The sequence below is a fragment of the Paraburkholderia sp. XV genome (assembly GCF_020177535.1).
Classification (GTDB): domain Bacteria; phylum Pseudomonadota; class Gammaproteobacteria; order Burkholderiales; family Burkholderiaceae; genus Paraburkholderia; species Paraburkholderia caribensis.
Map to the genome: position 1 here is coordinate 1 of NZ_JAGUUD010000026.1, position 57,671 is coordinate 57,671.

Consider the following 57,671-nt stretch of genomic DNA (forward strand, 5'->3'; position numbering starts at 1 on the left):
TACTTTTCTTTGCGGCGGCAAAGAAAAGTAGGTGCCGCCCCGCACAGGGGCGACGTGTGAAGCAAGCTAACGTAACGCGGATGCCAGCGAAAAGCGCAAAGCACAAAGCACAAAGCACAAAGCACAAAGCAAACCCCAACAGCGTCGCAGACACAAACATCAAAGAGGAACCTCATGTTAATAGCCCAGATCAGCGATCTCCACATCAAACGCCCGGGCGCGCTGGCCTACCGCCGCGTGGACACGGCAGCGTATCTATCGCGCTGCGTAGAACGCCTAAACGCACTCGCCCCAGCGCCGGACGCGATCATCATCACCGGCGATCTCGTCGACCAGGGCGAGCCCGAGCAATACGAACATCTGAAGTCCCTGCTAGCACCGCTAAAAATCCCCTACTACCTGCTAGTAGGCAACCACGACGACCGCACGGCGCTGCGCGCCACCTTTATCGACCACAAAGAACTCCACACCAACGGCGAATTCATCCAATACACAGTCGACATCGGCCCGCTCCGCCTGATCGCACTCGACTCAATGGTCCCCGGCCAAAGCGCCGGCCTGCTCTGCGACGCGCGCCTCGCCTGGCTCGAAGCGCAACTACAGACAGCCCACGATAAACCCGTGATCGTCGCGCTGCATCATCCCCCCTTCGTGTCCGGCATCGGCCACATGGACGCGCTGCGGCTCGACCCGGCCTCGGCAAAAAAACTCGCAGCCCTCATCGCACGTCATCCGAACGTCGAACGCGTCATCTGCGGCCACGTACATCGCCCGATGTTCGTCCGCTTCGGCGGCACCATCGCATCGGCAGTGCCCGCGCCCGCGCATCAGGTCGCGCTCGATCTGCGCGACGACGCGCCATCCGCCTTCATGATGGAACCGCCCGCGTTCGCGCTACACCGCTACGACAGCGTGAACGGCCTCATCACGCATCACGCCTATGTCGATGCAGCCGACGGCCCCTATCCCTTCTATGAACCGGAAGGATCGTTGATCGATTGAGTCCGCGCCGGGCGTGCCATCCAGCAGAATCCGCCCCACTCCGGTATCATCGGCACGCTCGACTCTCTCGCGCCGGCGCTACGCCGGCCGCCGCATCATGTCCACACCCGCCTCCGACGACACCGCCTCCGACGACACCGCCACCGGCCCATCGCTGAGCGGCCTTCTGCTGCTGCTCGCAACGATCGCAGGCGTCTCCGTCGCGAACATCTACTACAACCAGCCGTTGCTCGACGACTTCCGCCTGTCGTTTCCACACAGCGCATCGTGGATCGGCGTGGTGCCGACCATGACCCAGCTCGGCTACGCGGCAGGCATGCTGCTGCTCGCGCCGCTCGGCGACCGCTTCGACCGTCGCAGGCTGATCCTGCTGCAGATCGCCGCCCTGTGCATCGCACTGCTGTTCGCGGCCGCCGCGCCGAATCTGTCGGTGCTCGTGGTCGCGAGTCTCGCGATCGGCATTCTCGCGACCATCGCGCAGCAAGCCGTGCCGTTCGCCGCCGAACTCGCGCCACCATCGCAACGCGGCCATGCAGTCGGCACGGTCATGAGCGGACTGCTGCTGGGCATTCTGCTCGCGCGCACGGCGGCCGGCTTCGTCGGCCAGTACCTCGGCTGGCGCGCCGTGTTCGGTGCGTCCATCGCCGCGCTGCTGGTACTCGCCGCCGTCATCATCGCAAGGCTGCCGCGCAGCAGGCCGACCTCGACGCTTGCCTACGGAAAGCTGCTCGCCTCCATGTGGCATCTCGCCGTCGAACTGCGCGGCCTGCGTGAAGCGTCGATCACGGGCGCCGCACTGTTCGCCGCGTTCAGTCTGTTCTGGTCGACCCTCGCGCTGTTGCTGGCGGGCGCCCCGTTTCACTACGGGCCGCAAGCCGCGGGTCTGTTCGGGATCGTCGGCGCGGCGGGTGCGATGGCCGCGCCGCTCGCAGGCAAATTCGCCGACCGGCGCGGGCCGCGCGCGATCGTCTCGCTGTCGATCGCGCTCGCGGCACTGTCGTTCGTCGTGTTCGCGCTGTCGGGCACGAGCCTCATCGGCCTCGTGATCGGCGTGATCGTGCTCGACGTCGGCGTGCAGGCAGCGCAGATCTCCAACCAGTCACGCATCTATGCACTGAAACCCGAAGCGCGCAGCCGCGTGAACACGGTGTACATGGTCTGCTATTTCATCGGCGGCGCGGTCGGTTCGGGCGTCGGCGCATTCGTGTGGCCGCTGTTCGGTTGGGTTGGCGTGAGTATCGCCGGCCTGCTGTTTACCGCGCTTGCCGGACTCAATCACCTGCGTGGGCGTCCCGAGCCGCTGGGCGCTTCAGGTGCGACGGAGTGACGGCGAACTGATATCGCCGCGCCGAAGCCGCTATCGCTCTTCCAGCCGCCCCTGCGCATAGTCGTGCAGCGCGTCGATCACGCGATCGAACTCGAACGACTTGTCGTAGAAATGCCGCACGCCGTATTGCTGGCAGCGCTCGCGGTAAGCGGGCAGCGCGTGGTTGGTCAGCACGGCGGCGAACGTCGACTCGATCAGCCCTTCCTTCTGCATATACGCAAGCACGGGCACGCTCGATCCACCCTTCAACTGCAGATCGACGATCACCGCGTCGAACGCTTCGCCATCCAGCAGCGCGATCGCCTCGTCGGCAGACTCGGCCTGCGCGGCTACCTGCATGACGCCCGAAGCGTCGATCGCTTCGACGATGCTGCGCCGGATCAGCGGCGAATCCTCGATCAGCAGCACACGCAACGGCGCGCGGCCGGGATCGGTGTGTGCAGTGACGGAGTCGGCGTTCATCGGTTGCGTTCCATGCTCGCGGGGAATCACAGGTTCATTCGATCAGGCCGTTCTTGATCGCGTAGTACGTCATGTCCGCGTTGTTCGTCATATGCATCTTGTCGAGCACGCGCGCGCGATACGTGCTGACCGTCTTCACCGACAGATTGAGTTCGCCGGCGATGTCGGTCGGAATCTGCCCTGACGCGAGCTTGCAGAAGATCTGAAACTCGCGCTCCGACAACTGTTCATGCGGATGCGTCGCAGCGGGTTTGTCGAGACTGTTCGCGAGCGTATCGGCGACGGCTTCCGACAGATACCGATGCCCGCGCGCGACCGAGCGGATCGCGCGCACGATCTCGTCGGGCTCGCAATCCTTGTTCAGATAGCCGTTCGCGCCCGCGCGCAGCAGGTTGATCGCATACTGGCTCTCCGGATAGCCGGACAGGATCAGCACGCCCTGCCCGGGCCGCATCTGCCGGATCACGCGCAACGTGTCGATGCCGTTCTTGTCGGGCATCGCGATGTCGAGCAGCACGACATCGAAGGGCTCGTCGTCCGGCTGCTCGCGCACGAGGCGGATCGTCTCGTCGCCCGTCGATGCTTCCGCCGCGACACACATGTCCGGCTCGTCCGCGACGAACTGCCTGAATCCGCCCCGGACGATCGCGTGATCGTCCGCTATCAGCACTCGAATCATGGATGTGGTTTTCCGCCGTGCAAGTGCATCTGTATGTGCATGTGCTTCATGGCCCGCAGGACCGGCCGCAGCGGCGCGAACCGCACGCTACCCGTATTCGCGCCGCGCAGCCCGCCGCCCTCACTCACGGCCCGACAGCAGGTCGGCCATATCGTCCGCGTGCTCCTCCTCGACGGCCAGAATCTCTTCGAACATCCGGCGCGTCGTGACGTCGCCGTCACCCAGATAGCGGATGATCTCGCGGTAGGTGTCGATCGCAATGCGCTCCGCGACCAGATTCTCGCGAATCATGTCGGTCAGGTTGTTGCCTTCCTTGTATTCCGAGTGCGAGCGTTTCGACAGGCTGTCCGGCGCGAAGTCCGGCTCGCCGCCCAATTGCACGATACGCGCGGCGAGCGTGTCGGCATGGCCCTGCTCCTCGTTCGCGTGCTCGAGGAACTCCTGCGCGACCGCTTCCGAATTGATGCCCTTCGCCATGAAATAGTGGCGCTTGTAGCGCAGCACGCAGACCAGTTCCGTCGCGAGCGCGCCGTTGAGCAGCTTGAGCACCGTCTCGCGGTTCGCGCCATAGGTCTGCGTGACGGGACCATCGTCCATATCCTTGCGCGCCTGCTCACGAATGCGCTTGAGGTCCATCACGAATTCGCCTTTCGTTTCGTTCGACATTGATCGACTCCTTGTTCCGGTATTGTGGGAAACGCACACGCGGCCGTCGTCCGTTCAGATGCGGCGGCGCAGCGTGCGCCATGCGGGCTTTGCGTCAGGTTCGGAACACGCCGAGCAGCAGCGTGACGACGAACACCACCAGGAAGATGTAGAACAGGATCTTCGCTATTTCGGCGGCGCCGGCCGCAATGCCCGTGAAGCCGAACACAGCGGCGATGATCGCGATCACGAAGAACACGAGTGCGTAATGCAGCATGACAACGCTCCTTCCTGTTAAGCGATGAATGGAGGCGGACCGTCGAGGCGGTCCGCCGTTTTATCCTGACTGGTCTGGGTTGCCTCTACGGCTTCGCTAATCGACGATCTTCTTCGTGATGACGAAGCCGAGCACGAGGAACACGACGCACAGGACCAGGAACACCACGAACAGGAACTTCGCGATAGCCGCCGCGCCCGCCGCGACGCCTGTGAATCCGAGCAGCCCCGCGATCACGGCAATCACGGCGAAGAACAATGCCCACTTGAGCATGATGGCAACCTCCCTGACTAATGTGGCTAATGTGGCAAATGGATCTCCTGCACTCATCGTACGGAGCACGTTGCGTACCCGCATTCGGGCGCAGGCTGTTTTTCATGTGGGAATCCGCCGACATCCGCTTTCGGGGAGGCTTCTGACGGCCCGCCGCCACGCCCGCGCAAACGCGTGCCCAAGCGCGTGCCCAAACGCAAACGCGCCGCGCGACGCTACACTGTCGATGACTTCATCGCATGGAGACGGCAGTGTTGGACGGGGCGCAAGCGGGACTCACTACCAGGCTGACGGACTGGATGCATCAGCGCAGTTGGGCCATCGCGATGACGGTCGCGATCGTCATCACGTGCGGTGGCCTCGTCATTCTGGAATCGGCGCGGCAACGCATCGCGTCGGAATACGAAGCGGCGCTCGAAGCCCGCAACGCGAGCGTGCAGCTCAGCGATCTCGCCGGGCAACTCGCGCTGTTGCAAGCAGATGAAAGCCGCTTTCTTCTGACACGGGACGATGCCCAGGCGCGCAGCTATTGCGCGCGCGCCGCCGGTATCCGCCGCGGCATCCGTTCGCTCGACACGTATTTCAAACGCGCCGCCGACAGCGCGGAACTGTCCAGCTTCACGCAGATCGCCGCGCTCATCGGCGCGCGCATCGGCAGCGGCGCGCTTGCGCTTCAACAGGCTGCGCAGCAGCCACTCGATCTCGCCGCATGCGGCGGCGCGGCGGCCAGCAGCAACGTCGATGCGGCGCTCGTGACGGGCACGTTATCGTTACTGCGCGACAACGAAGAGCGCCGCGCGCAGCGCGCGCTCGACGCAAGCCGCGCCGACCAGCGCGTCTCCACCTTCGTCGCGGCGGGCCTATCCGCGCTCAACATCGTGTTGTTCATTCTGCTGTTCCGCAATCTCGGCATCCAGATCGACAGTCAGGCACGCGTGCAAAAGCAATTGATCACGCAGCAGGAAGAACTCGATCAACTCGTCAACGAGCGCACGCGGCAACTCGAAGCACTCGGCTGGCACTTGCAGGCCGTCAGCGAAAACGAAAAAACCCAGCTGGCGCGCGAGCTGCACGACGAACTCGGTGCGATTCTCACGGCGAGCAAGATGGACGTCGCGTGGGCGCGGCGCAAGCTTCAGGGCACCGACCCCGCGATCGCCGAGAAACTGGCGCGCGCGCTCGAGACGCTCGATCAGGGCATCGCGCTCAAGCGGCGCATCATCGAGGACATGCGCCCGACCGTCCTCGCGAACTTCGGCCTCGTCACCGCGCTGCGCACACTCGCCGACGAAGCCGCCCAGCGCAACGGCTGGGCGCTCGACCTGCACCTGCCCGACGACGAACTGCAACTCGACGAGCAAACCGAGATCGCACTCTTTCGCGTCGCGCAGGAGTCGCTGACCAACGCGGCGAAGTACGCTCGCGCGACGCAGGTCACGATCGCGCTGAGCAAGGCCGCTGGCGAGGTGTCGCTGCATATCGCCGACAACGGCGTCGGCATCATGCCCGCCGACCTGACCCGCACGCATACGCATGGGCTGATGGGCATGCGCCAGCGCGTGGCCGCGCGCGGCGGACGTTTCGATATCCGGCGCGGCGAACTGCACGGCACCGACATACGCGTCGTGCTGCCCGTGCCGACTGTCGGCGCGGCCAGGCAAGCAGATCAGGGCATCGATCAGATCGTCGAGCAGGCGCCGCGCCCCGCCCCAGACGACACGAGCGCCCAAGGCCACGCGCCCGTCGAACGCCTTTGATGTCCGCGTAGGATTGCGCCGACAGAAAAATCATGGCGTCGCCGACAGCATCGCGGCCATGCGCCACTTAACATGGAATCAGACCGGATCGGCTGGCGCGACGCCGGTCGGGCGACAGGGCGCGCACGCCGGGCGATGTCGAACGAAATACCTGACCAGACCGGCGCGCGCGAATCGATCGAAGCATCAGTCGAAAGATTCCTGACTATTCCAGATAGGGAGAAAACTCATGACACGACTCATCGCACTTCTGCTGCTCGCGGGCACGACACTGCTTGCCGCCTGCAATACGATGGCCGGCGCCGGCCAGGACATCTCCAAGGGCGGCAACGCGATCACCAATTCAGCTGAGAAGCACTCGGACTGATACCGCACGGCTCATCGCATCCGCTGTCGATTCGATCTTCATCTGTCTTCAATCGCCGCCGCGTACCCACGCGGCGGCTTTTTTTGCGCCTGTGCCTGGGCATTCGGGAGGCTCGCCCGGAGGCTCACGAGCAAGCGAGCACGCAAAAACAGAACGGCGGCCCATTCGCATGAGCCGCCGTGCCGTCCCCCTGCTACCGCCTCGTCATCAGGCCATGCCGTCGTTGTGTTATTGGCCGTTCAGCGTATTGGTCAGTTCGATCGCCGGTTGCGTGGTATTGCCGCCCTGCGCGACGAGCAGGTGTATCTGGTTCGGCAGCAACTGGCTGAGCACGCCGCCGATCGGCACCGACGTCACCAGCCAGTCGGCGTTGTTCGCGAGATTGAACGAACTCGACTGGAAGATCGGCGTCTTGCTGCCCGCCGTCGTCGCGATCAGCACATACGTGCCGCCCGATACGTAGACCGAGTCCTGGCCGCTCGCGGGCACCGCGTTCTTGAAGGACACACCCGCCAGCGTCGGACTGGCGCTCGAGATGTTCGTGTTGTTCGCAGGCACCAGATACAGGTCGAGATTGGATGCGTTCAGCGACGCGTTGAAGCCCCGCAGGCGCGCGCTGTTCGACAGCAGCCCCTTGTCGAACGGATCGTCGATCAGACCGATGTCCGCGCCCGACGAGCCCGGCACCGCGATCACCGTATACTCGTGGCCCTTCGCGACATCGGGGAAGGTGCCGCTCGCCAACGCGGTCGTGGTCCCCGTCGCTGCATACGCAACCGATGTCTGTCCCGTGTTGATGTTCGCGAAGTTCGTCACGTTCTTGTACGAGATGTTCTTCTGCAATGCGCCGCCGTTGACGAGGAAATCGACGGCCGGGCCGCTTGGAATAGCGTGCACGAAGTGGATCAACGGATTCTGCAACCCGAGTTCTTTGCCGACGTCGTTCGAGCCTCCACCGCACGCCGACACGAGCGCGGCCGCTCCGATGAGCGCCGCCATGGTCCTGATAACCTTCATTTGCCACCTCTCCCTGATTGGGCTTGAGCCCGTTGATCTGCGGCTAGCCGCCTGCGCCTTTACCGGCACTCGTGTTGGCGGCGAGCCTTGTTATCCACGATGGCGGGCAGTGCTCGTCGGCACATGCTCTGCGTCGATTGGACGACTGTCGACAGCAATCGCTGTGCCGCGACGCTTATTTCCGACGAATCGCAAATAAAATTGCCGCGAGATTCGAGGGTTGGAGGGCATTTAGAATTTTCCCTCGGAGGTTTTATACGGGCGCGCGTGTATCGTTCGAGCGCGTCCCAACTTTACATGGTGCCTTGCATGTCTTACCCGCGGCTCTTGTCCGAACTCGATCTGGGCTTCACGCGCCTGCGCAACCGCGTCGTGATGGGTTCGATGCACACGGGCATGGAGGACCGCTTCTGGCATTACCCGAAGCTCGCAGAGTATTTTCGGGAGCGGGCAAAGGGCGGCGCGGGCCTCATCATCACGGGCGGCATCTCGCCGAATCGCGAAGGCTGGCTGCTGCCGTTCGGCGGCACGTTGAACTCGGTCTTCGATCTGCACAATCATCGCAAGCTCACCCGGGCCGTCCACGAAGAAGGCGGCAAGATCGCGCTGCAGATCCTGCACGCGGGGCGCTACGGTTATCAGCCGCTCGTCGTGTCGGCGTCGGCGCTGAAGTCGCCCATCTCGATGTTCAGGCCGCGCGCGCTGACGCTGGCGGGCATCGCGCGAACCGTGCGCGCGTACGCCCGTTGCGCGCGGCTCGCGCAGCGCGCCGGCTATGACGGCGTCGAGATCATGGGCAGCGAAGGCTATCTGCTGAACCAGTTTCTATGTCCGCGCACGAACCGGCGCGACGACGCTTACGGCGGCAGCATCGACAACCGGCTGCGGATTGCGCGCGAAGTCGTGCAGGCCGTGCGCGCCGCTTGCGGCGAGCGCTTCATCGTCGTGTACCGGCTGTCGCTGATCGATCTCGTCGAAGGCGGCAACACGTGGGACGAAACCGTGCAGATCGCGAAAGCGCTCGAAGCGGCGGGCGTCACGATCTTCAACACGGGCATCGGCTGGCATGAGGCACGCGTGCCGACCATCGTCACGTCGGTGCCGCGCGCCGCCTTCGCTCCGCTGGCGGCACGCCTGAAGACGGCCGTGAGCGTGCCCGTGATCGTATCGAATCGCATCAACACGCCGGAGGTCGCCGAAGACCTGCTCGCGCAAGGCGCGGGCGATCTGGTGTCGATGGCGCGCCCGCTGCTCGCCGACCCCGAGTTCGTCGTAAAGGCAGCCCAAGGACGCGCGGATGAAATCAACACGTGTATCGCGTGCAACCAGGCGTGTCTCGATCACACGTTTCAGAACCAACGCGCGACGTGCCTCGTCAACCCGCGCGCTGGCCGTGAGACGGAACTCGTGTACCGGCCGCTCGCTTCGCATCAGCCGCCGCGCGCCGTGGCCGTGGTAGGCGCGGGACCGGCGGGATTGTCGGCGGCGACGGTGGCGGCCGCGCGGGGCCATCGCGTGACGCTGTTCGATGCGGCGGCAACCATCGGCGGCCAGTTCAATCTCGCGATGCGCGTGCCAGGCAAGGAAGAATTCAGCGAGACGATCCGTTATTTCGGCAGCCAGTTGCGCAGGCATGGCGTCGAGGTGCGCCTCGGCACGCGTGTCGATCCGGCGCTGCTCGCGGCTTGCGCGTTCGACGACGTGATCGTCGCGACGGGCATCGTGCCGCGCCGCCCCGCCATTGCCGGGATCGACGGGCCGAACGTGCTGTCGTATGTCGACGTGTTGCGCGGCGCGCAGGTCGGGCGGCGCGTCGCCGTGATCGGCGCGGGCGGCATCGGCTTCGACGTCAGCGAATTCCTGCTGCATCCGGCGGACGAGCCGCTGCCGTTATCGCGCGAAAGCTGGACGGCCGAATGGGGCGTCGATCTGTCCGTCGCCGGGCGCGGCGGTCTCACGGCGCCGCGCGCCTGCGTGCCCGTGCGCGAGATCTGGCTGTTGCAGCGCAAGGCCGGCAAGCTCGGCGCGAGCCTCGGCAAGACGTCGGGATGGGTGCATCGCGCGGCGCTCGCGCGCAACCAGGTGAAGATGCTCGATGGCGTGACGTATCGGCAGATCACGGAGCGCGGGATGCTGATCGAGCGTGAGGGCAGCGAGCAGTGGCTCGATGTCGATACGATCGTGGTGTGCGCGGGACAGGAGTCGTTACGCGATCTCTATCCTGCTACGCCCCGCTCGTCCGCTGCCGATGGGCCGCGCTTTCATGTGATCGGCGGGGCTGCCCTGGCGGCCGAACTCGACGCGAAACGGGCGATCCGTGACGGCGCCGAGCTTGCCGCGCGGTTGTAGCCGCGGTTGTAGCCGCGGTTGTAGCCGCCGTTTTAGCCGGGCTTTTGACCACGCTTGACCACCCTTCCAGGCGCTGTCATAGCTTGCCGGGCTGGCGCCGCTCACGCGGCGCCGCGCCGCCGGTAATCGAACCAGAACGACAGCCCGACGCTCACCAGAATCACGCCCGTGGCGACGACCGTGGCGCGCGTCACCGGCTCGCCGAGCAGTAGCGCGCCGAGCGCAACCGCGACCACCGGGTTCACGTACATGCAGCTGCTGGCGATGATCGGGCTCGTGTGCCGGATCAGAAAGCCGTACGCGACATACGCGGCCATCGTGCCGATCAGCATCAGATACAGGAACGCGACGACGGGCAGGAAGTGAATGTCCATCATCCGCTCGCCCGAGAGCCAGGCGACCAGCGTCGACATCGCGCCGCCAAGCCCGATCTGCAGCGAAGTCGACAGAAACAGATCTGACGGCAGCTTGAGGCGCGACGCCAGATGCGCCCCGCCCGCCCAGAACAGCGCGCCGCACAGAATGGCGAGGCTGCCGCCCGCCGAGCCCGAGCTCTGGTCGCCGTGACTGAGAATCGCGATGCCGACGAGTCCCAGCCCGACCGCGAACCATTCCCCCCTGCCGACCTTGCGCCCCGCGATCGCCGCGATGACCGTGGCGAACAGCGGCACAGTCGCAACCATCACGGCCGCCGTGCCCGTGCCGACGGTGCGCATGCCGTAGGCGAGCATCCCGCTCGACAGGCCGACCAGCATCGTGCCGACCAGCCCCGCATTGCGGATTTCCGTCAGCGGCGGCCAAGCCGGTTTGCGGCGCATGGCGAAGATGAACAGTCCGACGCCCGCGAAAAAATTGCGCAGCCCCGACATCAGCAGCGGCGGAAACGAGCCGAGCGCGACGTGGACGGCAAGGTACGTCGAGCCCCAGACGATATAGACGACGCCGAGCGCGAGCGCGATCTGTCCGCCGTGGGATTGCGGCAGGCGGAACGGGAAACGGTCAGGGAGATTCAGCGCCACGCCTGGCCCGCCCGTGCCGGCGATCGCGCCGCGGCCCCGCTGAACACCCATGAACGGGACGGCAGGCGCCGCATCGGCGACGCGGCAGGAAGGGCAAAGCGGGCGGGCATGGCAGTAGAACGGATGTCGAACGGCAAGGGAAGCACCGGGTCAATGGTGCGAATTGATGGCCTACGCGATGCAGAATGCAACAACAGCAGCCAACGGACGCGAATCGCTCGCGCCGCCGAGCATTATGCAATATCTGGGCAATCCGCCGGCAAGAGAATCGTAACTTTCGTTGCAAGCGGGATGAAAAGGCGAGCGTGGGTGTCAATTGCGACACCACTGGAATTCGCCCCGTTCAGTCGTAGCTCACCAGCACCGTCACGGCATTTTCCGTTGGCGTGCCGCCCATGATCGACAGCGTGCCGCCCGCGCGGCCCACGCTGTACTCCGCGCGCGCTGCCTGCGTGACGCGATTCGCGTTGTCGGTGAATCGTGTCTTCAGCGTGCGCGGCGCGGCGACGCCCGCGTCCGTATTGACGAGCACGGCAATATGCGCGGCCGGCGAGGTACCGGATGCGGGCGTGAACGTCAAATCGATCGTCGATTCATGCTTCACGCTCAAATTTTCCGTATGGAATCCTCGATAATTATCCGGAACATTACGCTCGATAGCGTACGCCGGCGCGACGATCGCCCCCTTGAACGTGATGGTTCCTCCCGGCTCGAACGACGCCGCGGCGAGCGCCATCGGCGGCCAGAGCCCCGCCATCGCGACACAGGCGGCCACCATCCCGGGCGCCCGATTCGATGCTTTCATTGCACGATCCTTTCAAACTGATTTTATTTAGGCTGACTGATCAATGATTTGCCTCGAAGGGTGTATCGGCCCGGATCGGGCAAACTTGAACAGAGCGGACGAATGTTTGCCCGGCGACAAAAATCCTTTCTCCACCGCATTGATGAAATAACCGCCTGAGTGGGACGCGTGCCGCACGCGGGCGATGCAATCGCCAGCACACCCCATGCAGCGCGGCTTTCCCGCCCGCCATGGCACGCGCAAATCGTGCGCGGCGCCTGCGCGTTTCGCCAATTTCGAGACAAGTTGCCAAACCCGGCCCGGCCAGGGTATCGTGTGCGCTGCTAACGCGGGGGTCCTGCGTTGTGCGTCGCCTGAAAGACAACGGGCACCGCATGGCGTGGGTGAGAAATACCCTTTGAACCTGATCTGGATAATGCCAGCGCAGGGAAGCGTTCGGGCTCGCCGCTTCACCTGCCGTAGTGTTTCACCCTCCTCGCGCGAACCCGGTCCACTTCCCCACCGTCTCGTTCTCCTGCGTAGCTGTAACGCCCCACATTTGCATGGAGAGACGCATGAACGCCAACCCGAAATTCATTTCTGCGAACGCCCACGTCGACGAAGCCGCCGTCGCGCCGCTGCCGAACTCGCGCAAGGTCTACGTGACGGGCTCACGACCCGATATCCGCGTGCCGATGCGTGAAATCACGCAATCGGATACGCCGACGGGCTTCGGCGGCGAGAAGAATCCGCCCATCTACGTGTACGACACATCGGGCCCGTATACCGATCCCGACGCAAAGATCGACATCCGCGCCGGCCTGCCCGCGCTGCGTCAGGGCTGGATCGAGGCACGCGGCGACACGCAATCGCTGGACGGTTTGTCGAGCGAATACGGCCGCGAGCGCGCCGCCGATCCCGCCACCGAGCAACTGCGCTTCCCCGGCCTGCATCGCACGCCGCGCCGCGCGCAGCCCGGCAAGAACGTCTCGCAGATGCACTACGCGAAGCAAGGGATCATCACGCCGGAAATGGAATACATCGCGATTCGCGAGAACCAGCGCCGCGCCGAGTATCTGGAGAGCCTGAAGACCAGCGGCCCGACGGGCGCGAAGCTCGCCGCGATGATGGGCCGCCAGCATCCCGGCCAGGCATTCGGCGCCAGCGCATTCGGCCCGAATGGACTGACGGAAATCACGCCCGAGTTCGTGCGCGAGGAAGTCGCGCGCGGCCGCGCGATCATCCCGGCGAACATCAATCACCCGGAAAGCGAGCCGATGATCATCGGCCGCAACTTCCTCGTGAAGATCAATGCGAACATCGGCAATTCCGCCGTGACGTCGTCGATCGGCGAGGAAGTCGACAAGATGACGTGGGCGATCCGCTGGGGCGGCGACACGGTGATGGATCTGTCCACGGGCAAGCACATTCATGAGACGCGTGAATGGATCATCCGCAATTCGCCCGTGCCGATCGGCACCGTGCCGATCTATCAGGCGCTCGAAAAGGTCAACGGCAAGGCCGAGGACCTGACGTGGGAAATCTTCCGCGACACCCTCATTGAACAGGCCGAACAGGGCGTCGACTACTTCACGATCCATGCGGGCGTGCGTCTGCAGTACGTGCCGCTCACTGCCAACCGGATGACGGGCATCGTGTCGCGCGGCGGCTCGATCATGGCGAAATGGTGTCTCGCGCATCACAAGGAAAGCTTCCTGTACGAGCACTTCGAGGACATCTGCGAAATCATGAAGGCGTACGACGTGAGCTTCTCGCTCGGCGACGGCCTGCGTCCCGGCTCGATCTACGACGCGAACGACGAAGCGCAGCTCGGCGAGCTGAAGACGCTCGGCGAACTCACGCAGATCGCGTGGAAGCACGACGTGCAGGTGATGATCGAAGGTCCCGGCCACGTTCCCATGCAGCTCATCAAGGAGAACATGGACCTGCAGCTGGAATGGTGCGACGAAGCGCCGTTCTACACGCTCGGGCCGCTGACGACGGACATCGCGCCCGGCTACGACCACATTACGTCGGGCATCGGCGCGGCGATGATCGGCTGGTTCGGCACGGCGATGCTGTGCTACGTGACGCCGAAGGAGCACCTGGGCCTGCCCAACAAGGACGACGTGAAGACGGGCATCATCACCTACAAGCTCGCCGCGCACGCCGCCGATCTGGCGAAGGGCCATCCCGGCGCGCAGGTGCGCGACAACGCATTGAGCAAGGCGCGCTTCGAGTTCCGCTGGGAAGACCAGTTCAACATCGGTCTCGATCCCGACAAGGCGCGCGAATTCCATGACGAAACCTTGCCGAAGGATTCCGCGAAGGTGGCGCACTTCTGTTCGATGTGCGGTCCGCACTTCTGCTCGATGAAAATCACGCAGGACGTGCGCGACTACGCGGCGAAAGAAGGCATGAGCGACACCGAGGCGCTGAAGAAGGGTATGGAAGTGAAGGCCGTCGAGTTCATCAAGAACGGGGCGGAGATTTATCAGCGGCAGTGAATGTGAATCAGCGAGCGTTGTGATGCCGCTGGATGTGAAGCCCGCCCGCAGTTCAGGCGGGGCTTTTTTGCGCGCGTTTTTTACCGCATCGCATGGCGTCTGCATGTGCTTTTTACGTTATGGCGTGATTGTTCGATGCGTCGAAACATTTGATTACCAAACCGACACTTTGCTGACAAGCCCATACAAACAGAAACGGCCCCCGGCGATACCATCGATTCACCAGATCGGGATCGCGATTTGCGAGTCCCGTCGATAGAAACGTCAGGGAGACGCAATCATGAAAACCTTCCATCGAATCGGTGCGCTGGCTACGCTCGTGGCCGTGGTGGCAAGCCTCTCCGCATGCGACGGCATGACCCGGCGGCAGCGCGATACGGCTATCGGCGCCGGCGTCGGCGGCGCTGCGGGCGCGGCGATCGGCGGCAACGCGCTGTCGACACTGGGTGGCGCGGCCGTCGGCGGCGTGATCGGCAATCAGGTCGGCAAGTGACGCGTGTGACACGTCGAGCCGTTGATTCAAGCGCCGGCTCTTTAACAGCGACGCGCGCGCATAAGGGATATCAGTAATACGACAAATCGCCGTCGAAGGCGATGCAGGCAAACGGCTTCGAATTCCGAGTCCGCGCGGTTGCGGGCTCGGGATTTCAAGGCCGAAGGGAGATGGGCAAAGTCCGGCGCGCACGTACGCGCCGGACATGTCCTTTGACTGATCGCGCATGAAATACGCAGTTACCACTTTGTGACGTGCGGATTGAAACGCTGGCGTAAGCTCCATAAATAAAGCGCGCGAAAGGCGCGCCGCGAGATAACGAGGAGCACGTCATGAAACCGCTCGATGCAACGCTGCGCGCCGCCAGCGCCGTTGCAGCGCTGGCACTGTCGGGCGTGCTGTCCGGCTGCTACTACTATGCGCCGTACGGCTACTATCCCGGCTACGGGTACTACCCCGCTTATCCCGCCGTGCCCACGGCGGCAACGCAGCAGGAGATGCCCGTCGGACCTGGCGATCCCGCCCAGGCCGCTGCGCAGACGCAATTCACGATGCCTGGCGACAACGCGTCCTATCCGGCAGCACCCGGCTACGACACCACCGTCGCTTACGCCGCCGCGCCTGCGTACTACCCCGTCGCCTATCCCGTCTATCCCTACGGTTACCCCTACTACGGCTGGCCCGGCTGGTGGGGACCGTCGATCTCGCTGAGCTTCGGCTATTGGGGCGGATGCTGCGGCGGCCACTATGGCTACTGGGGACATCGCGGCTACTGGGGCGGCCATGGCTACTGGGGACACGGGCACGGCTACTACGGCGGAGGTCATGGCGGCTGGGGTGGCGGCCATGGCGGTTGGGGCGGAGGTCACGGCGGCTGGGGCGGCGGCAATGCATGGGCCGGCGGGGGCCACGGGCGCTCGCACTGACCGATCCGAACCGTATCGAATCCGGCAGGCGTTGGCGGTGACGATGACGTTCGCGGTCCTGTCCCGCGAACGCAACCGAACGCGCCGCTACGAATCAGCAGCCACTTCTATTCCCGCAACAACCTTCTTCGTTTTCCCTGCTTGACGGGAATCGCCAGCGCTCTATGCTGGCGGTTGCTTCTGCAACATCTGTTTAATTGCGTGATCCGACGTCGCGCGTACTCCTGCCTCCCTATTTGCGCGCGCTACGCCGCTTTCATCCGTCCAGCCCTGCCGCTTCGCCGCGTAGGTCCAGTCTCCGCGTCGAATCGAACAACGATCATGGAGACGTGATGTTCCACCAGTTTCTGACTCCCATCGGCAATTCGCTGTTGCCCTCGTTCCTCGTTGCCGCATTGCCCATTCTCGTCGTGCTGGTGCTGCTCGGCTGGGCACGTCGTCCGGCGTGGCAGGCTTCGCTGGCCGGCCTCGTCGTCGGATTGCTGATTGCGATCGTCGGCTGGCACTTTCCCGTCGGCCTCGCGCTCGATTCCGTCGCGGCGGGCGCGGTGTTCGCCTGCTGGCCCGTGATGTGGATCGTCGTCACCGCGATCCTGCTCTACAACATCGCACAGCATTCGGGCCGCTTCGCCGCTTTCCGCATGTGGATGATCGACAATCTGCCCAACGACCGGCGCATCGTGCTGGTCGTGATCGGCTTTTCGTTCGGCGCGCTGTTCGAGGGCATTTCGGGCTTCGGCACGCCGATCGCGATCACCAGTTCGCTGCTGATCCTGCTGGGCTTCCCGCCGCTCGAAGCGCTGACCTTCACGCTGATCTTCAACACGGCGCCCGTGGCATTCGGCGCGCTCGGCGTGCCCATCACGGTGCTCGGCGCAGTCACCCACCTGCCCACCGACGCGCTCGCCAAAATGGTCGGCCGCCAGTTGCCGTTCTTCGCGCTGCTGCTGCCGTTCTACGTGATCGGCGTGTATGCCGGCTTTCGCAACATGCTGCGCGTGTGGCCCGTGCTGCTGGTGTCGGGCGGCAGCTTCGCGCTGACGCAGTTCTTCACGTCGAACTTCATCAACTACAGTTTGACGGACGTGCTGTCGTCGCTGGTTTCGCTGATCCTGACAATTGCCTTCCTGCGCGTCTGGCGGCCCGCCGCCGATCCCGCGTTCGCCGTCAACGTCGATCGCGTGAACGAGACGCGCGGCAAGATCACGGGCGCGGAAGGCTGGTATCCGTGGCTGATCGTGTCGGCTGTCGTAATCATCTGGACGATCGCGAAGATCTTCATGATCGGCGACGTGAAAGTGCCTTGGCCGGGTCTCGACAAGGCTGTCTTCATCACGCTGTACAACGCGCCGTACGGCGCGATCTGGGACTTCCAGCCGCTCGCGACAGGCACCGCGATTCTCGTCGCGGCGATCATCACGGCGTTCGTCGTCAAGCTGAAACCCGGCGACTTCGGCCGGGCGATCGTCGATACATGGGTGCAGACGCGCATCGCCATTCTGACGGTGGCGACCATCGTCGGCCTCGCGTACCTGATGAACTATTCGGGCATGAACTACACGCTGGGTCTCGGCGTGGCGTCCGTAGGCGCGTTCTTCCCGCTGGTGTCGGCATTCCTCGGCTGGGTCGCCGTGTTCCTGTCGGGCAGCGATACGTCGGGCAACGCGCTGTTCGGCAACCTGCAGGTGGTCGCCGCAAATCAGCTGAACCTGAACCCGGTGCTGATGGCCGCGACCAACTCGTCGGGCGGTGTGATGGGCAAGATGATCTCGCCGCAAAACATTGCCACGGGCGTCGCGACGACCGATCTCAAGGGCAAGGAAGGCTATGTGTTCGCGAAGACCTTCAAGCATTCGATGCTGCTGACCGTCCTGCTCGGCATTCTCGTGTGGCTGCAGCAGAACGTGCTGCAATGGATGATTCCGCACTGACGCCTGTGATATGGCAACGCGGTCGCGACACGCTTCGCGCCCGCGTGATAGCGCCGATTCCTGACGGCGAATTGTCGATTCTTGCTGTTTCATCTCAACGTGAAACGACGCGCGTAATCCCGGTGTTAGCATGCGTACGCATCGCGACTCAACTGCGCGCGACACCTTCACGATGAATCCAGTCAACATCTTCCAGCTTCTCATCCTCGCCGCACTCTGGGGCGCGTCGTTCCTGTTCATTCGCGTCGGCGTGAGCGACTTCGGCGTCGCGCCGCTGATGGCGCTGCGTGTGGGCATCGGCGCGCTGTTCCTGCTGGCCGTGCTCGTCGCGCGGCGACCGTTGCGCGAGTCGGCAGCGACGTTGCGCACGCGCGCACTGCCGTTGCTCGTCGTCGGCATTCTCAATTCGGCCGCGCCGTTCTGCCTGTTCGCGTATGCGGAGATCACGCTGTCGGCGGGCGTCACGTCCGTGATCAACGCCACCACGCCGCTGTGGGGCGCGGTCGTCGCCTTCCTGTGGCTCAAGGACCGTCTGAGCGTGCTGCGTACTGTCGGTCTCGCGATCGGTTTCGCGGGCGTGCTGATGCTCGTCTGGGATCAGATCGCCACGCCGGGCGGCGCGAACATTTCGCCTGCGACGACGGCGCTCGCGGCCGCCGCCGCGCTCGGCGCGACGCTGCTATACGGCATCGCCGCCAGCTACACGAAAAAGCATCTGACGGGCGTCGACGCGCTGACGGTCGCGACGGGCACGATGATCGGCGCGACGATCGTGCTGTTGCCGCTCGCCGTGTCGTCGTGGCCCGCCGCTGCGCCGTCCATGAAGGCGTGGGGCTCGGTGATCGCGATGGGCGTCGCGTGCACGGGCATCGCCTACATGCTGTTCTTCCATCTGATCGCCGTCGCCGGTCCCGCGCGTGCGATCACTGTGACGTTCGTGATCCCCATCTTCGGCATCCTGTGGGGCGCACTGTTTCTCAGCGAGCATGTGTCGATGGGCATGCTCACGGGCTGCGCGGTGATTCTCATCGGCACCGCGCTCGCGACGGGTGTCATCAAGCGGATTCCTGGCTTTGGCGGACGCCGCGTGAGCGAGCGCTGCTGATTCGCCGACCAACCCTGCGTTGGACCTGCTGGTAACGCTAGCGGCAACACAAAAAATGGCCCGCGCTCCAATCATGGAGCGCGGGCGAAACCGCCGCCCTACGAGGATAGGCGACGGGGCCACCGAGACGGGCGCGCCCAGACGCCCGTCCATATCCCGCGATAAGCAGATCGATGCGCAGCGGGCGCAAAGCCTGAGCAAGTTCACGGTCACGCTTTCCGCGAATTCCGTTGCCTCAGGCTCAATCTCGGGGCAATTAAAAGCAGCTAGCGTGCCAAACACGCGCGCCGCAGCTTGTCTCGCGCAAACGCTTGATAGGGTGTGGAGAATCGAAAGGGAAAGCGTTGCCGGCCGCCGTGTGCGGCGCGTGTTACGGCGTAACGTCACGTTACGTGCCGGCGCGACGGGTGCGGCTCAGCGTTGTCATGGTCAATGGGTGTTGCGCTGTCCGTGAAGTCCGCGCCGCGCCACGCAGCACATCACAGCAAGCAATCAGGCTCACAATCCACATCCGGCAAGGCATGACGTCGGACCGGCTCATTCTTTGAATGTTGGCCTGATCGACAACGCGACGGCGATAAAAAAGCCCGCGTGACGATATCCGTCACGCGGGCTTTTTTTAGGCGGCCGCGCGCGGGGCGCAGCCATCGGCGTCAATGCAGCTGATCGACCATCAGCGACATGATCTGCTTTGCTTGCGGCGACGAATCGACATCGCCCTTGTCGTCGACGACGGCGACGCGCGTCTGGTTCGGCGTCACCGCGCGCACGTTCACGCGATACTGCTTGGCGACCTTCTCCTTGCGGCCGTGGAACACCTGGCTCCAGAAGCCCTGCTCGGCCGACGTCATGTCCTTCGGGTCGACATAGCGGACAAAGTAGAGGCCGCGCGTGAGATCGCGGTCGTCGACCGTAAAATTGCTGCGGTCGAGTGCGAGACCGACGCGCAGCCATGCGCGGTCATACGGCTCGCCAAGCGTCAGCTCGGTCGACGAGAACTGCGCCGACGTATCCGCCGACGACGGATCGCGCATGGGCGTCTGTCCGGCCAGCGCGACGTTCTGCGCAGCCGTTGCGGCCGCCGCCGATTTCGCGCCGCTCGTCGCCGCATTGGGCGCCGTTTGCGAGCCGGCCGGCGATACATCTGCCGCCGCATTCGCGGTACGCGTGCCCGTGTCGTTCTTGGCGAGCGTCGCCATCAGGCGCTTCAGGTATTCGGTTTCGAGCGCGGGATCATTCGGCTTCGGTTCCCACTTGCTGGTGTCGTTGTTCACGCCGCTGAGCGCTTCGCGCAGGCCCTTCTGGCTGATGAACACATACGTGCCGCCGTTCGGCGCCGCTTCCAGACGGGTGCGGTATTTGTTGCGCTCGGCCGTCACGTACGAGTTGCCCATCGCCTTCGACAGCGTGCTGCGGATCAGGCCGTCGTTGATGGACGGATGCGTTTCGTTCCAGTCCGTCTCCATCACGCCCTTGTCGCGCTGGTCGACGACGAGCAGAAAGCCCTGCTCCTGCCAGAAACGGCGGATTTGCGGCCACGCCTTGTCCGGGCTCTGATTGTCGAGGACGAGCCAGCTTTCCGTGCCGTCGCGCTGGATGTGCATGCCGGCGACGGCGGGTGCGACCACTGCCGTGTTCGGCGCATCGCTTTGCACCTGCTGCAACGTGGACAACGAGGTCTGACCGCTTTGCGGCGGCAGCGAACGCTGGTCCGCGGTTTCCTCGAGCATGTTCGGCGGAACAGCGAGTGACACTTCCTTCGATTTCGAGTCGCTCTTGTAGTCGATCTTGGTCGGCGACGACGTGCCGCAGCCGGCGACCAGACCGCCTGCCATCAGCAATGCTGCAAACCGCTTGGTAAGACGAAGTTCAGTCATGTTCCAGGAATCCTTCCTATAAGCCACGGAAGCCACGGCAAGTCCGTGGACTAACCCATCATTTTACCGGCCCGGCGACGCGAAGTGCAAAAAGCGCGGCTTACCGCGCCTCATTTAGCCTTTCGGTCGAGGCCCGATTGACCCGTCCGCTCGCTTGCGACGGGTGTTCGAATGACGAACTTTCGCGTAGGGGCCCCGCGCCGCAAAAAAACCGCACGCATCATCTCACAATGAGCCGGGAAGTCTCCATTTTGGCCAGGTCTTCGGCTCGGTATTTAACGTTTCGCCACAGTGTTTTGCGCGGCTGGGAGGCTCGATCGCCTTGCGCTATGTCATTGATTTCTATGAATGAAATGTGCGCGGTCGAGAGGTCGTATGGCGAGGCACGCACGTAACGTTTCTGCGCTCGCAAATCGCATCTCAAAACCTCGGTGTTATCTTGAAATGACGATCTCAAAAATAAATCCGAGGGTCCGAGGGAGTTGCACATGTCGTTCACCACTACTCATCCGGCGACCGCCATCGCCGCATCCGTCGTATTCGCCCTGTGCGCTAACGGACTCGCTACCGAGGACGCACGCGCCCAGCTCGGCGGCACGATGCCCGCGTCCCAGGTCACCGGCAATCCGGCACAGCGGGTGTTGCCGGGCAGCGCGGTGCGGGTACGCTCGACCGTCGATGCAGGCGGCACGACCATCAACGAGTATGCAACGGGCGACGGTTTGATCTTCGCCTACGCGTGGCAAGGCCCGACCATGCCGGATCTCACGCGAATGCTAGGCCCGTATGCCGAGCGTTATCGCGCGCGGGCAGCGGCGCAGTTCGACGCGACGGGACATCTTCATGCATCGCGCGTCGAGCAAGCGGACGTCATCGTTGAATCGGGCGGACAGATGCGCAGTTATGTCGGTCGGGCGTGGCTGCCGGCGGCCCTTCCAGCCGACGTTTCGCTCGCCGATCTGCGCTGACGGGATGTCCCATGAATACCGTACTAATAGACGCAGCTCGCTTTGCGCAGGGCACGATCGTCGCGCTCGCCACACTGGTCATGGTAGCGGGATGCGGCGGCGGTGGTTCCAGCACGACGAACACCGCCGGGAATTCGCCCCAGTCGACACCCGCTTCGCCTGGCGCGACGGCCAGCAGCCCGGCATCGGGCAGCGTGCCCGCGCCCGCGAGCGCGCCCGTCGCGACAGTGCCGCAATCGACGATCCCCAATGTTCACCCCGTCGTCGTCACGTCGACGCCCACGCAGACCCGCAACATGCTCACGACGAGCGTGACGGTATGCGTGCCCGGCACGTCGAATTGCGTGACGATCGACAACGTGCAGGTGGATACGGGTTCGCAGGGCCTGCGCGTGCTTGCCTCACAATTGCCGGCGAGCCTGGTGCTGCCAGCCGTGCCCGCCACACCACCGGCGGGCACGGCAAACACGGTCAATGGGGAATGCAGCGTGTTTGGAACGGGCTTCACCTGGGGCGCCGTGCGCACCGCCGATGTCCGCATGGCCAGCCAGCTCGCGCCCGGCATCCCGATCCAGGTAATCGCCGATCCTTCCGTCCCGACGGTGCCCTCCGATTGCGCCGCTTCGGGCCTGCCAATGATGACGCCCAGCGCGCTGCGCGTGAACGGCATTCTTGGCGTCGGCCTGTTTTCCGCCGATTGCGGCGGCGGCTGTATCTCGTCGGCCTTGCCCCGTTGGTATTACGCGTGCGACTCGACGGGCTCGTGCACATCGACCAGACAGCCCCTTGCTCAACAGGTGGCCAACCCCATCAGCCAGTTTGCGCTCGACAACAACGGCATCGTGCTCGACCTGCCCGCCGTGGGGCCGAACGGCGCGGCGACGTTGAATGGATCGATGATTTTCGGCATTGGCACGCAGGCCAACAACACGCTCGGCAACGCGACTGTGCTGAAGGCCAACACGACGAGTGGCTATGTGACAACCTCCCTCAACGGACAACCCTATTCACAAAGCTTTTTCGACAGCGGTTCGAACGGCCTGTTCTTCCCGAGCACGACACTCGCGCGTTGCGGCTTCTGGTGGTGCCCCGCGTCGACGCAATCGATGACGGCGACGGTGACGGGCACCAACGGTGCATCGGCTTCACCGGGATTTTCGATCGCCAACGCGCAAGCGCTGTTCGCCACCCAAAACAATGCCTTCAATAACCTTGGCGGCCCCTCGAACGCGTTCGACTGGGGGCTGCCGTTCTTCTTCGGACGGCGGGTCTACACTGCGATCGAATCGCGCCTGACTTCCGCCGGCAAGGGACCGTTCTACGCGTTCTGAACCTTCCGCTCAGGCGCGGTAATGAACGGTCGTGTCGCGGTGGATGGCACGGTGTCAAAGAAACGGACCCCGTGCCAGATCACCGGCGTCAGTTGCCGAGCACGATGCCGACACCAGCACGCACAATCGTGCTGTTACTGCCCGACGACGCTACGCCAGCATTGAGGTTGATCGTCCCCTTCTCGTTCCAGCGCGACACGCCCAACCCGAATGCGGCCTGGCCGCGATAGCCGGCGACACCAGCGTTGAGCGTCGTGCGTCCGGGCAGATACGGCGTAACGATCTGCAAGGCAGAAGCGGAGGCAATGCCTTTTCGCGTGCTTCGGTCGAGATCGTTGATCGACTGATAGGTCTGGTCGACAGCCGTATTCAACTGGTTCAGGTTGACCGCGTCCGTGCCGAGCGTGCCGGGCGCGACGTTGACGATCTGCCGCTCGCTGCCGGCCTGACCCACCGAGACGGTATTCGCCCGATCCGCAACCGAGCCTGCCCCGAGCGCAACCGAACCGCTGGCGGTGGCCTGGCTCCCCGCGCCAAACGCCGACGCGTTCGCGCCACTGACGACGGCCTGCGCGCCGATGGCCGTCGCCGCGGCGGAATTGGCTCGCGCGCCGCCGCCGATCGCAGTTGCCTGATCGCCATTAGCGAGCGCGGCTGCGCCTACCGCCGTAGCATGGGTACCTGTCGCGGACGCGGCTTCCGTCGCGGCATCTCCATTCGCGCTCACGAATGGCGTGGACGCCGTTTGAACGTTGATGACGCTGTTCAGTGCGTCGTTCAACTGACTGAGGTTGACGGCGTCGCCAGCAAGCACGCCATTCGCCAGATTGTGAATGACAGTGCCGCCCGCCACGCCTTGCCCGAGCGTCACGCTCGCGTAATCGACCTGGCCGCCCGCGTTGTCATAGACCACCGCGCTCGCCATATGACCATTGCCGTCAACCAGCCCCGCCTGCTTCAACTGGGCGACGTTGACTGCGTCGGTGTCGGCCGTACCTGCGGCGACATGCGTGATCTGCCGCTCGTTACCCGCCGATCCCACCGACACCGAATTGGCGCGATCCACCACCGCGTTCGAACCGAGCGCGACCGAATTCGAAAACGCAGCCTGCGCGCCGCCGCCGATCGCGACGGACTCCACGCCTGTTGCCAGCGAGTCGGCAAGTGTCGAATTGGCATGGAAGTAGCGCGGTTCCACGCCGTTGTTGATCACGTTGCCGAGTGCGATGTTGAGGTCATTGATCGCGCTGGTGTTGGTCGTCACCCGGGTATCGAGATTGCCGAGCGCGTCGCCGACATTGCGAAACACGCTGCCGCCGACGCGGTAGGTCGGTGCCACGACCGTGCCATCGGGAGACACCGACGCGCCGCCACCGAGTGCCGACGCAACACTTGCGCTCAGCCCGTACAGTTGGCTACCGTTGATCGCGTCGCGGCTGGCAGCATCGACAGCACCGTTGGCCACGTTGCCGAGCCGCACGGGCGCACTTGCCGTCACACCGCCCAGCGTGACGGCGTCGTGCGCGGGCGAGTCGTACATGACGGCATCGGCCAGACCCGACGACACAGCATCCCGCAATTGACCGACGTTGACCGCGTCCGTGGTGGCCGTGCCCGCTGCGACATTGACGATCTGGCGTTGCAGCGTTGCATTGCCCACCGACACCGTGTTCGCCCGGTCAGCCTTCGCGTTCGCGCCCAACGCGACAGCGTTGTCCACGAGGACGACGCTGTTCGCCCCCAGCGCCAGGCTGTCTGTGGCGTTCGAACCGGTGAAGGCGTTGAAGCCGAAAGCGAGCGAGCGCTGCCCCGTCGCAACTGAAAACGAACCGAGCCCGAGCGAGTCGCTGCCGTCCGCCGCCGCCATATAGCCGATCGACACCGCCCGGTCCGCATTGAAGCCTGTCGACGCGCCATAGCCGATCACCGTCGAGTTCATAGCCAATGCTGCCGACAGCGAGCCGACCGCAGTTGATCCGGTGCGCGCCGCGCCCGCCCCTGCTCCGACGGCCAGCGCGTTGTCGCCCCACGCATCCGCGGACGGCCCAATGGCCATTGTGTTCAGGGTGTTCGCGGCCGTGGTGGGCGCGCCCGTCATGACGTTATTGCTCACCGCGATGTAGTCGGTGACGGGAGCAGCGCGCGCCGCCAGCGGCGCCCCTACCATCGTGCCGACACTGATCGCGACGGCCACCCCTGCATACCCGCGGCGGTCGAAGCGCCCTTTCCCGCGGCGAACCGGCGAAGAAGCCCGCTCACGTCCAACATCTGTTCCACTTTGCAAATTGCTCATCCAAAACCTTGGTACGAGTAACAACCTCTCCCCTAGAACGCGGCAACGTACGGGGCGTGGCGCATTTGCTTCGCATACCGAATCAATGTAATTACAGTATTCGAGAAACAGTTGCGCCTACGCGTCCGCACGGATGCCTCCTACGTACCGCCACTTCTTCGATGTCGGTTACGACAGGCAAATCCTACGGAGACGCTTCATCCGTCAATACAAGAAAACTCCCAAAGTCGGAATTATTCGATGGGGGGACGCGACGCGCGTCGAGCGGCCACGCCAGCCGCACGACGCGAGTCCGATGATCAGCAAGGGAAAGTGAGCAAACCGGCCTGACGAAAACCGGCGAGAGAGAAGCGGGGTTACGCGCCCCAATGGCGATGAAACCTAGCCCGCCCTACGAGCCGCCGCCCGCCAGCACCTGTTCGAGCGCCATAGAACGTGCGGCTTCCTCGGCTGCTTCAGGGGTATCGAACACGCTGCCGGACACATGGACCTGATGCCATTCGGGTTTATCGGCGGCGTCGCGGAAGATACGAAAGCGCGCGCAGTAGCCGCGCGGCGTGACGGGCACTACGTCGATATCGACGGATGCGCCTTCAATCTGATGTCTGACGAAGCCGTCCATGCTGCCCTCCTGACATCTGCGTTGCACGCGGAAATCCTAGCATGGCGGGAGTGCGTGCGTTGCAGCATGGCCGAACTGCGGAGGGACCGCCCGCATCACTCGTCGGCGTGCGATCCGTCGTCCGGCGAGGTGTCTTTCGCGAGGCGTGCCGGCGCCAGCCAGCGGAACCCGCTCTGCTGGCCGTTGGCGTCGTACGTGCACTCGGCTGCGGCGGGCACCGCTGTCGTTGGCGGCTGAGTCCTGGCGATCGCGGCCACGACGGGCGCAAGCAGCCCGGCTTCCAGGATATTGGTGTTGGGCGGCTTGGCGACGGCGGCTTCCGAAGCCGTCTGCGGATGCACGAGCGTGCCTTCGACGACCACGCGGCTGCCATGAATGCCCGAACCGGCGTGCACCACCTTTAACGTGTCGCTGCCTGAAAGCTCGCTCGCCGACTGCCGCATGGTCTGCTCGCATGCGCTCGTGTTTTTATACACGTCCGCGCAACCCGCGGACAAAGCGGCGGCAACCATGCAGCAGGCGATAACAGGCGTACGGGTCTTCATCGATCTTCCATCATTCGGGGCGACGGCCATTGTAGCGTAGCTGTCCGCAGCCGGCATGAAGCGCGGGCGCCACAACGAAACAAGGGCGCCCGCAGGCGCCCTTGCAGCGATGCATCGAGCCCGCGTTCAGTCTTCCCAGCTATCGGGCAGGCTCTGCGTGAGCGTCGACACGAAGCTCGCAGTTTCCGGCTGCTTCGGCCGCGTGAAGATGTCGCGCGAATGACCCTGCTCGACGATCGAGCCGTTGCTCAGAAACACGACATTGCGCGCGATCGATGCCGCAAGCCGCAAGTCATGCGTCGCCATCAGCATCGTCATGCCTTCCTTCGCGAGCTGGCGCAGCACTTCCACCACTTCGGCGGCAAGGCCCGGATCGAGCGCGGAGGTCGGCTCGTCGCACAGCAGCACTTCCGGCGAAGGCGCAAGCGCCCGCGCAATCGCGACGCGCTGCTGCTGGCCGCCCGACAGCGTGACCGGCCACGCATCGGCCTTATGCGCGATACCGACCTTTTCCAGCAGTTCGAGCGCGCGCACCCGCGCGCGTTCGCGATCCCACTTCTGCACGGTGAGCAGCCCTTCCATCACGTTCTCGATCACCGTGCGATGCGGGAACAGCTGGAAGTTCTGGAACACCATGCCCGTGCGGCGGCGAATCGCCAGCACTGCTTCTTTCGACGGCTTCTCCGTGCGGCTGAACTGGATGCGCTGGTCGCCGAGTTCGAGCGAGCCGGCTTCGGGAATTTCGAGCAGGTTCACGCAGCGCAGCAGCGTGCTCTTGCCGCTGCCCGAAGGCCCGATCAGCGCCGTCACGTTGCCTTGCGCGAGCGCGAGATCGACGCTGTTCAGCACGCGATGATCGCCGAAATACTTTTCGATTTTTTCGAGGCGGATCATCGTTCAGTTACCCGATGTGAAAAGCGCGTGACGGCCGAAGCGGCGTTCGAGGCGCACCTGCGCGGACGACAGCACCGAACTGAACACCAGATAGATCAGCGCGGCTTCCGTATAGAGGATCAGCGGCTCGTAAGTCACCGAGGCAATACGCTGCGCGGCCTGGAAAATTTCCGGCACGGTCAGCACGGCGGCTAGCGACGTGTCCTTCACGAGCGCGATAAACGAGTTCGACAGCGGCGGCAACGCGACGCGCGCCGCCTGCGGCAGGATCGCGCGGCGCAGCGCCTGGCCGCGCGTCATGCCCATCGAATACGCGGCTTCCCACTGGCCTTTCGGGATCGACTCGATCACGCCGCGTATCACTTCCGAGTTATACGCGCCGACGTTCAGCGAGAAGCCGATGATGGCCGCCGTCAGCGGATCGAGCACGATCCCCACGTTCGGCAGGCCATAGAAGATGACGAACAGCTGGACCAGCAGCGGCGAGCCGCGAAACAGCCACACGTAGAACCGCACGACCGCCACCGACCAACCCGGCCCGAACAGCCGGATCAGCGCGACGACGAACGCGAGCACGATGCCGATCGCAAACGACACGAGCGTCAACGGCACGGTGAATACGAGGCCCGCGTACAGCAGCGGCCACAGCGATTCACCCATCAGGTGCAACCATGCAGGCATGATTCAGACTCGCCTTATCGCTTACTTGGAAACGTCTTTGCCGAAGTACTTTTCGGAGATCTTCGCGTACGTGCCGTCGGCCTTGATCTCGGCCAGCGCCTTGTTGATGGCGGCCTGCAGTTCAGGATTGCCCTTGCGGATCAGCACGGCCGAATGGTCCGAACTGTCCGACGAGGTATCGATGGCGGCGATCTTCACCTTCGCATCCGGCTTGTGCTTCTTGAAGTCGAGGAACGACAGCGAGTCGTTGACCGTCGCGTCGACGCGGCCCGATGTCAGCAGGTCGATCGATTCGTTGAAGCCCTGCACGGGGATCACTTCGGCGCCGTGCGAGGCGGCGATCTTGCCGAAATTGCTGGTCAGCGTGTTGGCCGACTTCTTGCCCTTCAGGTCGTCGAAATTCTTGATCGTGGTGTTGTTCGAGGCCACGATCAGCGCCGCGTGCGACACGATGTACGGGTCCGAGAAGTCGTACTTCTGCTTGCGCGCGTCGGTCACGGCCACTTCGTTGATGACCGCGTCGTAGCGGTTCGCGTCGAGACCGGCGATCAGGCCGTCCCATTTGCCTTCGACGAACTCTGCCTTCACGCCCAGCTTGGCCGCGATCGCGCGGGCAATATCGACGTCGAAGCCCGTCAACTGGTTCGACGAGTCGTGGTACGTGAACGGCGCATACGTGCCTTCCGTGCCGACCTTGAAGGCGCCGGCGGACTTGATCCTGGCGAGGTCGTCAGCGGCGAATGCGGCCGTCGCCGTTGCGACTTGCAACAGGCCGATCAGCAGAAGGGATCGAATCGACTTCATAGAGTGTGCTCCGAGGTTCGTTTTGTCCGGTTTTGCGCGTTGTCTGCAGGAACACCCGTCCGGCAGCGTGGGCGGACTGTAGCAAACGGCCCTTATTTCCACAACGCATTTGAAGGCTTATATATATGCCGGACGGGAATAACCGGGCCGAAATATTGGGGTTGGGCAATGCGGGAGTATACGGTGGCAGGCCAAACCCCTGCAGGCCATGGGGCCTTACGCATGCCTGCAACGCGGCGCGAAAGCATACCCGAAAACGAAAACGGCCGCTCCCGCTGCGAAAATGCGGGGCGGCCGCGTGTGCTGCGACGCGAAGAGGCGGCTGCGGCAACGCCGCTACCGCTCGACGGGATGCGGCTCCTTCAGTTTGTTCGCGACCCGCACGGCGTCGTAATAGGCGGCGTTCGGCGGACGCTTCAGATATTGGCCCGCGCCGCGTTGCGCGCGCAGATCGCCGTCGGCCCACGCATGCGCGCCGCGCGTGAACGTGTGCATTGCCACGCCCTGCACCGTCATCCCTTCGAACACGTTGAAGTCGACCTTCTGATGATGGGTCTTCACCGAGATCGTCCTGGTCGCGGCCGGGTCCCAGATGACGAGATCCGCATCCGCGCCGACCTGCACCGCACCCTTGCGCGGGTACAGGTTGAAAATCTGCGCGGCGTTCGCCGACGTGATGCGCACGAACTCGTTCGGCGTGATGCGCCCCTGGTTCACACCCTCATGCCACAACACCGACATCCGGTCCTCGACGCCGCCGCAGCCGTTCGGAATCTTCGTGAAGTCGTCGCGGCCCATCGCTTTCTGCGACGCGCAGAATACGCAGTGGTCGGTGGCCGTGGTGTGCAGCTGGCCTGATTGCAGCCCGCGCCACAACGCCTCGCGATGCTCGCTCGTGCGGAACGGCGGGCTCATCACGTGCGCGGCGGCGCGCGTCCAGTCGGGATCGCGATACACCGATTCGTCGATCACCAGATGGCCCGGCAACACTTCGCCGAACACGCGCTGCCCTTCGTTGCGCGCACGCGAAATCGCCTCGACGGCCTCTTTCGACGACACATGCACGATATACACGGGCACGCCGAGCACCTGCGCAATACGGATCGCGCGATTCGCGGCCTCCCCTTCCACTTCGGGCGGACGCGACAACGGATGCGCCTCCGGTCCCTTGAAGCCCTTCGCGAGCAACTGTTTCTGCAACTGGAATACGAGTTCGCCGTTTTCCGCATGCACGGTCGGCAGCGCGCCGAGTTCGAGCGACCGCGAGAAGCTGTTCACGAGAACTTCGTCGTCGGCCATGATCGCGTTCTTGTAGGCCATGAAGTGCTTGAAGCTCGACACGCCATGCTCGTGCACGAGCGTACCCATGTCGCGATACACGGAATCGTCCCACCATGTCACGGCCACATGAAAGCCGTAGTCTGACGACGCCTTCTCGGCCCAGCCGCGCCATTCCCTGAACGCATCCATCAGCGGCTGCTTCGGGCTGGGAATCACGAAGTCGATGATGCTCGTCGTGCCGCCCGACAGGCCCGCCGCCGTGCCCGTATAGAAGTCGTCGCTGGCCGTCGTGCCCATGAAGGGCAGCTCCATATGCGTGTGCGGATCGATGCCGCCCGGCATCACGTACTGATCGTGCGCATCGACGATGTTCGCGCCCGCGGGCGGATCGATCGTGCGTTCGATCTGCAGGATCGTGCCGCCGTCCTGCGGGTCCGCGATCAGCACGTCGGCTCTGTGCGTGCGGTCCGAATCGATTACCGTGCCGCCGCGAATCAGGGTTGTCATCGGTTGCCTCCTCTATTAATTCGTCAGAACCGCGTGTTTTACGCGCTCGCCATGCTCGCGCCGGGACTGCGGCGCATCTTCATCCACGTGCCGTACACAATGGATGCGAGCGCCAGTCCCACGAACCATGCGTACGTGTAAAGCGTGTTGAAGAACGCAGGCACGTTCGGGAACGATGCGGGAAACGCGGTATGCAGAAAGCCCGGCAGATTCGGCAGCACGCCGATCACGAGCGCCACGACAGCGGCGATGTTCCAGCCGCCCGTGTAGCTGTATTCGCCGTTCTCGTCGAACAGTTCGCGCTGGTCGAGCCGCGTGCCGCGAATGAAGAAGTAGTCGACCATCAGGATGCCCGCAACAGGCCCGAGCAAGGCCGAATAACCCACTAGCCACGTGAAAATATAGCCCTGCGTAGTTGCGAGAATCTTCCACGGCATCATCACGATGGCGATGGTCGCGGTAATCATCCCGCCCGCGCGATATGAAATACCCTTCGGCCACACGCTCGAAAAGTCATACGCGGGGCCGACCAGGTTGGCCGCGAGGTTGCAGCACATCGTATCGAGCGTGAGGATGATCAGCGCGACGCCGACGCCGATGCCCGTCATGCGGCTGGTCAGATCGATCGGGTCCCAGATTGCCTTGCCGTAAATCACGACCGTCGCCGACGTGACGACCACCGAGATCACCGACAGCAACGCCATCGGCACAGGCAGCCCGATCGACTGGCCGACGATCTGGTCGCGCTGCGTCTTCGCAAAGCGCGTGAAGTCGGGAATGTTGAGCGCAAGCGTCGCCCAGAAGCCGACCATTGCCGTGAGGCCCGGCCAGAACGTGACCCAGAACAGCCCTTCTTTCTTGCCGCCCGGCGCGAATTGCGAAGGCGCCGACAGCATTGAGCCGACACCGCCCGCTTTCGACGTCGCCCACCAGACCAGCGCGATGCACATCACGACCTTGATCGGCGCGGACCAGCTTTCGAGCCAGCGAATCGAGTCGGTGCCGTGCACGATGAAGTAGATCTGCAGGGCCCAGAACGCGAGGAAGCACGCAAGCTGCCCGATCGAGATGTCGAGAAACGGCAGCGCCGCGCCGTGCAGCGCGTTGCCCGTCAGGATATTGAGCAGCGTATAGATCGCGCTGCCGCCGAGCCATGTCTGGATGCCGTACCACCCACACGCGACGATCGCGCGCAACATCGCGGGCAGTTTCGCGCCCTGCGTGCCGAACGACGATCTCACCAGCACCGCGTACGGAATGCCGTGCTTCGCGCCCGCGTGGCCGATCAGCAGCATCGGCACCAGCACGATCAGGTTGCCGAGCAATACCGTCAACACCGCCTGCCACGGCGACATGCCCTCTTCCGTCAAACCGGCCGCCAGCATGTACGACGCGATGTTCATCACCATGCCGACCCATAACGCGGCGAAGTGATACCACTTCCACGTGCGCTGCGCGGGGCCCGTCGGCGCAAGGTCTTCGTTGTAGAGACTGCTGCCGGCGTGAGTCGCATCGGCGGATTGCGCTGTCTGCTTCATCGATGGATCTCCACTTGACCGCTCGTTGATTGTTGAAGTTCAGGCCGCTTTGACCGCGTGTTCCTGCGCGTGCGTTTTTTCAGGTGCGTCTGCAACGACTCGCGCCGGATTGTTCGGATGCGTGGTCCAGTTCGCGTACTCGCCGCTGTCGACACGCTCCATCGTGATGCATTGCTCGACGGGACACACATGCATGCAAAGATTGCACCCAACGCATTCCGCATCGACCACTTCGAAATGACGCTTGCCGTCCTTCTCGCGCGTGATCGCCTGATGCGATGTGTCTTCGCAGGCGATGTGACAGAGGCCGCACTGGATGCACTTGTCCTGATCGATGCGGGCCTTGATGTCGTACTTCATGTTCAGATACTTCCAGTCCGTGACATTCGGCACCGCGCGGCCGCGAATGTCGTCGAGCGTCGCGTAGCCTTTTTCGTCCATCCAGTTCGACAGGCCGTCCGCGAGATCGGAGACGATGCGAAAACCATAGTGCATGGCGGCCGTACACACCTGCACGCTGCCCGCGCCGAGCACCATGAACTCGGCCGCGTCGCGCCACGACGAAATGCCGCCGATACCGGAGATCGGCAGATTCGGCGTTTCAGGGTCGCGCGCGATCTCGGCGACCATGTTCAACGCGATCGGCTTCACGGCCGGGCCGCAGTAGCCGCCGTGCGTGCCCTTGCCGTCGACGGTCGGCATCGGCGCCATCTGGTCGAGATCGACGGCGACGATCGAGTTGATCGTGTTGATCAGCGACACGCCGTCCGCGCCGCCCTTGAAGGCCGCGCGCGAGCCCATGCGAATGTCGCTGATGTTCGGCGTGAGCTTGACGAGGCAGGGCAGCTTCGAGCCTTCCTTCACCCAGCGCGTGACCATCTCGATGTACTCCGGCACCTGACCGACTGCGGAGCCCATGCCGCGTTCGCTCATGCCGTGCGGACAGCCGAAGTTGAGTTCGACGGCATCGGCGCCCGTGTCTTCGACGAGCGGCAGAATCCATTTCCAGTCGCGCTCGTTGCACGGCACCATCAGCGAGACGATCATCGCGCGGTCGGGCCAGTCGCGCTTGACCTGCGTGATTTCACGCAGATTGACGTCGAGCGGCCGGTCGGTGATCAGCTCGATGTTGTTCAGGCCCGCGATACGCTGACCGTTCCATTGCACCGCGCCGTAACGCGAACTGACGTTGACCACATGCGGGTCGAGCCCAAGCGTCTTCCATACGACGCCGCCCCAGCCCGCTTCGAATGCGCGGTTCACGTTATAGGCTTTGTCGGTCGGTGGCGCAGACGCGAGCCAGAAAGGATTCGGCGACGTGATGCCGGCAATCGTGCAGCGAAGATCAGCCATGTTCGGCTCCGTGGGGATTCGGTTTTGTCGTTTTCGCGTGATGCGTGCTTGCGTTCTCGCTTCAGGCCGCTTTGACGGCAGCGAGCGCGAATGCGGCGTCGATCGATGCCGCCGCGAGCTTGCCGTCCTGCACCGCCTGCACGGTCAGATCGATGCCGCCCGATGCCGCGCAATCGCCGCCCGCCCAGACCTTGTCCAGCGACGTGCGCAGGTCCGCGTCGACCGCGATGCGGCTTTGATCGAGCGTCAACAGTTCGTGATCGAGCCCGACGCTCACGAGCGTCTGACCGATTGCCTTGAGCACCATGTCGGCTTCGAGCGTGAAACGCTCGGCGCTGCCATCGCTCGCCGTGCGCTCGAACTCCACGCCCGTCACATTTCCGTCGCTGCCCGTCAATCGCACGGGCAGCGCATGCGTGACGAGCGTCACGCCCTGCGTCTGCGCGAAATCGCGCTCGGCCCACGTCGCGCTCATCGACTCGACGCCGCGCCGGTACACCATCGTGACGCTCGTCGCGCCGAGCTTGCGGCTTTGCACGGCAGCATCGACAGCCGTATTGCCGCCGCCGATCACGATCACGCGGCGACCCACGGGCACGGTCGCGAGATCGCTCGCCTGACGTACCTGCTCGATGAAATCGACGGCGTTCATCACGCCGTTCAGCGCTTCGCCTTCGAGTGCGAGCGCGCGCACGCCTGCAAGGCCGATCGAAAGAAACACCGCGTCGTGTTGTTGACGCAGTAAATCGAGCGACATGTCATGTCCCAGCGTCATGCCCGTCTTCAATTCAATGCCGCCTACCGACAACAGCCACTGCACTTCGCGCTGCGCGAAGTCATCGACCGTTTTGTATGCGGCAATGCCGTATTCGTTGAGGCCGCCGCCTTTGTCGTGCGCGTCGTAAATCGTCACGCGATGACCCGCCACGGCGAGACGATGCGCGCATGCCAGCCCCGCCGGACCCGCGCCGACGACGGCCACATGCCGCCCGCTTTCCGGCGCGCGCGTGAACTTCACGGCATCGCGCGCCATTGCCCAGTCGGTTGCATGACGCTGCAATGCGCCAATCGCGACGGGCTTCGCATCCTGGTGATTGCGCACGCATGCGCCTTCGCAAAGAATTTCGGTCGGGCACACGCGCGAGCACATGCCGCCTAATGGATTCGCCGACAGAATATCGGTGGCGGCGCCCTTCAGATTGCCATTGCCGATCTTGCGGATGAAGCTCGGAATGTCGATTTGCGTGGGACACGCCTGCACGCACGGCGCGTCGTAGCAGTAATGACAGCGGCTCGCGGCCGCGGCCGCGGCAGTGGGATCGAGCAGCGGCGCAATGTCGGCGAATTCGCATGAAAGCTGTTCGGACGACAGGCGCTGTGCCGCGATGTCGCCCGTTTGCCTGATAGCCATAGCTATTCCTTGATCAAAGTGAGGACGTAGCCGTGCCTGCCGGCTTCGCGTGAGCGAAGCCGGGACGGCGTGTTGTGTGGGACCAGCGTTACAGCGCGATCAGCCTCTTACGATGCCGGTTCGCATGCGCGCTCCAGCATCGCGTGCAGCAACACGTTCGCGCCCGCTTCAATCCACTCGGGCGTTGCGTCTTCGATTTCGTTGTGACTGATGCCGTCCACGCACGGCACGAACACCATCGATGTCGGCGCCACCTGCGACAGATAGCACGCGTCGTGGCCCGCGCCCGACACCATGTCGCGATGCGGATAGCCGAATCGCTCGGCGGCGGCGCGCACGGAATTCACGCATGCCGCGTCGAACCTGACGGGCTCGTAGTAGAAGATCTGTTCGAGCTGTGTTTCGAGGCCAATGCCGCCCGCGATCTTCGCCACGCCTTCGCGCAGCGCGGCGTCCATCTTGGCGAGCACGGCATCATCGGGATGACGGAAATCGACGGTGAAAAATACGCGGCCCGGAATCACGTTGCGCGAGTTCGGATGCACCTGCATCATGCCGACCGTCGCGCAGGCGAGCGGCGCATGATCGAGCCCGATACGGTTGACGAGATCCACCACGCGCGCCGCGCCGAGCAACGCATCCTTGCGGCGCGGCATCGGCGTCGGGCCGGCGTGCGCCTCCTGGCCCGTCAGCGTGATTTCGTACCAGCGTTGCCCTTGCGCATCGGTGACGACGCCAATCGTCTTGTCTTCCGCTTCGAGTATCGGCCCCTGTTCGATGTGCAATTCGAACGCGGCATGGAGCGGCCGGCCGCCGCACGGCACATCGCCCGCATAGCCGATGCGCTTCAGTTCCTCGCCGATCGTCTTGCCGTCGACGTCCTTGCGCGACAGACCATAGTCGAGCGTGAACACGCCGGCGAACACGCCGGACGCCACCATCGCGGGCGCGAAGCGCGAGCCTTCTTCGTTGGTCCAGATCACGACTTCGATCGGATGCTCGGTTTCGATGCCGCGATCGTTGAGGCTACGGATCACTTCGAGACCGCCCAGCACGCCGTAGATGCCATCGAAGCGGCCGCCTGTCGGTTGCGAGTCCGCGTGCGAGCCCGTCATCACGGGCAGCGCATTCGGGTTCACGCCCGCGCGCCGCATGAACACATTGCCCATCTGATCGACGCTGATCGTGCAACCTGCTTCCTTCGCCCAGCTGACGATCAGGTCGCGCCCCTCCTTGTCGAGATCGGTCAGCGCGAGGCGGCAGACACCGCCCTTCTGCGTCGCGCCGATCTTCGCCATCGTCATCAGGCTGTCCCACAGACGTTTGCCGTTGACGGTGATCGACGTATCGAGTCCTCGCTTCAACGCTTCGGATACCGCATTCATTCGTCTTGCTCCTCTGGATCAACCCGCTTTGCAGTTCAACCGCGAGCGGCTTTGCTTGCGCTCGCGACGAAGTGAAACTGGTGCATCGGCGGTGCGTTCGAATTCGCTTTGGGGCACGCATGCACAGCATGCGTGCAGGTCTTTCAAGCCCGCGTTCTAGCGGTAAACCCTCGATACCGGCCGCTTCGCGAATCCTGTCCGATTGGACAGGTTGTAGCCGATTAAAAACATCAAATCAATGTCTTTCGTGCGGACAGGAACAGATGAACCTGAGAGCGAGAACCATGCCATTGCAACGCAGCATGACCTTTCCGCACGCGCAATGAAACGGTGCATACGTTGATGTCGATCGCGACACGAGCGGCTAGAATGAAGCGCGACGCGGCACAAAGGCTAACGATGAGACACGACGACACAATAGTGAGCGAGACCGGAAACGACGAAGCGCCCGCACCTTTGCGGCGGCGCAAGGCTCATATTCGTGAGAGCAATGAAGCGCATCTGCTGGCCTGTGCGGAAGCCGTTTTTGCGGAGCGCGGTTTCGAAGGCGCCAGCACGGCGATGATCGCGGAACGCGCTGGCCTACCGAAAGCCAACGTCCACTACTATTTTCCGACCAAGCTGGCGCTCTACCGGCGCGTGCTCGAAGACCTGTTCGAAGACTGGCATCGGGCGGCGAATACCTTCGAAGGCAGCGACGATCCCGTCGAGGCAATCGGCGGCTATGTGCGCGCGAAGATGGCGTTGTCGCGGAGGCGGCCGCTCGGCTCGAAGGTGTGGGCGAACGAGATCATTCACGGCGCGGACCACATGCTCGACATTCTCGAGCAGCGCGTGAAGCCGTGGCTGGATACGCGCGTGACCGTCATCGACGACTGGATCGCGCGCGGCCTGCTCGCGAATGTCGATGCGCAAACGCTGATGTATATGATCTGGGCCACAACGCAGCACTACGCGGATTTCGACGCGCAGATACGCGCGCTGGGCGGCAAGCGCGCATTGTCGCAAAAGGCCTTCGACGCAACCACGGAGCAGGTCGTGCAGCTCGTGATTCGCGCGTGCGGGGCGAGGTCTCCGTCGAAGAAGAGCTGAGGGCCCCGCGCGCTCAGTATGTTTCCAGGTGCAGGCGCCCTTCGCGCTTGAGCCGCTGCCACAGCACGTCCCAGTCGAGACCATGCTGATCGGCGATGTCCTTCAGCGACTGCAACACGCCGTCTTCCATCCCTTTCAGTCCGCACACGTAGAGGTAGGTATTCTCGTCGCGCAGCAGCTGCGCAACGTCGGCGGCACGCTCGCGCATGGCATCCTGCACGTAGCGCTTCGGCTCGCCCGGCGTGCGTGAAAACGCGAGATTCGTGTCGATGAAGTCTTTCGGCAGATTCGTCAACGGTCCGAAATAAGGCAACTCTTCTTTCGTGCGCGCGCCGAAGAACAGCATCAGCTTGCCCGTTGCGCCCTTCAGCCTGCGCCTGCGCCGGTACTCGGTCATCGCGCGCATCGGTGCGGAACCCGTGCCTGTGCAGATCATCAGCAGATGCGAGTTCGGATGGTTGGGCATCAGGAACGTGCTGCCGAACGGGCCGATCACGTTGACCACGTCACCCTTCTTCAGGTCGCACAGATAGTTCGAGCACACGCCGTTCGTTGGGTCGCCCCGATAGTCCTGGGTGACACGCTTCACGGTCAGCGAGACATTGTTGTAGCCGGGCCGCTCGCCGTCGCGCGGACTGGCAATCGAGTACTGCCGCGCATGATGCGTGCGTCCATCGGCGGCGCTGCCCGGCGGCAGAATGCCGATCGACTGCCCCTCCAGTACAGGGAACGGCATCGAGCCGAAATCGAGCACGATGTGATGGATATCGCTTTGCGTCGTCTCGTCCGTCAGCCGGTAGTTGCCGACGACCGTGGCCGTCGTCGGGTTCTTGTGCGTGTACAGATTCACGTAAGGACGCGCGGCCGACCACGGCGGCACCACGGCGCCGCGCACCGTATCGACGTCGATGCCTTGCGCTTCGCTGGTCATGTCGCCGCTCGCGGCGTTTTCTTGCACCGGTGTTTCCGTCGACGACGGCAACGCCATCGTGCCCTGCTCCGGCAACACGTCCCACGTGTATTGCTCATCGATGCTGTAGGCGTCTGCCTTCAGCACCGAGCGCCAGTTGTCGATCGCGCCCGTCGGGCACGGCGGCACGCATGCCATGCAGCCGTTGCACACGTCCGGCATCACGACGTAATTCGTGCCGTCGTGCGTGATCGCATCGATCGGACAGGTCTCTTCGCAGGTATTGCAGCGAATGCAGATCTCCGGATCGATCAGGTGCTGCCTGAGAATGTCGACCGGTACGGGCGCGTTCATGATGGTTCCGCCTTTTGCTGACGTTGCGTTCCGTTGCGTTCAGTTGAAGCGCACGTATTCGAAGTCGACGGGCTGGCGATTGATGCCCATCGCGGGCGGCGCGATCCAGTTCGCAAACTTGCCGGCCTCGACGACGCGCCCCATCAGCGAGGCGACGAACGCGCGATCTTCCGCACCCGGCAGCCATGTCGCTTCGTTCGCGGCCCATTCGGTTTCGCTGATCACGCGGCCATCGGGCGACACGCGCGTGCCCGCAAACGTGCCGATCTGCCGGTTGAACGCCTTGTGCGGCACAGTCAGGCGAAAATCGATACCGGCCTTCTCGAGCACCTTGTTCCAGCGTCCGACACCCGCCACGGAATCCTTGATGTAGTCGTCGCGCAGCACTTCGTTCATGGCGTTGAGCATCGGCACCTCGCGCTCGACCAGCTTGCCGTCCGCGACGTCGAGCAGCTTGTAGCTCTGGCCGTTCAGTTGATGATCGTCGTCGCGCTTCGTTTCCTCGTAGCGGCCCTTGAGGCCCGAGCTGTAGAACGTCGCGGCATTCGACGAATGATCCGCGCCGAACAGGTCGATCGTCACCGAGTAGTGGAAGTTCAGATAGCGCTGGATGGTGGGCAGATCGATCACGCCCGCTGCGCGAATCCTGCTTGCGTCGTCCGTCTTCAGTTCGTTCATCACCTGCGCGGTGCGCTGCACGACACGCGACACGCCCGATTCGCCGACGAACATGTGATGCGCTTCTTCCGTCAGCATGAACCTGGTGGTGCGCGCGAGGGGATCGAAGCCGGATTCGGCGAGCGCGCTCAACTGGAACTTGCCGTCGCGGTCCGTGAAGTACGTGAACATGTAGAACGCGAGCCAGTCGGGCGTTTTCTCGTTGAACGCGCCGAGAATGCGCGGGTTGTCGTCGTCACCCGAGCGGCGGCCCAGCAGCGCTTCCGCTTCCTCGCGCCCGTCGCGGCCGAAATGGCGATGCAGCAGATACACCATCGCCCACAGATGCCGGCCTTCTTCGACGTTCACCTGAAAGAGATTGCGCAGGTCGTACATCGACGGCGCCGTCAGACCGAGGTGACGCTGCTGTTCGACGGAAGCAGGCTCCGTATCGCCTTGCGTGACGATGATGCGGCGCAGATTCGCGCGATGCTCGCCGGGCACGTCCTGCCACGCCGCTTCGCCCTTGTGCTCGCCGAAGTTGATCTTGCGATCCTGATCACCAGGCGCGAGAAAAATGCCCCAGCGATAGTCGGGCATTTTCACATAGTCGAAATGCGCCCAGCCGCCGGGATCGACGCTGGTCGCCGTGCGCAGATAGACATCGAAATCATGCGAGCCGTCGGGGCCCATGTCACCCCACCATGACAGGAAGTTCGGCTGCCATTGTTCGAGAGCGCGTTGCAGCGTGCGGTCGTCGGCGAGGTTGACGTTGTTCGGAATCTTGTCGGTGTAATTGATCGTGGACATGTCGGTTCCTTGAGCGCGGTGCGATGGTGTGATGCAGGCGTGATGTGGGCCTACACGCGTGGGCCTACACGCGCGATACGTCGAATTGCGCCTTGCTGCCCTTGCCGTACACCTTGAGCGCGCCCTTCTCGCCCACCGCGTTCGGCCGGTTGAAAATCCAGTTCTGCCACGCCGTCAGACGGCCGAAAATGCGCGTCTCCATCGTCTCGCGGCCGTTGAAACGCAGATTCGCTTCCATGCCCGTCAGCGCATCCGGCGACATCGCCGCGCGTTCTTCGAGCGCGATGCGGATTTCGTCGGCCCAGTCGATGTCATCCGGCGATGCCGTGACGAGACCCAGACGCTCCGCTTCCACGGCTCTCACAGGCTGGCCGATCTTCGCGCGCGCGGCATCGAGCGGTTCCGTCTCTTCGTAGAAGCGCCGCGCGAGCCGCGACTGCTGCGTGATCATCGGATACAAACCGAAATTGACTTCCGACAGCGTGATAGCCGGCTCTTCGTCTTCGTTCGCGGGCAGCGCGGCCATGTAGGTGCGGTCGGCAGCGAACGCGAACTCGGCGAACGTGCCCGCAAAGCACGAACCCGGCTCGATCAGCGCAAACAGCGAACGCGACGACACATCGATGCGTGCGAGCGTGCGGCGCAACAGGCCAATCGTCTCGCGCACCAGCCATTGGTCCTTGTGCTGCAGCAGCGTGGCGTCGACGTCGAGCACCGCGTGTGGATCGCCTTGGGTCTTCAGAATCCACGTGCCGATATCGAGTTCGTTCGTACGCATCGACAGGATCGCGTCGTCGAGTTCTCGCGCGAATTGCAGCGGCCACCAGTTCGCGCCCATCGCGACGATGGCGTCGATGTTCGCCGGTTGCTCAGTCGCGGGCGCTTTGGCCGTGAAAGTGGCTGTGCGCTTCGCCCGGTCGATGGTCACGTCGAGCGTCGCATACGTGAGGCCGTCGTCTCGATCCGTGCGTTCGATGCGTGTCAGCGCCACGCCTTGCGCATCGGCTGGACGATCGCTTTGCTGCGCGAGTTCCAATGCACGTGCAGCGATCGCCTGCTCGAACTGGTTCGGCTTCACGACTTCATCGACGAGACGCCACTCCTTCGCGCGCGCGCCGCGAATACCTTCGACTACGGTGCAGAAAATGTCGGCGCGATCGTGCCGCACCTTGCGTTTGTCGGTGACGCGCGTGAGGCCGCCCGTCCCCGGCAGCACGCCGAGCAAGGGCACTTCCGGCAGCGCCACCGACGACGAACGGTCGTCGACCAGATAGATTTCATCGCACGCGAGTGCCAGTTCATATCCGCCGCCTGCACATGCACCGTTGACGGCTGCAAGAAACTTCAGGCCCGAGTGACGCGACGAGTCTTCGACACCGTTGCGGGTCTCGTTGGTGAACTTACAGAAGTTGACCTTCCATGCATGCGACGACAGGCCGAGCATGAAGATGTTGGCGCCCGAGCAGAACACGCGGTCCTTCAGGCTGGTGAGGACGACCGTCCGCACTTCCGGATGCTCGAAGCGGATGCGCTGGAGTGCATCGTGCAGCTCGATATCGACGCCCAGGTCGTATGAATTCAGCTTCAGTTTGTAGCCGTCGCGGATGCCGCCGTCTTCGGCGATATCGATACCGAGCGTGGCCACCGGACCATCGAACGAGAGCTTCCAGTGCTTGTAGTGCGAGGGATCGGTGCGGTAGTCGACTCGCACGGCGGCGGTCTCTGACGGGAACATGGCGGCGGACATGGGGCGTCTCCTGAGACGAATGCAAATTGTTTGAACGAACAATAGTGCACCGTCACAGCCAAGTAAAGCACTTTACTTCATGTTTTCGGGTTATCCCCTACCCCGATCTTCGCCGGCCAGATTTCGACACATGCATCAGGTTTCATCGCCCAGTTCAGCGGCAAGACGCGCGGCGAGGCGGTCGCGCAGTTGCAGATAGGCGTCGGCCAGCGTGCGTTCGCTGGTATCGAAGGTCATGTCGGCGCGGCCGTACAGTTCACTCCGGCCAGCGAGGATGCGCTTCAGGTCCTCCATCGCCTCCTTGTTGCCCGACATCGGCCGCAAGTCGCCTTGCGCGACGACGCGGCGCATGTGCTCTTCCGGCGTGGCCTGCAGCCACACTGTGAAGCAGTGCGCGAGCAGCGCATTGAAGGTGGCGGGCTCCGACACCAGCCCGCCCGGCGAGGCGATCACGGCGCGCTCATGCTCGCCGATCACTGCCTCGAGCGCACGCTGCTCGTAGCGGCGGTACGCGCTCGCGCCGTACAGCGAATGGATTTCTGCCGGCGGGCAGCCCGCCATCTGCTGGATCACCTTCGTAATTTCAATGAACGGCACCTTGCGCTCCTGCGCCAGCATGCGGCCGAGCGTCGATTTCCCCGCGCCGCGCAAGCCGATCAGCGCGATACGGTCCTTGCGATGCGGGTCGCGCGGCGCCTGCGCGAACATCTCCGACAATGCGACGCGCGCGCGTTGCAGCGCGGCCTGATCTCGCCCATGCAGCAGTTCGCGGATCAGCAGCCATTCGGCGGAAGACGTGGTTTCATCGCCGATCACTTCGGCGAGCGGACAGTTCAGCGTGGCCGCGATTTGCCGCAGCACCAGCACCGACGCGTTGCCGACACCCGACTCGAGATTCGCGAGATGCCGCTCGGACAAGCCGGTTTCGGCTGCCAGCGTCTTGCGCGTCATGCCGCGGCGCGCGCGCAGCAGGCGCACGCGCTCGCCCATCGCGGTCAGGAACGGATCGCGCTCTTCGCGCTCGGCTTTCGGCGCCTCGTCGTCTGCGCGCTGGTTTGAAGGCGCGTTCGCCGAAGCGGCGGAGTAAGTTTGGTTCATGTCGCAAAGCCTCATCGACTAGGTATATGTACTATAGTGCTTGACATGCTCAAGGTGAACGGTTAATTTTCGCCGCATATCGATGCAATAACAACGCCGGAAGCCCTCTACCGGATGGCATAGGCAAAATCGGAGACGGTCGGCGGCACAGCACATGAACTAAGGTGCGTGTCGACCGGCAGCAAAATCATCTTGCGTGAGACCTGAGCGTGAGACCTGAGCAAGGCGCGGGCAGGCAAGCACGAAAGCGTCGGCTTCGCTCCATACGCTGGTTCGGGCTGGTTCGGGCTGGTTCGGGTCGACAGGAGGCAAGCATGTCCCCTCAGGATTTTCGGCGTCTGATTGCGGGCGTGACCGCACAACTGGACGGCCGCCCGCTCGACGCGTCGCTGGCCGGGTGGCTCAACGCGACCTGGCCCGCGGGCAGCGCCACTTACGGCGAACTCGCCGATGCCTGCCGCGCGGGTGTCGCCGAAGGCTGGTTGTGCAATCGCGAGCATGGCGGCATCCGCTTCGGCCGGGTGATCAAGCCCACACCCGAGACGCACGGTTTTTCAGTCGACGTCGTCGACATGCAGGACATGGCGGGTCCGCATCACGTACACCCACACGGCGAGATCGATCTGATCATGCCGCTCAGCGACGGTGCGACCTTCGACGGTCATCCGGCTGGCTGGTGCGTATATGGGCCCGGCAGCGCACATCGGCCGACGGTCGCGCACGGTCAGGCGCTCGTGCTGTACCTGCTGCCGCAAGGTGCAATCGAATTCACGCAGGGCGCGAGCGCTGCCTGAAGCGACTTCATGCCCTTTCGCGTCCCCATTACCGTTCCCACGCACTCCGCTTCAACTCGCCGGAGGAAACATGCAAGCCTTGCTGGAATCGCACCCGGGCGAGCCCGCGCCAACCGTCGAAGCGCCGCCCGCGCAGTTCAACTTCGCGTCGCACCTGTTCCGCCTCAACGACGTGCGACCCGACAAGCCCGCCTATATCGACGACGCCGGCGTCACCACCTACGCGCAGCTAGAAGACCGCGCGCGCCGCTTCGCTGGTGCACTGCGCTCGCTCGGCGTGCATTCCGAAGAGCGCATTCTGCTCGTGATGCTCGACACGGCTGAATTGCCCGTCGCGTTTCTCGGCGCGCTTTATGCGGGCGTCGTGCCCGTGGTCGCGAACACGCTGCTGACTTCCGCCGATTATCTGTACATGCTCACACATAGCCACGCGCGAGCCGTGATCGCATCGGGCGCGTTGCTACCGAACGTCGAAAAAGCGATGAGCGAGGCGGAACACGACGGCTGTCTGTTGATCGTGTCGCAGCCGGTGCAGGTCGATCCGCCGCCAACATATGTTCTTGGCCAGTTGATCGACGGTGCCGCGCCGTCGATGAAACCCAATGCATGTAGCGGAGACGATATTGCATTCTGGCTGTATTCATCCGGTTCAACCGGCAAACCGAAAGGCACGGTGCACACGCATGCAAACCTGTACTGGACTGCAGAGCTCTATGCGAAGCCGATTCTCGGCATCAGCGAACGCGACGTGGTGTTCTCAGCCGCCAAGCTTTTCTTCGCCTATGGCCTCGGCAATGCACTGACGTTTCCCCTCTCGGTCGGCGCGTCGGCCGTGCTGATGGCGGAGCGTCCGACACCCGATGCCATTTTCAGGCGGCTCGTCGAGCATCGGCCAACGATCTTCTACGGCGTACCGACGCTGTACGCGAGCATGCTCGTATCGCCGAATCTGCCGCCGCGCGAGCAGGTCGCGATGCGCGTCTGCGCATCGGCGGGCGAAGCGTTGCCGCGCGAGATCGGCGAGCGCTTCACTGCGCACTTCGGCTGCGAGATTCTCGACGGCATCGGTTCGACAGAGATGCTGCATATCTTTCTATCGAACCGCCCAGGCGCAGTCGAGTACGGAACAACTGGCCGCCCCGTACCGGGATATGAAGTGGAGTTACGCGACGAGGCGGGCCAGCCTGTGCCCGACGGTGAAGTCGGCGATCTCTTCATCAAGGGGCCGAGCGCCGCGCTGATGTACTGGAGCAACCGCGAGAAGTCCCGCGCGACCTTTCTCGGCGAATGGATCCGCAGCGGCGACAAGTACTGCCGCCTGCCGAACGGCTGCTATCAGTATGCGGGCCGCAGCGATGACATGCTGAAAGTGAGCGGCCAGTATGTGTCGCCCGTCGAAGTGGAAATGGTCCTCGTGCAACATAGTGCCGTGCTCGAGGCCGCCGTCGTCGGAGTCGATCATGGCGGCCTCGTGAAAACGCGTGCATTCGTCGTGCTGAAACGACATGCCGACGCATGCCAGGCACTCGCGGATGAACTCAAGTCGTTCGTCAAGGATAAGCTCGCGCCGCACAAGTATCCGCGCGACATCGTCTTCGTCGACGATCTGCCGAAGACGGCAACAGGTAAGATTCAACGCTTCAAACTGCGGGAACGGCTCAACAGCTGATGAACGGAATGGCCGAAACTCTCACGACCTTACGCGAAGACGCCCCTGGCGCGTCCGTCTCGTTGCGTGCGACCGCGCAACGCGGTGCGCTGGATATCGAATACCGCTGGCTCAACGCACATCTGGCCGATGCGCCGCTCGCTGTGTTCCTGCACGAGGGACTCGGCTCCGTTGCGATGTGGAAGGACTGGCCGCAGAGCGTGTGCGACAGGCTCGGCATGCGCGGCCTCCTGTATTCGCGACCGGGTTATGGGCGCTCGACACCGCGTCCACACCACGTCAAACTACCCGTCGATTTCATGTCGGTGCAGGCGCGCGACATCCTGCCCGCTTTGCTCGATGCACTCGATGTGAGCGCTGAGGAAAGAAAACGCATGTGGGTGATCGGACACAGCGACGGCGGGTCGATCACGCTGCTTTATGCTGCCGCTTTTCCCGATGAACTGGCGGGTGCCGTTGTGGTCGCACCGCATGTTCTGGTCGAGGACGTCTCCGTGGCGAGCATTGCAGAGGCGAAGACGGCGTACGAGCAGTCCGACCTGCGCAGCAAGCTGGCCCGTCACCACGACGACGTCGATTCGGCCTTCTATGGCTGGAACGACGTATGGCTGAGCGAGGCGTTCCGCTCGTGGAGCATCGTCGATGAACTCGAATGCATTCGCTGCCCGCTGCTGGCCGTGCAGGGATACGACGATCATTACGGCACGATGGTGCAGATCGAAACGATCGCGCAGCGCGCTCCACATGCTCAACTGGCCAGGCTCGACAACTGCGGGCACTCGCCACATCGCGATGCGCCGCAAGCACTCAACGACGCGATCGTGGATTTCATCAAGAAGCAGGACGGCGCTGCGCAAGCTTGAATCGGCGAGCCAGTCCGCGAACCGATCGGCACGCGGTCCTGAAGGAACGATGGCCACTTCACCACCCAGCCGTTGACTTTGCACCAAACTTCACATTCGCGCCCTCGCGCGTCCTGGCCGACCGGTATAGGATGCGCGACCGTTCGCGCGTCAAGGATTCCGCATCCAAACGGTCAAAGTGGCTCGCTCCATGTTTTTGGCACAGCCGTCAAGGCAGGCCGCCGCTTCCGGGAGAAATACGGCGTTGTTGGCGATTATGTTCCGGATGGCTTCGCACGACAGCAAGCCTTTCCTTTTCGTCGCATCGGGTAGCCGTCGCATCACTGCGGAGTTCTCCACAGAATCCGTTGACAAGCCTGTGGGTAACCTGGGCAGGATCTGCTCAAGTTATTGACGCAATTCGGATTTCACGCGCTGCATCCACCTCGCGTCAATCGCGCACGCATGTTCCGCGTGCAAAGACCCCGCGAGGTTCTCCACAGAATCCGTGACCAACCTTGTGGACAACCTGCCGATAACGCACCCAAGTCATTGAACCGCCACAGGGAATGCGCACTGCATCGAATGCAGCGCATTCCGCTGCACTTCGATGCATACGTGCGCTGTCACGTACCCTTACACGCATCTTTCTGCATTTCCTTCTGCGCTCCCCGGCATTTTTTTTCTGCGCTCCCCCGGCATTTCTTTCGTCGCCTCACGCTTCACAATAGCTACACACACGATGGCTATCTTTACGCGTCTCTCAGCATGGCGCCGGAGGATGACGATGCCCGCTCTGCACAAAACTGCACATAGCCCGCAACGCAAGCGATTGCATTGGATGCTCGTCGTCATCGCTGCATCGACCGCCGTCACGGCGTGCAGCGACGACGCCTCAATGCCGGCATCGCAAGCACAGAACCCGCCGCAACCTGCACAACGCCCGCAACAACCCGCCCTCGCGACGACGTTCAACGCCACACCCACGTCATCCACGTCGGCCGCCGTCACCACGCTTCAAGCACCGCAATCCCCTGCCGCGCAGGCACAAACCGCATTTCCCGGCGGCGCCAGCGCAGCCGATTCCGTCGTTCTCGCACCACCCGTGATTCACACCGTCGATTGAGTTCTGCCCGCTCGGGCTCCCTGCCCCCGCATGGATGCCCTCCCTTACCGTTTCTTCCCTCAGGATCAAAGGCAACATGACCTCAAAAAACCGCCGTGATTTTCTGCGAGCCGCCGCTCAGGCAGCCGGCTCCGCCACCGCATTGACGATGCTCCCCCTCGGCATTCGCAATGCGCTCGCGATTCCCGCGAACAACAAGACGGGCAGCATCCGCGATATCGAGCACATCGTTGTGCTGATGCAGGAGAACCGCTCGTTCGATCATTACTTCGGCACGCTGCGCGGCGTGCGCGGCTTCGGCGACACGCGCGCGATCAACCTGCCGAACGGCAAACCGGTATGGCATCAGCCGCTGGCGGGCGGCGCCGGCGAAGTGCTGCCGTTCCGTCCGGCGGCGCCGAATCTCGGCCTGCAGTTCCTGCAAGACCTGCCCCATGACTGGCCGACGACGCACGGCGCATGGAACGGCGGCCGCAACGATCAGTGGGTGCCGAACAAGGGCACGACGACGATGGCGTACCTCACGCGCGACGACATCCCGTTCCACTATCAGCTGGCCGACTCGTTCACCATCTGCGACGCTTACCACTGCTCGTTGATGGGCGCGACCGACCCGAACCGTTACTACATGTGGACGGGCTGGGTCGGAAACGACGGCTCGGGCGGCGGCCCTGTCGTGGACAACTCGGAACTGGGCTACGGCTGGTCGACGTATCCCGAAGTTCTGGAAACAGCGGGCATTTCATGGAAGATCTATCAGGACATCGGCACGGGCCTGGATGCAAACGGATCGTGGGGCTGGACGGACAATCCGTACATCGGCAACTACGGCGACAACTCGCTGCTCTACTTCAACCAGTATCGCAACGCGCAGCCAGGCAATCCGCTGTACGAAAAGGCGCGCACGGGCACCAACGTGTCAGCGGGCGGCACGTATTTCGACGTTCTGCGCAAGGACGTGCAGAGCAACCAGTTGCCGCAGGTGTCGTGGATCGTCGCGCCGGAAGCCTACTCCGAGCATCCGAACTGGCCCGCGAACTACGGCGCGTGGTACGTCGATCAGGTGCTGCAGATTCTCACTTCGAACCCCGAGGTGTGGAGCAAGACCGCGCTGCTCATCAACTATGACGAAAACGACGGCTTCTTCGATCACATGTCGCCGCCGTTTGCGCCGATGTCGAGTGCGAATGGCCTTTCAACCGTCGACACCACCCACGAAATCTATCCCGGCGGCAACAACGGCAAATACGCGGCCGGTCCCTATGGCCTCGGACCGCGTGTGCCGATGCTGGTCGTATCGCCGTGGTCGAAAGGCGGTTGGGTGTGTTCGGAGGTGTTCGATCACACGTCCGTAATCCAGTTCATCGAAGCGCGTTTCGGTCATGGGCACAAGCTGTCGGAGTCGAACATCACGCCGTGGCGTCGCACGGTGTGCGGCGATCTGACGTCGGCGTTCAACTTCAAGAATCCGAACGATGCATTCCCGACGCTGCCGTCCACCGCGTCGTACAAGCCGCAGGATCAAAACCGTCACCCCGACTACGTGCCGCTGCCGCCTGCCGTCGGCTCCGTGCCGAAGCAGGAGCCCGGCGTGCGTCCGGCGCGTGCAGTGCCGTATGAGCTGTTCGTCCGCATCAATGACGACAGTAGCGGCAAGCTCTCGATGCGCTTCGTCAACACAGGCGACGCTGGCGCGAACTTCCTCGTGTTCGAAGCGCTGAGCGCCGATGCGCCCCGCACATACACGGTCGAAGCGGGCAAGCGTCTCGTCGATCAGTTGCCCGTGAAGGCGGATGGTTCGTACGATTTCACGGTGCACGGGCCGAATGGCTTCCTGCGGCGCTTTGCCGGCAAGCAGGTCGCACGGCATGTCTGGAATAGCCACGATCGCGCGAACCCGGAAGTCGCGGAGGGCTACGACGTGGCGAACGGCAATCTGCAGTTGCGTCTGAAGAACGACGGCAACACGCGCTGCCAGTTCAAGATCGTCAATGCGTACGACTCGGGCAAGCCGCTCACGCACACGGTACGCGGCGGCGACAGCGACACGGTGAATCTCGATCTGCGTCACGTGTACGGCTGGTACGACCTGACGATCACCGTCGATAGCGACGCGTCGTTCACGAGGCGTTTTGCAGGTCACGTCGAGACGGGCAAGCCGAGCATGAGCGACCCGGCGCTGGGCGGACAGTAAGCGGCTTACCAGGTGAACGCCCGTGCCGTCGTGCAGACGGCACGGGTTTTTTATTGGCGGCCGTTACGCGCGCTTCGGAATCTCCAACCCTCGTGCAACAGCGGGACGCGCCAGAAATGCGTCGAGCGCGCGCTTCACATGCGGGAAGTCGTCAAAGCCGACAAGGTCGGAAGCTTCGTAGAAGCCGACCAGATTGCGCACCCACGGGAAGGTCGCGATATCGGCAATCGTGTAGTCGTCGCCCATGATCCACTTGCGCGTCGCGAGGCGCTCGTTCAACACGCTGAGCAACCGCTTCGACTCGTTGACGTAGCGCTCACGCGGACGCTTGTCCTCGTAGTCCTTGCCCGCGAATTTGTGGAAGAAGCCAACCTGACCGAACATCGGTCCGATCCCTCCCATCTGGAACATCACCCATTGAATCGTCTCGTAGCGAACCGACGCGCGCTGCGACATCAGTTGCCCCGTCTTGTCCGCGAGATAGATCAGGATCGCGCCCGACTCGAAGAGCGGCAGCGGCTCGCCATCGGGCCCGTTCGGATCGATGATCGCGGGAATCTTGTTGTTCGGATTGAGCGACATGAATTCCGGCGACAGCTGATCGTTCGTATCGAAGCGCACCAGATGCGGTTCATACGCGAGACCGGTTTCTTCCAGCATGATCGACACCTTGACGCCGTTGGGCGTCGGCAGCGAGTACAGCTGGATGCGCTCGGGATGCGCAGCGGGCCACTTCTTCGCGATCGGGAAAACGGATGGGTCAGGCATGAAAGGTCCTTGTGAGCTTGAGTCGGAAAACAGGGACAAATATAGACCGGTTGAGTGCGCTTTGCTTGCTGTTGAACGGACAGTGCTCGCGGACGGAGCTCGCGGACGCACCGTAGCCAGGTCTGTGCAGGCTCGACCGCGCATTCGCTCCATCCCCAATCGCATCGGCCCGTTTGTCGATTACCCGATGGCCTGATCCCGGTGCGGCAGTCGTTGCGGCAACCTGTCAGAGACCTGTCTCCGCCGCACCCGGTTTCGAGCGATCGCCTCGCGCGCAGGACCAGGCGCAAGCGGTACGTCAGCGTGTCAGGACTACGGGAGAGCGCTCGACGGTCTCCCCTGACCCGCGGTCAACGATGCCGTACCGCTGCCGTGCCGCTCACCCTACACTCACGCGCGCCCCCGCTGCGGTCTCGCCAGATTCGCCTGCCGACCTTGCGAGCACCGGCTCCAGCGCCCGCCCGGTATGGCTCGCCGCGACGCGCACCAGGCCTTCGGGATCTGTCGAAGCCACGATCGAACCGCCACCCACGCCCCCCTCGGGTCCGAGATCGATGATCCAGTCCGCTTCGGCGATCACATCGAGGTCGTGTTCGATCACCACCACGCTGTGCCCCGCGTCAGCGAGCCGGTGCAGCACGCGAATCAGCTTCGCAACGTCGGCCATATGCAGGCCGACAGTCGGCTCGTCGAGCACGTACAGCGTGTGCGGCGCCTTTTGTCCGCGGCGTGTGATGTCATCGCGCACTTTGCTCAGCTCGGTGACCAACTTGATGCGCTGCGCCTCACCGCCCGACAGCGTAGGCGACGGCTGGCCGAGCGTCAGGTAGCCAAGGCCGACGTCCTTCATCAGCTGCAGCGGATGGGCGATGTTCGACATCGACGCGAAGAAGTCGACGGCTTCGTCGATTTCCATCGTCAGCACGTCGCCGATATTCTTGCCGCGCCATGTCACCGCAAGCGTTTCCGGATTGAAGCGTTGACCATGGCACACGTCGCACGGCACCTTGACGTCGGGCAGGAAGCTCATGCCGATCGTGCGTACGCCTTGTCCTTCGCACGTCGGGCAACGGCCGTCGCCTGTGTTGAACGAGAAACGCGATGCTGTGTAGCCGCGCGCCCTCGCTTCGAGCGTGTCGGCGAACAGACGTCTGATGGTGTCCCATACGCCGATGTACGTGGCCGGACACGAGCGCGGCGTCTTGCCAATCGGCGTCTGATCGACTTCGAGCACGCGGTCGATCGACTCGAAGCCGCTAACCGATTCGCAGCCCTGCCACGCGTGCGAAACGTTCAGCGACGGCCGGGGCGCGCTGCGTGCGAGCACGCTCGAACGACGGTTCGCGGCGGGCGCCGCTTCCGTTTGCGCGGCCTTGCGCGCGCGGCGCACGGCGGGCGACGACAGCACCGACCGGCCGACGGCATCGAGCAGATTCGTCATCAGCACGTCGCGCGCGAGCGTCGACTTGCCCGACCCGCTCACACCCGTCACGGCGACCAGACGCCCGAGCGGAATGCCGACGGTCACGTCGCGCAGATTATGCAGCGTTGCGCCATGCACGGTGAGCCACTTTTCCGGCACGGCGGGCGCGCGCTTCGTTGCGAGCGAAACGGGACGCCGCGCTTGCAACGGATGCAGGATCGGCTGCGCAAGAAACTGACCTGTCAGCGAACTCGACTGTGCAGAGAGATCGTCGACGCGTCCCTGCGCGACCAGCGTGCCGCCGCGCTTGCCCGCGCCCGGACCAATATCGATGATGTGATCGGCGCGGCGTATGGTGTCTTCGTCATGCTCGACGACGACCAGCGTATTGCCCTTGTCGCCGAGCTTGCGCAGCGCGTTCAGCAGAATCTGGTTGTCGCGCGGATGCAAACCGATGGTCGGCTCGTCGAGCACATAGCAGACGCCCTGCAGATTGCTGCCAAGCTGCGCCGCGAGACGGATGCGTTGCGCTTCGCCGCCCGACAGGCTCGGCGCTGCCCGGTCGAGGCTCAGATAACCGAGGCCCACTTCCTCGAGGAACTGCAGGCGGCTGCCGATTTCACTGATCACGTCGCGTGCGATTTCCGCATCGCGCCCGGTCAGTTCGAGTTCATCGATCCAGCGTCGTGTATCCGATACGGTCCACTGCGCGACATCGACGATAGACGTTTCGCTGAACGACACAGCGCGAGCGGACGGATTCAGACGCGTGCCGTGACAATCCGGACACGGCTCGTCGACGACGCCTTCCGGTTCCTGCTCGTCCGACGGCAAGGTCTGTTCGCGGCCACGGTTGTCGTCGACGAGAACGGTATCGTCATAGGCGGCGCGCTGTTCGCGGGTCAGCGAGAGACCCGTGCCGACGCAGGTCGTGCACCACCCGTGCTTGCTGTTGTACGAGAACATGCGCGGATCCAGTTCGGGATAACTGGTGCCGCACACAGGACACGCGCGCTTGACCGACAGCACCTTCACTTCGCCGACATGCGCGGTCGGCCCGTTGCGGGTCATCGCGTGTTCGAGGCCGTCGAGCGGCGCAAGCAGATGGATCACGCCCTTGCCCGCTTCGAGCGTTGCATCGAGCAGGCGGCGCAGTTCGGTTTCCTTGTCCGCCGACACGACGATGTCGCCCACAGGCAGTTCGATCGTATGCTCGCGGAAACGATCGAGCTTCGGCCACGGATCGACGGGCACGAATTCGCCATCGACACGCAAGTGCGAGTTGCCCCGCGCCTTCGCCCACTTTGCGAGGTCGGTATAAACGCCTTTGCGGTTCACGACGAGTGGCGCAAGCAGTCCGACATGATCGCCTTTGTGATCGCGCAACAATTGCGCAACGATCGACTCGACGCTTTGCGACGTGACGGGCGCGCCGTCGTGAATGCAATGCTGGATGCCGAGCTTCACATACAGCAGACGCAGAAAGTGCCATACCTCCGATGTCGTCGCGACCGTGCTCTTGCGTCCACCACGCGACAAGCGCTGCTCGATCGCGACAGTGGGCGGGATGCCATACACAGCATCGACTTCAGGACGGCCGGCGGGCTGCACGATAGAGCGCGCATACGCGTTCAGCGATTCCAGATACCGGCGTTGCCCTTCATGGAACAGAATGTCGAAGGCGAGCGTCGACTTGCCCGAACCGGAGACACCCGTGATCACGTTGAACTTCCCGTGCGGAATATCGACGTCGAGTGATTTCAGGTTGTGCTCGCGCGCGTTGACGATGCGCACGACATCCTCGCCTTCCACCGCGCGCCGCGCGCGCGCCGCGTTCAGCGCCGTCTGGAGCGGCATGCCATGCGCAGCGGCTTCCGCCTTCTCGGCCGCCTCGGTCGGCTCGATTGCGAGCCCCATTGCGCGGTCGTATTGGACGAGCGCTTCACCTGTGTGCGAATCCGTGCATTGCTTGACTTCTTCTGGCGTGCCCGCGCATACGACGAGGCCGCCGGCGTCGCCGCCCTCGGGGCCGAGATCGATCAGCCAGTCAGCCGCACGGATCACGTCCAGATTGTGCTCGATCACGATCAACGAATGACCGCCCGCCAGCAACTTGCCGAACGCCTGCATCAGCTTGGCGATGTCGTCGAAGTGAAGACCGGTGGTCGGCTCGTCGAACATGAAGAGGCGCGCCGCCGGCGCCTGCTTCGCGCTGCGCGCCGTCTTCGCCTGGGCGGTTTCTGCGAGGAAGCCCGCGAGCTTCAGACGCTGTGCCTCGCCACCCGACAGCGTCGGCACGGGCTGGCCCAGCTTCACGTATTCGAGACCGACATCGACGATGGGCTGCAGCACACGCAGCACTTCGCCATCCGCGGCGAACAGGGTGACCGCCTCGTGCACGGTCAGTTCCAGCACGTCAGCAATGCTCAGTGCGCGACCTGCCCGCTCGATCTTCACCTCGAGCACTTCGGGCCGGTAACGACTGCCGTCACAGTCCGGACAACGCAAATAGACGTCGCTCAGGAACTGCATTTCGATATGTTCGAAGCCGGAGCCGCCGCAGGTGGGGCACCGACCGTCGCCCGAGTTGAAGCTGAATACGCCCGCGCCATAGCCGCGTTGCAGCGCGAGCGGCGCCTTCGCGAACAGCTTGCGGATTTCGTCGAATGCGCCGACGTAGCTAGCGGGATTCGAGCGCGTGGTTTTGCCGATCGGCGACTGGTCGACGAATATCGCGTCACTGATCTGCTCGACGCCCGTCAGACTGCGGTGCGCGCCCGGCGATTCCGTCGCCTTGCCGAGCTGCCGCGCCAGCGCCGGGTACAGCACATCCTGGATTAGCGTGGACTTGCCGGAGCCCGAAACGCCCGTTACGCACACGAGACGTTGCAACGGAATGTCGACCGTCACATCGCGCAGATTGTGCTGGCGTGCGCCTTCGAGCACGATACGCGGCGTGCTTGCGTCGACCGGCCGGCGCTCCCAGTGCGCCGCATCCGCGACATGCTTGCGTCCGCCCAGATACTCGCCCGTCAGCGTGCCCGCCGAACGGATCTTGTCCGGCGCGCCGTCGTAGATGATCGTGCCGCCGCGCTCGCCTGGCCCGGGGCCCATGTCGATCAGACGATCGGCGGCGAGCATCACGGACGGATCGTGTTCGACGACGACGAGCGTGTTTCCCGCATCGCGCAAGCGCTGCATCGCTTCGACGATCCTGTTCAGGTCGCGCGGATGCAGGCCGATGCTTGGCTCGTCGAGCACGAACAGTGTCTTGGTCAGCGATGTGCCGAGCGCGGTGGTCAGGTTGATCCGCTGCACTTCGCCGCCGGACAGCGTGCGGCTCTGGCGGTCGAGCGTGAGGTAGCCGAGGCCGACGTCACACAGATACTTGAGGCGCGTGCGCACTTCGGCGAGCAACAGCTTCAACGCGTCGTCCAGCAGCGCGCTCGGCAACGTGATCTCGTCGAAGAAGCGCCGGATGCGCTCGATGGGCAGCAGCATCAGATCGTGCACCGTCAGCCCCGCCAGTGCTTCCAGCTGCGCACGGTTCCAGTCGACGCCGCGCGGCATGAAACGCTGCGCCGGCTCCAGCACCTCGTCGGCATTCTGTTTCGAACCGAGCCGCCACAGCAGCGATTCTGTCTTCAGGCGCGCGCCGCCGCAGGTCTCGCACGGCGTGTAGCTACGATACTTCGACAGCAGCACGCGAATATGCATCTTGTACGCCTTCGACTCCAGATAGCCGAAGAAGCGCTTCACCCCATACCACTGTTTCTGCCACTCGCCGTCCCAGTCCGGCGAGCCGTTGATGACCCAGTCACGCTCGGCTTCCGTGAGCTCGGACCAGCGTGTGTCGCGGCGAATATTGGCCTTCGCCGCGTAGCGCATCAGGTCGTCCTGGCACTCTTTCCACGCGGGCGTCTGCATCGGCTTGATTGCGCCACCACGCAGCGTCTTGCGCTCGTCCGGAATCACGAGGCCGAGATCGACGCCGATCACCCGTCCGAAGCCTCGACATGTATCGCACGCGCCATAGGCCGAATTAAACGAGAACAACGCGGGCTGCGGATCGGCATAGCGAAGATCGCTGTCCGGGTTGTGCAGCCCAGTGGAGAAGCGCCAGATCTGCGGCTCGGCTTCTTCGCCCTCTTGCGCCTGCGGCAGCACATAGACATTCACGCGCCCGCCGCCGCGCTTGAGCGACGCCTCGATCGCCTCGACGACCCGCGCTTTCTCGACCTGATGCAGGCGAAAACGGTCGGCCACGACATCGAGCACCTTGCGCATGCCCGTGGGCGACGCGACTTCGCGCTGCGCCTGAACACGCGTATAGCCGCTCGCGGAAAGCCATTGCTCGACTTCCGCCTCGCTCGTCGATTCCGGCAGCTCGACCGGAAATGTCACGACGATGCGTGCATCGTCAGCGGCCGTGCGGGCGTCCAGGTCGGCATAGATCGTCTCCGGCGAGTCGTGCCGGACCGGCTGTGCGGTCTTGCGGTCGAACAGTTCCGCCGCGCGCGCGTAAAGCAGCTTCAGATGATCGTTCAGCTCCGTCATCGTGCCGACGGTCGAGCGGGAACTGCGCACCGGATTGGTCTGGTCGATGGCGATGGCGGGCGGCACACCGTCGACGCGGTCGACTTGCGGCCGGTCCATCCGGTCGAGAAACTGCCGGGCGTATGCGCTGAACGTTTCGACGTAGCGCCGCTGCCCCTCGGCATACAGCGTGTCGAACACGAGACTCGACTTGCCCGAGCCCGATGGCCCCGTCACGACGGTCATTTCGCCCGTGTGAAGGTCGAGGTCGACGTTCTTCAGGTTGTGCTGGCGTGCGCCGCGAATTCGGATCGTTCCGTTAGATGACAATTTGCCTGTCCGTCTGAATGAGTTGGCCGGGGCATGATGGCAGGCCGGTCGGGCCCGCGTGCTCGTGCGGCGAGTTTCTTGCCGCGCGTGGAGCCGAAATAGCGGGAGGCCGCCGCGCCGGATAGGTGGATACTATACTGTATGTTTATACAGTTTTGCACGCCGATTGCACGACGATAACGCTGCGAACGGCGTAAGCCAATTGGCCAGTGTGTGACGCGGCGAACTTCGTGCAGTTCAGCGCGGAATCGAGTCAATCCTGCCGCAGACTCCCGTCGCTCGCGTCACGTGTCGACACGCAACGCAAAAGAAAAACCCGGTGGAACACCGGGTTCGAATGGCCGTCCCCCACAGCCTTCGGGCGAAGGCCGCGCGGCCGCTTACCACACGCCATCTGTCACCTTGCGGCGGTCGAATGCGCATCGACGACGGTCTTCGTCTGGTTCGCCCCCCGGCGGACCACGAAGCGTCGGACGACTCCTCGCAGCACCTCATGCATCGTCCGAACGCTCGAACAATGTATGAGCGCAGGCTTAACGGAAACTTAAAGCGATTGCGCTCGCTGGCCGGGATGCGGCAAGGGGCACACAACCCGCCAGAATGCTCCGTACTCGCCGCTGGAAGTTCGATGCGGGGTGCCTATCATTCTTTGAAACGCCGAGGTGGCGGCATAGGATTGTGGATTCTGTAGGATGAATCTGCATGCGGTGCAGGCTCCCGAGCGCCGCAATCCGCAGCGCCCGTCACGGTGACGGCTCGCCACTGGCCGGCATCGCCGCGACTGAAGTGGAGGTGCGCAATGAAGTTCATTGTTCAGTGGAACGGGCTGCCGACAGCACAGCCATCGGCCGTCGAGCGCTTCATGAAAACGGGCGGCGCCCTGCCACCCGATGGCATCAAGATGCTTGGAC

At 63.7% G+C, this 57,671-nt stretch carries 45 protein-coding genes, 1 pseudogene and 1 riboswitch (1 of these 47 running past the window's edge); of the genes and pseudogenes, 20 read left to right on the top strand and 26 right to left on the bottom strand.

All coding sequences use genetic code 11. From position 1 onward, the window contains the following. Positions 1 to 174 precede the first annotated feature (174 nt). Together KFO72_RS15390 and KFO72_RS15395 are read left to right on the top strand one after the other, a co-directional pair. The gene (locus tag KFO72_RS15390) at positions 175 to 1,002 is read left to right on the top strand and encodes a phosphodiesterase (RefSeq protein ID WP_225032494.1); all 828 of its coding nucleotides are present in this window, start codon (positions 175 to 177) and stop codon (positions 1,000 to 1,002) included. 97 nt (positions 1,003 to 1,099) lie between these two features. Further along, a complete protein-coding gene (locus KFO72_RS15395; RefSeq protein WP_225032495.1) occupies positions 1,100 to 2,329 on the top strand; it encodes an MFS transporter in 1,230 nt (409 codons plus the stop codon). A 30-nt stretch (positions 2,330 to 2,359) separates the two neighbouring features. Here the strand turns inward: KFO72_RS15395 and KFO72_RS15400 are convergent, their stop codons facing one another. From KFO72_RS15400 to KFO72_RS15420, 5 genes are all read right to left on the bottom strand, one after another. Continuing rightward, positions 2,360 to 2,791: a response regulator gene (locus KFO72_RS15400; protein ID WP_060601466.1), complete on the bottom strand. Its 432-nt coding sequence runs from the start codon at positions 2,789 to 2,791 to the stop codon at positions 2,360 to 2,362. A 34-nt stretch (positions 2,792 to 2,825) separates the two neighbouring features. Then, a complete protein-coding gene (locus KFO72_RS15405) occupies positions 2,826 to 3,470 on the bottom strand; it encodes a response regulator transcription factor (RefSeq protein ID WP_176054237.1) in 645 nt (214 codons plus the stop codon). A 120-nt stretch (positions 3,471 to 3,590) separates the two neighbouring features. Beyond that, positions 3,591 to 4,136, bottom strand: a complete 546-nt coding sequence (locus KFO72_RS15410) for a ferritin-like domain-containing protein (protein WP_054934330.1) — start codon at positions 4,134 to 4,136, stop codon at positions 3,591 to 3,593. Positions 4,137 to 4,230: 94 nt separating this feature from the next. Beyond that, complete coding sequence (locus tag KFO72_RS15415) at positions 4,231 to 4,392, bottom strand: DUF1328 domain-containing protein (protein ID WP_012400904.1); 162 nt, start codon at positions 4,390 to 4,392, stop codon at positions 4,231 to 4,233. 96 nt (positions 4,393 to 4,488) lie between these two features. Further along, positions 4,489 to 4,665: a DUF1328 family protein gene (locus KFO72_RS15420; RefSeq protein ID WP_082434027.1), complete on the bottom strand. Its 177-nt coding sequence runs from the start codon at positions 4,663 to 4,665 to the stop codon at positions 4,489 to 4,491. 239 nt (positions 4,666 to 4,904) lie between these two features. Here KFO72_RS15420 and KFO72_RS15425 point away from each other — a divergent pair, with 239 nt between their 5' ends. Together KFO72_RS15425 and KFO72_RS15430 are read left to right on the top strand one after the other, a co-directional pair. Next, complete coding sequence (locus KFO72_RS15425) at positions 4,905 to 6,422, top strand: sensor histidine kinase (protein WP_225032496.1); 1,518 nt, start codon at positions 4,905 to 4,907, stop codon at positions 6,420 to 6,422. Between the two features lie 229 nt (positions 6,423 to 6,651). Further along, positions 6,652 to 6,789 carry an entericidin A/B family lipoprotein gene (locus KFO72_RS15430; RefSeq protein ID WP_007585547.1) on the top strand — a complete coding sequence of 46 codons (138 nt, stop codon included), beginning with the start codon at positions 6,652 to 6,654 and terminating at the stop codon, positions 6,787 to 6,789. A 228-nt stretch (positions 6,790 to 7,017) separates the two neighbouring features. On the opposite strand, the gene KFO72_RS15435 is transcribed toward KFO72_RS15430, so the two are convergent. Further along, complete coding sequence (locus tag KFO72_RS15435; RefSeq protein WP_054934328.1) at positions 7,018 to 7,806, bottom strand: DUF4397 domain-containing protein; 789 nt, start codon at positions 7,804 to 7,806, stop codon at positions 7,018 to 7,020. A gap of 309 nt (positions 7,807 to 8,115) precedes the next feature. Between KFO72_RS15435 and KFO72_RS15440 the strand changes: the two genes are divergently transcribed. Continuing rightward, a complete protein-coding gene (locus KFO72_RS15440) occupies positions 8,116 to 10,155 on the top strand; it encodes an NADPH-dependent 2,4-dienoyl-CoA reductase (RefSeq protein ID WP_060601472.1) in 2,040 nt (679 codons plus the stop codon). Between the two features lie 101 nt (positions 10,156 to 10,256). On the opposite strand, the gene KFO72_RS15445 is transcribed toward KFO72_RS15440, so the two are convergent. Together KFO72_RS15445 and KFO72_RS15450 are read right to left on the bottom strand one after the other, a co-directional pair. Further along, positions 10,257 to 11,225 (bottom strand): EamA family transporter, encoded by a 969-nt coding sequence (locus KFO72_RS15445; RefSeq protein ID WP_054934326.1) that lies wholly within the window; start codon positions 11,223 to 11,225, stop codon positions 10,257 to 10,259. 292 nt (positions 11,226 to 11,517) lie between these two features. Next, positions 11,518 to 11,979, bottom strand: a complete 462-nt coding sequence (locus KFO72_RS15450; protein ID WP_225032497.1) for a hypothetical protein — start codon at positions 11,977 to 11,979, stop codon at positions 11,518 to 11,520. A gap of 320 nt (positions 11,980 to 12,299) precedes the next feature. Then, positions 12,300 to 12,427: riboswitch (TPP riboswitch) on the top strand. 106 nt (positions 12,428 to 12,533) lie between these two features. On the opposite strand from KFO72_RS15450, the gene thiC reads away from it, so the two are divergent. From thiC to KFO72_RS15475, 5 genes are all read left to right on the top strand, one after another. Further along, positions 12,534 to 14,465 (top strand): phosphomethylpyrimidine synthase ThiC, encoded by a 1,932-nt coding sequence (gene thiC, locus KFO72_RS15455; protein WP_054934324.1) that lies wholly within the window; start codon positions 12,534 to 12,536, stop codon positions 14,463 to 14,465. Positions 14,466 to 14,745: 280 nt separating this feature from the next. Continuing rightward, positions 14,746 to 14,958: a glycine zipper 2TM domain-containing protein gene (locus tag KFO72_RS15460; protein ID WP_012400913.1), complete on the top strand. Its 213-nt coding sequence runs from the start codon at positions 14,746 to 14,748 to the stop codon at positions 14,956 to 14,958. Between the two features lie 332 nt (positions 14,959 to 15,290). After that, a complete protein-coding gene (locus tag KFO72_RS15465) occupies positions 15,291 to 15,884 on the top strand; it encodes a hypothetical protein (RefSeq protein WP_060601476.1) in 594 nt (197 codons plus the stop codon). A 332-nt stretch (positions 15,885 to 16,216) separates the two neighbouring features. Beyond that, the gene (locus tag KFO72_RS15470; protein ID WP_060601479.1) at positions 16,217 to 17,815 is read left to right on the top strand and encodes an L-lactate permease; all 1,599 of its coding nucleotides are present in this window, start codon (positions 16,217 to 16,219) and stop codon (positions 17,813 to 17,815) included. Positions 17,816 to 17,945: 130 nt separating this feature from the next. Then, positions 17,946 to 18,920 (top strand): DMT family transporter, encoded by a 975-nt coding sequence (locus KFO72_RS15475; protein WP_176054234.1) that lies wholly within the window; start codon positions 17,946 to 17,948, stop codon positions 18,918 to 18,920. 653 nt (positions 18,921 to 19,573) lie between these two features. Here KFO72_RS15475 and bamC read toward each other — a convergent pair. Next, complete coding sequence (gene bamC, locus KFO72_RS15480) at positions 19,574 to 20,797, bottom strand: outer membrane protein assembly factor BamC (protein WP_054934320.1); 1,224 nt, start codon at positions 20,795 to 20,797, stop codon at positions 19,574 to 19,576. A 488-nt stretch (positions 20,798 to 21,285) separates the two neighbouring features. Here bamC and KFO72_RS15485 point away from each other — a divergent pair, with 488 nt between their 5' ends. Next, on the top strand, positions 21,286 to 21,765 hold the full coding sequence (locus tag KFO72_RS15485; RefSeq protein WP_225032498.1) for a DUF2844 domain-containing protein: 480 nt from the start codon (positions 21,286 to 21,288) through the stop codon (positions 21,763 to 21,765). Positions 21,766 to 21,776: 11 nt separating this feature from the next. Continuing rightward, entirely contained in the window at positions 21,777 to 23,096 is a 1,320-nt protein-coding gene (locus KFO72_RS15490; protein ID WP_054934318.1) for a DUF3443 domain-containing protein, read from the top strand. 88 nt (positions 23,097 to 23,184) lie between these two features. Here KFO72_RS15490 and KFO72_RS15495 read toward each other — a convergent pair whose 3' ends face one another. From KFO72_RS15495 to KFO72_RS15545, 11 genes are all read right to left on the bottom strand, one after another. Beyond that, positions 23,185 to 25,290, bottom strand: a complete 2,106-nt coding sequence (locus KFO72_RS15495) for a YadA family autotransporter adhesin (RefSeq protein WP_225032499.1) — start codon at positions 25,288 to 25,290, stop codon at positions 23,185 to 23,187. A gap of 490 nt (positions 25,291 to 25,780) precedes the next feature. Further along, the gene (locus KFO72_RS15500) at positions 25,781 to 26,011 is read right to left on the bottom strand and encodes a hypothetical protein (RefSeq protein WP_035990479.1); all 231 of its coding nucleotides are present in this window, start codon (positions 26,009 to 26,011) and stop codon (positions 25,781 to 25,783) included. Positions 26,012 to 26,106: 95 nt separating this feature from the next. Then, complete coding sequence (locus KFO72_RS15505; protein WP_054934333.1) at positions 26,107 to 26,556, bottom strand: hypothetical protein; 450 nt, start codon at positions 26,554 to 26,556, stop codon at positions 26,107 to 26,109. Positions 26,557 to 26,682: 126 nt separating this feature from the next. Then, entirely contained in the window at positions 26,683 to 27,450 is a 768-nt protein-coding gene (locus KFO72_RS15510) for an amino acid ABC transporter ATP-binding protein (RefSeq protein ID WP_035990474.1), read from the bottom strand. 3 nt (positions 27,451 to 27,453) lie between these two features. Next, entirely contained in the window at positions 27,454 to 28,131 is a 678-nt protein-coding gene (locus KFO72_RS15515) for an amino acid ABC transporter permease (protein ID WP_054934313.1), read from the bottom strand. Positions 28,132 to 28,152: 21 nt separating this feature from the next. Beyond that, positions 28,153 to 28,935 carry an amino acid ABC transporter substrate-binding protein gene (locus KFO72_RS15520; protein ID WP_054934312.1) on the bottom strand — a complete coding sequence of 261 codons (783 nt, stop codon included), beginning with the start codon at positions 28,933 to 28,935 and terminating at the stop codon, positions 28,153 to 28,155. A gap of 336 nt (positions 28,936 to 29,271) precedes the next feature. Continuing rightward, complete coding sequence (gene hydA / locus KFO72_RS15525) at positions 29,272 to 30,723, bottom strand: dihydropyrimidinase (RefSeq protein ID WP_054934311.1); 1,452 nt, start codon at positions 30,721 to 30,723, stop codon at positions 29,272 to 29,274. Between the two features lie 38 nt (positions 30,724 to 30,761). Beyond that, a complete protein-coding gene (locus tag KFO72_RS15530; protein WP_225032500.1) occupies positions 30,762 to 32,261 on the bottom strand; it encodes an NCS1 family nucleobase:cation symporter-1 in 1,500 nt (499 codons plus the stop codon). 39 nt (positions 32,262 to 32,300) lie between these two features. After that, positions 32,301 to 33,614, bottom strand: a complete 1,314-nt coding sequence (gene preA, locus KFO72_RS15535) for an NAD-dependent dihydropyrimidine dehydrogenase subunit PreA (protein ID WP_054934309.1) — start codon at positions 33,612 to 33,614, stop codon at positions 32,301 to 32,303. A gap of 61 nt (positions 33,615 to 33,675) precedes the next feature. Further along, a complete protein-coding gene (locus KFO72_RS15540; protein WP_225032501.1) occupies positions 33,676 to 35,025 on the bottom strand; it encodes an NAD(P)-dependent oxidoreductase in 1,350 nt (449 codons plus the stop codon). 107 nt (positions 35,026 to 35,132) lie between these two features. Continuing rightward, positions 35,133 to 36,410 (bottom strand): Zn-dependent hydrolase, encoded by a 1,278-nt coding sequence (locus KFO72_RS15545; RefSeq protein ID WP_225032502.1) that lies wholly within the window; start codon positions 36,408 to 36,410, stop codon positions 35,133 to 35,135. Positions 36,411 to 36,779: 369 nt separating this feature from the next. Here KFO72_RS15545 and KFO72_RS15550 point away from each other — a divergent pair, with 369 nt between their 5' ends. After that, positions 36,780 to 37,502, top strand: coding sequence for a TetR/AcrR family transcriptional regulator (locus KFO72_RS15550; protein ID WP_107202193.1), 723 nt, complete (start codon positions 36,780 to 36,782; stop codon positions 37,500 to 37,502). A 13-nt stretch (positions 37,503 to 37,515) separates the two neighbouring features. On the opposite strand, the gene boxA is transcribed toward KFO72_RS15550, so the two are convergent. From boxA to KFO72_RS15570, 4 genes are all read right to left on the bottom strand, one after another. Continuing rightward, on the bottom strand, positions 37,516 to 38,766 hold the full coding sequence (gene boxA / locus KFO72_RS15555; RefSeq protein ID WP_176054231.1) for a benzoyl-CoA 2,3-epoxidase subunit BoxA: 1,251 nt from the start codon (positions 38,764 to 38,766) through the stop codon (positions 37,516 to 37,518). A 39-nt stretch (positions 38,767 to 38,805) separates the two neighbouring features. Next, positions 38,806 to 40,233 carry a benzoyl-CoA 2,3-epoxidase subunit BoxB gene (gene boxB / locus KFO72_RS15560; protein ID WP_060601509.1) on the bottom strand — a complete coding sequence of 476 codons (1,428 nt, stop codon included), beginning with the start codon at positions 40,231 to 40,233 and terminating at the stop codon, positions 38,806 to 38,808. A 64-nt stretch (positions 40,234 to 40,297) separates the two neighbouring features. Continuing rightward, complete coding sequence (gene boxC, locus KFO72_RS15565; protein ID WP_224100938.1) at positions 40,298 to 41,968, bottom strand: 2,3-epoxybenzoyl-CoA dihydrolase; 1,671 nt, start codon at positions 41,966 to 41,968, stop codon at positions 40,298 to 40,300. Positions 41,969 to 42,115: 147 nt separating this feature from the next. Continuing rightward, positions 42,116 to 43,078: a helix-turn-helix transcriptional regulator gene (locus KFO72_RS15570; protein ID WP_054934302.1), complete on the bottom strand. Its 963-nt coding sequence runs from the start codon at positions 43,076 to 43,078 to the stop codon at positions 42,116 to 42,118. Positions 43,079 to 43,392: 314 nt separating this feature from the next. On the opposite strand from KFO72_RS15570, the gene KFO72_RS15575 reads away from it, so the two are divergent. The 6 genes and pseudogenes from KFO72_RS15575 to KFO72_RS15600 all read left to right on the top strand — a co-directional run bounded on the left by KFO72_RS15575 (position 43,393) and on the right by KFO72_RS15600 (position 49,703). Next, positions 43,393 to 43,872 (top strand): DUF4863 family protein, encoded by a 480-nt coding sequence (locus KFO72_RS15575; RefSeq protein WP_224100928.1) that lies wholly within the window; start codon positions 43,393 to 43,395, stop codon positions 43,870 to 43,872. 70 nt (positions 43,873 to 43,942) lie between these two features. Continuing rightward, entirely contained in the window at positions 43,943 to 45,541 is a 1,599-nt protein-coding gene (locus KFO72_RS15580) for a benzoate-CoA ligase family protein (protein WP_225032503.1), read from the top strand. 8 nt (positions 45,542 to 45,549) lie between these two features. Further along, complete coding sequence (locus KFO72_RS15585) at positions 45,550 to 46,404, top strand: alpha/beta fold hydrolase (RefSeq protein ID WP_225032504.1); 855 nt, start codon at positions 45,550 to 45,552, stop codon at positions 46,402 to 46,404. Positions 46,405 to 46,593: 189 nt separating this feature from the next. Continuing rightward, positions 46,594 to 46,716: pseudogene (locus KFO72_RS15590) on the top strand (sterol desaturase family protein); the annotation flags it as partial. 454 nt (positions 46,717 to 47,170) lie between these two features. Next, complete coding sequence (locus KFO72_RS15595; protein ID WP_225032505.1) at positions 47,171 to 47,509, top strand: hypothetical protein; 339 nt, start codon at positions 47,171 to 47,173, stop codon at positions 47,507 to 47,509. Between the two features lie 76 nt (positions 47,510 to 47,585). Next, positions 47,586 to 49,703: a phosphocholine-specific phospholipase C gene (locus KFO72_RS15600; RefSeq protein WP_225032506.1), complete on the top strand. Its 2,118-nt coding sequence runs from the start codon at positions 47,586 to 47,588 to the stop codon at positions 49,701 to 49,703. A gap of 63 nt (positions 49,704 to 49,766) precedes the next feature. On the opposite strand, the gene KFO72_RS15605 is transcribed toward KFO72_RS15600, so the two are convergent. Continuing rightward, positions 49,767 to 50,471 carry a glutathione binding-like protein gene (locus KFO72_RS15605; RefSeq protein WP_054934297.1) on the bottom strand — a complete coding sequence of 235 codons (705 nt, stop codon included), beginning with the start codon at positions 50,469 to 50,471 and terminating at the stop codon, positions 49,767 to 49,769. A 379-nt stretch (positions 50,472 to 50,850) separates the two neighbouring features. Further along, positions 50,851 to 56,760: an excinuclease ABC subunit UvrA gene (uvrA, locus tag KFO72_RS15610; RefSeq protein WP_225032507.1), complete on the bottom strand. Its 5,910-nt coding sequence runs from the start codon at positions 56,758 to 56,760 to the stop codon at positions 50,851 to 50,853. 799 nt (positions 56,761 to 57,559) lie between these two features. Here uvrA and KFO72_RS15615 point away from each other — a divergent pair. Beyond that, positions 57,560 to 57,671: the start of a DUF3303 domain-containing protein gene (locus KFO72_RS15615; protein ID WP_225032508.1), read on the top strand. Its footprint extends 173 nt past the window's final position; the window shows 112 of its 285 coding nt (coding positions 1-112); its start codon is at positions 57,560 to 57,562; its stop codon lies off the right edge, out of view.

Coding starts and splice junctions, on each gene's coding strand:
- KFO72_RS15390 (WP_225032494.1), top strand. CDS start 175: ATGTTAATAGCCCAGATCAGCGATCTCCACATCAAACGCCCGGGCGCG.
- KFO72_RS15395 (WP_225032495.1), top strand. CDS start 1,100: ATGTCCACACCCGCCTCCGACGACACCGCCTCCGACGACACCGCCACC.
- KFO72_RS15400 (WP_060601466.1), bottom strand. CDS start 2,791: ATGAACGCCGACTCCGTCACTGCACACACCGATCCCGGCCGCGCGCCG.
- KFO72_RS15405 (WP_176054237.1), bottom strand. CDS start 3,470: ATGATTCGAGTGCTGATAGCGGACGATCACGCGATCGTCCGGGGCGGA.
- KFO72_RS15410 (WP_054934330.1), bottom strand. CDS start 4,136: ATGTCGAACGAAACGAAAGGCGAATTCGTGATGGACCTCAAGCGCATT.
- KFO72_RS15415 (WP_012400904.1), bottom strand. CDS start 4,392: ATGCTGCATTACGCACTCGTGTTCTTCGTGATCGCGATCATCGCCGCT.
- KFO72_RS15420 (WP_082434027.1), bottom strand. CDS start 4,665: ATGCTCAAGTGGGCATTGTTCTTCGCCGTGATTGCCGTGATCGCGGGG.
- KFO72_RS15425 (WP_225032496.1), top strand. CDS start 4,905: ATGGAGACGGCAGTGTTGGACGGGGCGCAAGCGGGACTCACTACCAGG.
- KFO72_RS15430 (WP_007585547.1), top strand. CDS start 6,652: ATGACACGACTCATCGCACTTCTGCTGCTCGCGGGCACGACACTGCTT.
- KFO72_RS15435 (WP_054934328.1), bottom strand. CDS start 7,806: ATGAAGGTTATCAGGACCATGGCGGCGCTCATCGGAGCGGCCGCGCTC.
- KFO72_RS15440 (WP_060601472.1), top strand. CDS start 8,116: ATGTCTTACCCGCGGCTCTTGTCCGAACTCGATCTGGGCTTCACGCGC.
- KFO72_RS15445 (WP_054934326.1), bottom strand. CDS start 11,225: ATGGGTGTTCAGCGGGGCCGCGGCGCGATCGCCGGCACGGGCGGGCCA.
- KFO72_RS15450 (WP_225032497.1), bottom strand. CDS start 11,979: ATGAAAGCATCGAATCGGGCGCCCGGGATGGTGGCCGCCTGTGTCGCG.
- thiC (WP_054934324.1), top strand. CDS start 12,534: ATGAACGCCAACCCGAAATTCATTTCTGCGAACGCCCACGTCGACGAA.
- KFO72_RS15460 (WP_012400913.1), top strand. CDS start 14,746: ATGAAAACCTTCCATCGAATCGGTGCGCTGGCTACGCTCGTGGCCGTG.
- KFO72_RS15465 (WP_060601476.1), top strand. CDS start 15,291: ATGAAACCGCTCGATGCAACGCTGCGCGCCGCCAGCGCCGTTGCAGCG.
- KFO72_RS15470 (WP_060601479.1), top strand. CDS start 16,217: ATGTTCCACCAGTTTCTGACTCCCATCGGCAATTCGCTGTTGCCCTCG.
- KFO72_RS15475 (WP_176054234.1), top strand. CDS start 17,946: ATGCGTACGCATCGCGACTCAACTGCGCGCGACACCTTCACGATGAAT.
- bamC (WP_054934320.1), bottom strand. CDS start 20,797: ATGACTGAACTTCGTCTTACCAAGCGGTTTGCAGCATTGCTGATGGCA.
- KFO72_RS15485 (WP_225032498.1), top strand. CDS start 21,286: ATGTCGTTCACCACTACTCATCCGGCGACCGCCATCGCCGCATCCGTC.
- KFO72_RS15490 (WP_054934318.1), top strand. CDS start 21,777: ATGAATACCGTACTAATAGACGCAGCTCGCTTTGCGCAGGGCACGATC.
- KFO72_RS15500 (WP_035990479.1), bottom strand. CDS start 26,011: ATGGACGGCTTCGTCAGACATCAGATTGAAGGCGCATCCGTCGATATC.
- KFO72_RS15505 (WP_054934333.1), bottom strand. CDS start 26,556: ATGAAGACCCGTACGCCTGTTATCGCCTGCTGCATGGTTGCCGCCGCT.
- KFO72_RS15510 (WP_035990474.1), bottom strand. CDS start 27,450: ATGATCCGCCTCGAAAAAATCGAAAAGTATTTCGGCGATCATCGCGTG.
- KFO72_RS15515 (WP_054934313.1), bottom strand. CDS start 28,131: ATGCCTGCATGGTTGCACCTGATGGGTGAATCGCTGTGGCCGCTGCTG.
- KFO72_RS15520 (WP_054934312.1), bottom strand. CDS start 28,935: ATGAAGTCGATTCGATCCCTTCTGCTGATCGGCCTGTTGCAAGTCGCA.
- hydA (WP_054934311.1), bottom strand. CDS start 30,723: ATGACAACCCTGATTCGCGGCGGCACGGTAATCGATTCGGACCGCACG.
- KFO72_RS15530 (WP_225032500.1), bottom strand. CDS start 32,261: ATGAAGCAGACAGCGCAATCCGCCGATGCGACTCACGCCGGCAGCAGT.
- preA (WP_054934309.1), bottom strand. CDS start 33,614: ATGGCTGATCTTCGCTGCACGATTGCCGGCATCACGTCGCCGAATCCT.
- KFO72_RS15540 (WP_225032501.1), bottom strand. CDS start 35,025: ATGGCTATCAGGCAAACGGGCGACATCGCGGCACAGCGCCTGTCGTCC.
- KFO72_RS15545 (WP_225032502.1), bottom strand. CDS start 36,410: ATGAATGCGGTATCCGAAGCGTTGAAGCGAGGACTCGATACGTCGATC.
- KFO72_RS15550 (WP_107202193.1), top strand. CDS start 36,780: ATGAAGCGCGACGCGGCACAAAGGCTAACGATGAGACACGACGACACA.
- boxA (WP_176054231.1), bottom strand. CDS start 38,766: ATGAACGCGCCCGTACCGGTCGACATTCTCAGGCAGCACCTGATCGAT.
- boxB (WP_060601509.1), bottom strand. CDS start 40,233: ATGTCCACGATCAATTACACCGACAAGATTCCGAACAACGTCAACCTC.
- boxC (WP_224100938.1), bottom strand. CDS start 41,968: ATGTTCCCGTCAGAGACCGCCGCCGTGCGAGTCGACTACCGCACCGAT.
- KFO72_RS15570 (WP_054934302.1), bottom strand. CDS start 43,078: ATGAACCAAACTTACTCCGCCGCTTCGGCGAACGCGCCTTCAAACCAG.
- KFO72_RS15575 (WP_224100928.1), top strand. CDS start 43,393: ATGTCCCCTCAGGATTTTCGGCGTCTGATTGCGGGCGTGACCGCACAA.
- KFO72_RS15580 (WP_225032503.1), top strand. CDS start 43,943: ATGCAAGCCTTGCTGGAATCGCACCCGGGCGAGCCCGCGCCAACCGTC.
- KFO72_RS15585 (WP_225032504.1), top strand. CDS start 45,550: ATGGCCGAAACTCTCACGACCTTACGCGAAGACGCCCCTGGCGCGTCC.
- KFO72_RS15595 (WP_225032505.1), top strand. CDS start 47,171: ATGCCCGCTCTGCACAAAACTGCACATAGCCCGCAACGCAAGCGATTG.
- KFO72_RS15600 (WP_225032506.1), top strand. CDS start 47,586: ATGACCTCAAAAAACCGCCGTGATTTTCTGCGAGCCGCCGCTCAGGCA.
- KFO72_RS15605 (WP_054934297.1), bottom strand. CDS start 50,471: ATGCCTGACCCATCCGTTTTCCCGATCGCGAAGAAGTGGCCCGCTGCG.